Origin of the sequence: Pseudodesulfovibrio sp. JC047 (assembly GCF_010468615.1) — a bacterium.
Classification (GTDB): domain Bacteria; phylum Desulfobacterota; class Desulfovibrionia; order Desulfovibrionales; family Desulfovibrionaceae; genus Pseudodesulfovibrio.
This window is the reverse complement of record NZ_WUEH01000004.1, coordinates 1-57,073: the sequence shown is the minus strand read 5'-3', so window position 1 is coordinate 57,073 and position 57,073 is coordinate 1. Positions and strand designations below refer to the sequence as shown.

Genomic DNA, 57,073 nt, shown 5'->3' with positions numbered 1-57,073 from the left:
GAACGGAATTGGTCGAAAATCAGTCCGCCGACCAGGATCAACGGAGCCAGCGAAACCGCGATGATGGTCAACGCGATGTTGCGTGAGAGCTTGTTGTACGAGACGTTCTTTTCAGAAGACATGGCTCTTTCCCGTTTTCTTGGTGCAGTTCCAGATAACTCGTCGAGGTCCGTGGGTCTCGGTCTCTAAAAAAGCAAATGGTGTGCCATGACCATGATGGTCTATTGCCGATGGGGAAAGGCTGAAAATACGGCTTTTTCCCCGTAATCAATGAACTTTTATTTTGTAGCCATCAGGACCATTCTGGAAGAGTCGTGCTGTGGCGAATCAGAAAAAAATGGTATTTCTTTATTTACAGGAAAAATCGGTACATTTCCACCCAGTGGCACTTTTTGTTCCACTGGGTAAAAATGGGGCAGAAACGGTGCGTTTAAAAGCTGATGGCGAAAACGGAAAGGAGGCGGTACTTTTTGTACCACTTGAGCAGAAACACTTTGAAGGTATGTGTTTCATTTATTGAAAAAAATGTTGTTTTGGGGAAAAAAGTCTCAGTTGTGTCCCGTTAGGGGGTGGGTGTCTGCGGTGGCATGAAATGAAGATGCGACTTGGCAATGCCGAGATGGACTGTCTTTTCCTGTTGTGAATATTCCAGGGCGGTCAGTTGGTCCACGGTGGCGGTCACGGTTTGGTCATTACAGGCGATTTGCGCTGTCCAATGAAATCCGATGCGGTCGATTCGGGTCAGATTGCCTTCAAAGGTACACCATTCATCCGGGAACCGTCGGTTCATGGAGACCAGAATGTCTTCGGGGCGGAAGGCCACATATCCTTCGTTCCACTGGGGAGGTGTGTCCACCGTGACCGTGTGTCCGGCAAACGAACAGTGTCCGTTTTTGAAAGACGCAGGCAGCACATTGGCCATGCCCACGAATTCGGCCACAAATGGTGAGGCAGGTTGTCGAAAGATGTCGGTGACGTCGCCAGTCTGTTCCAGACGTCCATTTCGGATGACCGCGGCCCGATCCGCCAAGGTCAGGGCGTCCACGAAATCATGCGTGACCATGAGGATGGTCAGTCCTGTGTCGTGGTGCAGTTCCTTGAGTGTGTGCCTGAATTCGGCTCGGAATTGTGGGTCGAGTGATGACATGGGTTCATCCAGTAGCAGCACGCTGGGATGACAGGCCAGGGCGCGGGCAATGGACACCCGTTGTTTTTCGCCGCCCGAGAGTTTGTCCGGCTTTCGATTGACCACTCGTGACAGGCCAAGCCGGTCCAGAAGGGCAAGTGCCTCTTTTTTCCCGGTTGTGGCATCGATCCCGTGATATCGTTGCCCATAGGTGACATTTTCCAACACGTTCAGATGGGGAAAGAGGGAATGGTCCTGATAAACGAGGCTGACTGTGCGTTTTTCCGGTGGAAGATTCGCAATGTCGCGTCCATGGACAATCAATTCGCCGGTTCCTTTGGGGGCCAGACCCGCGAGACTTTCCAGCACCAGGGTCTTGCCGGACCCGGTCGGGCCGATCAGCGTGAAAAATTCGCCGGGGTGGACATGAAGACTGACGTCCGAGATCGCAAAGCCTGGAAACTGGATGGACAGGTTTCGGATATCAATCATATGCCAGTCCTTTTGGGCAGGGAAAAGGCACGGAGCAGCAGAAAAAATAGCATACTCACTAGAATGAGGATGACCGCCACGGGTTGAGACCAGCCGAGACCGTATGCCGTGAAGCGTTCATACATGAGAACCGGCGCGGTCATGGGGTGATAGGCCACGATGATGATGGCACCGAATTCACTGATGGCGCGGGCCATGCACATGATCATGCCCACGAGCATGTATCGCCATGACAGGGGAAAAGTGATGCGGAAAAAGGTCTGTCCCCGTCCGGCTCCCAATGAGCGGGAGACGTTTTCGAGGCGTGGGGGAATGGATTCGATGCCGCCTTTCACGGTGTTGACATAAAAGGGCAGTCCCACAAAGACGAGCACGCAGACGATGCCGGTGGACGTTCCCATGATTTCAATGCCGAGATCCGAAATGAAGGTGCCAAACCAAGTGTCTCGTCCGGTCAGACTGAGCAGGGAAATACCCACGACAGGGTGTGGAATCATGATGGGCAGGTCAATGATGCTTTCCACCAGTTTTTTGCCCGGAAATTCGTATCTGGCGAGGATGTAGGCCAACGGGGTGCCGAAAACCAGCGCGATGATCGCGGCCATACCCGATGTGGACATGGACAGCCAGATGGATTGGATGACAGCGGGGTCGACCAATGTTTCGACCAGCCGTTCCCAGGTCGGGGCGGCGATGGTCGAGGTCAGCGGGGCCGCAATGAACAACAGGATCAGGGCGGATGAACCCACGAACCAGAGTTGGAACAGTGAACTGGGGAGGCTCCGAAAAACGGAGCCTCCCTTATATGCGGTGCTGGTCGAAGCCATTCTGATTAGTTGACTTCCACGAGAGTTTTGAGGCTGGCCGGAAGCTTGTTCATGCCTGCTTCATCGGTCCGAACGGGTTCGAACGGCGGCTGTCCCATATCCTTGAGGATCTTGAGACCGCCTTCAGGATCGAACATGTAGGCCAGGAAAGCCTCGGCGGCTTCCGGGTTTTTTGCCGTGTCGAGCTTGGTAATACCGTAGGTGATGGATTTGCCCACGCGTTCAATGAAGGTGCCGGGCTTCTTGCCGGAGACCTTGACGCGCGCCTGCGAATAAAAGTCGGTCAGGGTGTAATCACTCAGGTTCATGTGGTTGTCGATGGTGATGTACTTGAGACCGTGCTGGACCGCGACAGACAAATATTCCCAGGCATAGTCCATGTGACCGGACTGGAGCAGGGAAATGAGTTCAACGGATTTGGGCCGGACATTTTTTTCGGGACGACTGGCGATAAGAGCATCGGCCAGACCCGGTTTCTTGTAAAATTTTTCAGCCAGTTGCAGGACCATGATGGAGCGGTAACCGCACGGGTCCAGATTGGGATCGGAATGTCCCCAGACAACGCCGTCCTTCTGGAGGATGTCGGTCCAGTTGTTACTGTTGATTTCGTTGGCGAACTTGGATTTGTCCGTGTAGCACAGCACCATTTGGTTGGTGGCGAAACGGACATTCCATGAAGCGAATTTCGGGATCAGGTTTTTGTTGATGACCACATAATCGGCAGAGGCCATAATGTCGGCGGGTTTGCCGACTTCGGAGATCAGACGGGCCATCTTGGTGGAGCCGCCGGACTCTCTTTGGACATCGATGCCGGGGTATTTGGCTTCAAAGGCTTTTTCCATGGCTGCAAAGGGAACAGACAGGCTGCCAGCGTGAAAAATGACGAGTTTGCCGGTCGGCTCGGCCGAGGCCGGAGTCCATGTACAGAGAATCACTGCCAGGCACAGACACAGAGCCAGCGTGAGTTGGTGAGAAACAGAATGCATACAACCTCCTAGACGTATAAGCACATATTCATTGATGGGGTATATATGCTCTCTCTAGCATAATCCGTCAACAGTGGAGAAATGGCTCAAGATTTGACACTATCCGTGTGAAACACTTCGGTATCGGTGTGGAATCACGGCGCAGTGAACGGGGCTTGTCTCTACAGTCATTTTCAGGCATTTTTAAAAGGCTGAAAAAGTGTATCGGCGCGTTTTCGGTTTTTCATTAACCGGTTTTTTTGAGGGTGATTCATGAAAAAAAGAGGTGTTTTTATTGTGGCGTGTATCCTGTTGTGTGCATCGCCCGTATTCGCCGCAGCAGTGTTTCCAGATTTGGCCATGACCGGACAATTGACTTCGGCGCACCGGCAGTACCTTGGTGTCGCGGCCAATGATTTTTCTCTGTCGGACATTTCGGCGGAGCTGGTGTTGATCGAAGTGTATAGTATGTATTGTCCCATTTGCCAGCGGGACGCTCCCTTGGTGAATACCCTGTATGCGACGCTGGCTGAAAAGAAACTGGATTCCCGGGTCAAGATGCTTGGCATAGGCGCGGGCAATTCCGCGTATGAAGTCGAATTTTATCGCAAGAAATTTTCGGTGTCCTTTCCGCTTGTACCCGACGTGCAGTATGTCCATCACAAGGCGGTCGGAGAAGTGGGGACACCGTCATTCTATCTGGTTGATTTGCGGCAGGGCCGTCGTCTTCTGTTTTTTCAGGAAGGAGAACTCAAGGAGACGGATGGCGTGCTCAAGGCGATCATGGAGGCGCTTGAACAATGATGCGAGGACAGTGCTGGATCATAACTGGTGTTTTGGGGCTGTGTGTCGGTCTATTGCTCTTTTCGCCTGCTGTTGCGGCGGAGATGACCACCTATTCGACAGGGATGTTGCAGCCCAGAGATTCCGTGCTTCAGGTCGCCGTGGGAGATGTGGCACCTGATTTCGAATTGCCGTCCATTGCGGGAACGCCCGTTCGGCTGAGCGACTATCGTGGGAGCCGGAACGTGGTGCTGACCTTTGTCCCGGCTGCGTGGACACCGGTGTGCTCCGACCAGTGGCCGGGCTATCGGCTGGCCATTGATCTGTTTAAGGCCAACAATGCGGAGTTGATTGGAATTACCGTCGATAACACGCCGACACAGAAAGCGTGGGTTGACGCCATGGGCGGTTTGAATTTTCCGGTTGTGTCCGACTTCTGGCCACATGGAAACGTGGCTTCGGCCTATGGCATTTTGCGGTCAGACGGTGTGGCCGAGCGCGCAGTATTCATCGTCGATACCAAGGGCGTGATCCGGTTCATTCATGTGGAAGACATCAATAAACGGCCTGATCTGGGAATGCTGGTCAAGGCACTGGAAGCCGTGAACGCCAAGGAGTGCTTACTGGGCGGTCAAGGCTTCGTCCCTGCTGTCAAACAGCTCGGCGTACCGGGTGATTCCCACGGTTTCAAAGACCGATTTGAAATTGCTGGACAGACCCGCTAGTACAATACGTTTGCCTTGGGCCTTGTTTTCCTTGAGCAGCTCCGCCAAACCGGTGATTCCGGCTCCGTTGATGGAGGCGTTTTCTTCGAAATCGATGAGGGTGACCGGCTTTTCGAATTCTTTCCCCTTGGTCAGGGCGTCGGCCAGATATGGAATAGTATGGGTGGATACGTTGCCTCGAACCCCGATCACAACGGCTTCCGGAAGCTCGGAAAATGAGATCAGGCTTTCTTCATTTTTGGTGAGGGCGAGCCGCTCACTGGCCCGGGTCAGGGCTTTTTCCAATGCTTCCCGTTGTAACGGTTTGTTGATGAAGTCGGTCGCATCGAGATTGAGGGCCTGAATCGCCAAGTCCATGTCGCCGTGACCCGTGATGACGATGACTTCCGTGTGCGGGTTGAGCTTCTTTATGGCCTTGAGTGCTTCAATACCATCCATGATGGGCATCTTGATGTCCGTCATCACCAGTCCCGGACGTTCCTTTTCGAAGATCGAGACTCCCTCCTGTCCGTTTTCCGCGGTGAGTACGTCGTAGCCATACGCGGAAAGGAGGAGCGTGAACATTTTCAGGGTCGGTTGTTCGTCATCTATGACCAGTACTTTTTCTCTCATGCCTTGGTGTCTCCTCGCGTGCTGGCAATCGGAAATTCCATGCGGAAAATCGTGCCCTTGCCGCGTTCACTGTCAATGTGGATATGGCCGCCATAGTCACGGACAATACCATATGTGATGGCCAGGCCAAGGCCCATGCCTTGTCCGGCTTCTTTGGTGGTGAAAAACGGTTCGAAAATCTTGCGTTTGTCTTTTTCGTCAATGCCGGAACCGGTATCTTCCACTTCGGCATAGACACTGGCGTCTGTTGATCCTGTGCGGATGAAGATACACCGGTGCTCGTCGCCGTCAGCCGGAGAGGAAATGTCGTTCAGTGCGTCCTTGGCATTGGTCACCAGATTGAAAATGACCTGTTGCAGCCTGTTGGAATGGGCCAATACGGGGGGCAGTGTCCGGTCCAGATTGAGAATGAATCGGATGTTGTCCAGTTCGAACTGGCGTCGCAGGATGGACAGCACCGCGTTGACGGTCTGGTTGAGATTGACGTGTTCTTCGATCAGATCAGACTTGCGGCTAAACGATCGAAGCGTATTGATGATCTCGGCGGCCCGATCCACTTGGGTGGAAATTTCCCGGACAACTTGCAGGAATTGCTCGCGGGGGACTTCGGTTCCTTCTTCTTCCATCATGGAGAGGAATTCACTGCCCATTTTGATGGCGTTGAGGGGTTGATTGACCTCGTGTGCCACTCCGGCGGACATCTCGCCCAGTGATTTCATTTTTCCTGCCTGAATGAGTTGGGCATCTTTTTCAATGAGTTCAGTGATGTCCGTGACCGCGATGATGATGGCGTGTCGTCCTCGATAGGAAATGGGGCAGGCGTGCATGTTCACGAAAAACGGTTCGCCGCCTTTTTTGTAATGAAGCAGTTTCGGAAAGTAGATACACCCGCCGCCACCTTCTGTGAAGTATTCCAGACACCCTTCGTTGTGGTCAGGACTGAGTTTCAGGAAACGCTGGCCGATCAGTTCGTCCTTGGAATACCCGTAGAGTTCGAATGTCCTGGGGTTGGCGTCCTTGATGATGCCGGAATCGCATTCCACGACAAAGATGGGGTCCGGGCCGGAGTCGAACAGGGACCGGTATTTTTCTTCTGACTCGCGCAAACGCCGTCGATAGAGCTTGATGGACCAGACCATGTTTCGGAACGAGTCGCCGAGCTGAACCACTTCATCGCCTCGGCTGTGCTTGCGGTAAAAGGCGCAGTCCGCACATTTTCGATGAACTTCGCCCGGTCGTTCTCCACTTCGGGATTGGTCAAAATGCCAGCAGGGGAGGTCTGTATTGGTAAAGGCCGGGCACCGCGAAGTATCCCAGTCTTCATCCGGCACAAGGTGGTGCGGCACATCGAAATTCCCTCGGCTGATCTCGTCCGAGAGCTGTGTCAGGTCAGAGATGGGTTTGGTGATGTATTTGGACAGCCACGAGCTGAGGAACATGGTGATCAGGACGACTGCGGAAATGAAACCGAGAAAGGCGACACGGAGTTTGTCAACCAGGGCGTCAATGTGGCTTTTGTTCAGCCCGACGTGGACCGTGCCGATTCGATACAGCCCCTCATTGATGGCTGCGGCCAGATCATAGACTTCCTGCCCTTCAAGATCGAGCCGTTTGATGGAATCGTGTTTGTTGGTCGGAAGGGGATTCCCTCGGAGTGAGCTTGGGAGTTTTCGGGTCAGGGTGTGGGCCAGAATCTTGCCGTCCAAGTCTTCAATGAAAATGTATGCCACCAGATTCTTGCGCTGGCGAAGGCGCCGTTCGTCAAAAATCAGGGCCAGAAGTTTGGGAATGTCGTTGTCCAGCAGATAGGAACCACCGCGTTCCGCCACGGAATGGGCGATGGCAAATCCGCGCATTTCCAACTCGTGGGTCAGGGAACTGACCAGAATGTATCGGGACACCAGGGCAATGGTCACGGAAATGAACATGATGGCCGCGAGCATGGAAAAAAGGAGCTTTTCTCGCAGGCCGATGGTATCGAACCGGGTCGCCAATTTTTGGACCATGGTCATGGTTTGGCCTCCAGCTCGCGTCGTAGCCCGACCCAGTCGTAAAAGGGCACGAATCGACCGTTTTGCAGTCGGGTGAAGTGAATGGCCTCAAGTCCCTGCCGGTCGTTCGGTCCGTAGGTGATGGACATGCCCGGGCCAAGCGGAAAGTTGCGGATGGATTCGATGGCGTTGATGAATTTTTCCCGGGTGAGATCCCTTCCGGCCAAGCGTAGTCCTTCCACCACGATACGGGCATTGAAGAATCCCTCCAGCCCCACGAAACTGGGGGTGTCGTCAGGAAAATATTCTTTCAGGAATGAGACGTATTCATTGACGGTGTCCGAGTCGGTTTCCGGATCGGTAATCGGTGCGGGGACCACTTGAGACATCAGAACCTTGACCGGCATATCCGTCTTGATACGGCGGGCCAGCTCTTCGGCTCCCACAAAGGAGACCGTGTAAAAGGCCGGGGTGTAGTCTTGTTCCCAGGCCCGGTTGATGAATCGGGCACACGCGTCATAGGTGCCGACCATGACCACGGCTTCGGCGTCGGATGCGCGGATGCGGTCCAATCCTTCGTCAATATCCTCGGTTCCCCGGATGTACCATCCTCGGGCCACGGGTTCCATGTTGAATTCCTTGAGTGCGAGTTCGGTCCCGATCAATCCGTCGAATCCGTAGGTGTCATATTGATAGAAAACCGCGATTTTCCGCAAGCCCAAGTCCTTGACCATGTGGCGCACGGCATCTTTGGTTTCTTGATAATAGGACGCCCGGATGTTGACCACATAGCGGTTGAAGGGCTGGCGAAGGGCATTGGCTCCGGTGAACATGCCCACGAGTGGGATACGCGCTTCTTCGACCAGAGGGAGCGCCTTGACCGTGGTTGGCGTTCCCACATAGCAGAACAGGGCAAATACTTCGTTGTTGATAATGAAATGTTGCGTATTGGCGAGGCATTTGGGCGGATCGTATGAGTCGTCCACCGCCATGATCTCGATGGTCCGGCCATGGATGCCACCCTTGGCGTTGACGTGTCGGATATAGGCCTGTGCCCCGCGAAGGGTCTGGGTGCCGAGGTATCCCGCATGACCAGTGAGGGCGAGCGATGAACCGAGAATGATTTTCGTGTCCGTGACACCGGGCGAAAGGGAACCGTGAGTGGCTGCGTCGTTGTCAGAGGTACATGCCCCCAAACTGACAAGCAGCGACAGACTGAAAAATATGAATGTCCATGGTCGAATTCGCATGGTTTCGCTCCGTGCTCGATGCGTCTAACGATGTCGTGACATTGAGTGTTACTGAGTTGGCTTTGAAAACACAAGAAATCCTCATAACCCAACGATACTGCATCTGTCAGCATTGTCCTGTGCAAGGCGGCCCCGGCGCACGGAGAGCGTCGGGGCCTGAAAGACTCCGCACATGACGTGCCGGGTCCGATCGGCACCGTGTACGGAGGTGTTCTTCATGAGAAAAGCCCGGCGCGGATGGGTGATCCGCGCCGGGGAGGTTTGTCGTTATCCGTTCATCCGTTTGAGCGGGCTGGCCAGTTGGGCCAGGAATTGTTTCCTGGACATGGGGCCTTTCTCCTGAGTGGACGACGCATCGGAAGACAGGGACTCGTAATAGCTATCCGGGTCGGTCTCCACCAAATAGATGACGCGCACGCTGTCGACATCGACAAGTTCGGCATCCGGGTACTTCTTGAGTGCCTCGGCCAGCCGTTTGTCGGCCAGGGCGAGCATGTCTTCACGGTCACCGAAGTTCATGGCTCCTGTTGGACAGGTCTGGACACAGGCGGGCAACATGCCGGCCTTGACGCGGTCGATGCACATGTCGCATTTGACCACCTGTCCGGTTTCCTCGTTGACGCGAGGAATGTCATAGGGACAGGACATGCTGAAGGCATCCTTGTCTGGTTCCAAGGCCGTAAGCTCCGTGTAGACGACGGCACCGGTTTCCTCATCATGGATGATGGAGCCGGGAATGGTCATGGCGTCCATGCATGGCGGTTCAATGCAGTGACGGCACTGTTCCGGGAAGAACAGCCATTGCAGATCAGGGCCTTCGCCAACTTCTTCGAAGCGGACGAGTTTCAGCGTTGTGCCGGACAGGTCCTTGGGATTCTGGTGGGAACCCCAGTTTTCCGTTTTCTCGGCGGGCAGTTTTTTCCATTGCTTACAGGCAACCTGGCAACCACGGCAGGCCGTACATTTGGTCAGGTCGATGAAGAATGTTTTACTCATGTGTCATTCCTCCTTTACGCCTTGCGGACGTTGACCATAAAGGCCTTGGTTTCAGGGATGCCGGTGTTGGGATCGCCGACGGACGGGGTCAGGATGTTGGCTGTATCGCCACCGTCCTTAGGCCAGGTCCAGCCAAAGTGCCATGGGAGACCGACCTGATGGATCGTTGTCCCCTGTACTTCGAACGGTTCCAGTCGTTTGGTGACAATTGCCTTGGCCCAAATGGAGCCACGGACCGAGTCAACCATGACTTTTTCGCCGTTTTCAATACCTCTGAGTTCCGCAAGTTCCGGGCTCATTTCCACGAACACCTGGGGTTCGCACTCCGTGAGCCATGCGCAGTTTCTGGTCATCAGACCCGTCTGCCAGTGCTCGGTGACACGATAGGTGGTGCCAACGAATGGGTACTTGGGATCACAGACGGCTTTTTCTTCGGTGTCGAAGGTCAGAGCGGTCGGGTTATGCAGCGTGCCGGAGAAGGGATGCTTCTTGACCGGGCATTCGAGCGGTTCATAATATTCCGGTAACGGACCATCCGCGCGGCCTGGACCATAGAGCTGGCCAAAGCCGTGTTTGCGCATGATGAAGGCGTATTTGGAACCAGGGGCCCAACCGCCATCGGGGATGTCTCCCACCCATTTCTTGCCGTTCCATTCGATGACCGGTTTTTTCGGGTTATACGGTTTGCCCTGAAGGTCCACGGACGCACGGTTATACAGAATGCGTCGGTTGACGGGCCAGCACCAGGAGAAGTTCGGATACAGACCGATTTTCGCCTGTTCCGGGGTCTGGGCCAGACTGCGACGTGCGGCCATGTTGCCCTTGTCAGTGTACGAGTTGCAGTACAACCAGTTACCTGATGCGGTCGAGCCGTCATCCTGGAGGTATGCGAAACTCGGGACCTGGTCACCCTTTTTGAACTGTTTGCCCTTGACTTCGACGTCACGGGTAAAGTGTCCATTGATGAGCTTGGCGGTCTTGTGTGAATCAAATACACCGTCTGTGGCAATGTTGTCCCAGGTGAGTCGTGTGATCGGCTCGGGGTATGCGCCGCCTTCCTTTTTGTACAGATCTTGAATCTCATGCATCAAGTCATACATGAGGTCACCATCCGGCTTGAGGCCGTGCGGTGCGTCTGGTCCTTTGTACCGCCACTGCATCCAGCGGCCGGAGTTACTGACGGAGCCTTCCTTTTCAATGGAGACTGCGCAGGGAAGGAAGAAGACTTCAGTCTTGATTTCTTCCGGTTTCATGTCGGGACCTTCCCAGAACCAACCTGTTTCGTTGGGGAAGATGTTGACATTGACCAGCCAGTCGAGCTTGCCCATGGCCTGACGGTTCTTGTTGGCATTGGCACCGGAACAAGCGGGGTTCATGCCCCAGGCAAACAGGCCCTTGAATTGGCCCTTGTCCATCTTGTCGAACATGGTCAGCCAAGAATATTCTGCGGCGGACGCAGAGTCCAGGCGGGGCAGGAACTGATATGCGTCTTCAGGTGTGTCGTCATGCCACATGGCTTTGAGCAACGACGCTGAATATTTGGGATAGTTCTGCCACCAGTTGGCTGATTTCGGATCGTTGGAAACCGGGGTGTATTTGGTGTTGTATGCGTCCAGTGTGTCCTGACCAGCCTTGGGTGTTTTCAAATACCCGGGCAGGATGTGGTACAGCAGACATTGGTCGGTTGACCCCTGAACATTGGCTTCACCGCGCAGGGCGTTGACGCCACCACCGGCAATACCGATGTTTCCAAGCAGCAACTGGATCATGGCCATGGAACGGATATTCTGGACGCCAACGGAGTGCTGTGTCCAACCCATGGCGTACATGATGGTTCCGGCCTTGTCGGGTGCGCTCGTGGCCGCATAGGTCTCGTACAGCGCGATCAGGTCTTTTTTCGCCATGCCGGAAATGGACATGACCTCGTCGAGATTATAGCGTTCATAGTGCTTCTTGAGCATCTGATAGACGCATTTCGGGTCCTTGAGTGTGGGGTCTTTTTTCGGATTGCCGTCGGCATCCATGGCAAAGGCCCACTTGGACTTGTCGTATGATTTGGTTTTGGGATTATATCCGGCAAAGATGCCATCATCGAAGGTGTAGTCATCGCCAATGATGAAGGATGCGTTGGTGTAGTTCACCACGTAATCCTTGAAGATCAAATCCTTGTCCAGGATGTACTTGATCATGCCACCGAGAACGGCAATATCAGAGCCGGATCGAAGTTTGGCATGCATGTCGGACTTGGCCGAGGTCCTGGTGAACCGAGGGTCAATATGGATCAGAGTTGCCCCTTTTCCTGTGCCCTGGTGACCCACTTGAAAGAAATGGGATGGTTTTCGGCAGCGTTACTGCCCATTATAAGAATACAATCAGCGTTCTGGATATCGATCCAGTGATTGGTCATCGCACCGCGTCCGAACGACTCTGCCAGAGCCGCAACAGTTGCGCTGTGTCAGATACGTGCCTGGTGTTCCACATACACCAGGCCGAGGCTGCGGAGCATAGTCTGGTAGGCCCAGCACTCCTCGTTGTCGAGCGCGGCGGAACCGACTGAAGCGATGCCGTCGCAGCGATTGACCAGTTGGCCTTTCGCGTTTTTGATCGTGAATGTTTCGTCACGAGTCTTTTTGACATTGTGGGCGATCTTTTCCAGTGCCCAGCTCAGGGAAACTTTGGTGAACTCTTTGGAATAGGGTGCCCTGTAGAGCACGGAGTCCGGGCGGCGATCGTTTTCGGCCAACTGCCAGATCGATGCGCCCTTGGCACAGAGTGCGCCTTCGTTGATGGGATGATCGGGGTCACCTTCGACGTTGATGGCCCTGTTGTCCTTGAGGGACGTGTTGACGACAAGGCCGCAACCCACTGCACAATAACAGCAGATCGTGGTTGTCTGTTTGCTCCATTTGGGCTTCATGGCCTCAACGCGATCAGCCATGGGCGCTGTTTTCGCGGTACAGCCAAGCCCGAGACCGCCAAATGCCGTGGCCGTGGCCGCGACAGCGGAGAGCTTGAGGAAGTTCCTTCGATTGGTATGCATTCGACCTCCTAAAAGTTGCGTGCGGGTCATCGCCCGCGAATCTCGCGACCGAGTGTCACGAGGAGTTCATAGCCATTGGGCTGCACCACGGTGTCCGGTGTGGGCAGGTGTGTTCCTGAACTGTCAGGATGACAGTGAGGTGTCAGGATCATTTCCTGCGCCGCAGTCTGGACAGCGTCCATGCCAAACCCCAGCCCGGCAAAGGGCATCGGGGGCGTGGGCTTCGCAGCCGACGAAGTGTTGTGTGAAAAGCGCATAAGCGGACCTCTCCCATTAAATTCCGTTATTCCCTTTATGGGGGATTGATGCCCAGAGTTCAAAGGAAGGAGACTCTTCTTGGGTCTTACACAGGGGAAAAAAGTGGGTTTTTTACAAACCCGCTGGGAACAGGGCGATTGCGTTATGTCGAAAAAGACATAAATCGATAACTTGCCCACGGTTTTGCACCAGCGACTTGAGCATATGGCAGCGATTTTTCAATGGATTTCAGGATGGTGTCAGTTCACAAGGCGCGCCGTGTTCAAAAAAACATGGAATGGACCAGTTTCAGTCTGTCACTGTGCGGGATAACATATGAAATGCGTGGCGTGCCCAGATGATTTTGACGGGACAGTTTTGGTCCGATTATTGGATTGCGTCTGGTTGTTTTTATGTCGTCGGGACCAATGCGCACAGGTAGGCGGCCAGGATCTCGGCAACGGGTTTGTCCTGATTGTTGAAGCGGAATTCCAGTTCCTTCATGTACAAGGGGAAGCGTTGGCAGGAAATGCCACGGAATTTCTTGATACGGGTCTGGGCATATTGCCAGAACTCATCCTGCACCTCGTCGATATACGGCGGTTCGTCATACCGTCGGATGACCTCGTAAGGGAGCGAATCGTTGCCACAGAAAATCAATGTGTCGTAGTCTTTGTAACGATCAGTGTAGACCAGGTTTCCCGTGCGAATGAGTTTGAGGTGAAAGTTCATGTGAAAGTGAAACAGGGTCTCGGCCTGAAATCCGGGCACCAGATCGATGAATACGATGTCGTTCCGGCGAAGGATGCCGTAGACCGGAATGGTATCCATGTGCATTTCACGAGGCCCGCCGGTCAGTCGATTCCCTTTGAGATAGGAGTCCAGCCCCGTTGCCGGGCTGATGAGTTGCCGGGCGTCGAGCGCGTGTCCCAGAATGGCGAATCGGATGGCGGTCAGGGCCTTGTATACCGTGTTGTAGGACAGACCGAGCTGTTCTTTCATCTGGTGGACCGAACATTCTTCCACGAACAGGACGATGAGTCGGAGCCATTCCGACGGACTGAGTGCGCCGTTGTTGATCCACCGGCCCGAAAAGGGCTGAAAGGTGTATTTGCAACTGGCGCACCGCAGGCGTTCGCCGGATAAGGTATAGACTTTGCGGTGGCCGCACCGAGGGCAAAAGGGATCGCCAGTGGGCCATGTCAGTTCGAGCAGATACGCTCGGGCCTTGGCATCATCATGCAACAGTGTCTCAAAGCCGCCGTCGATATTCGACGGCGAGTCTGTGGGCACAATATGCGAGAGAGAATGCATGGTGTTCGAGAGCACGGCTGACATGGTTACCTCTGTGTTAAAATCCCCAAGCGGACAGTGTTGCGCGTTTGTATCCCTGACCAGCGGCCACATAGTCAAGGGCTAAAGAGTCCAGATCGTCAAGAATCGGCAAGGCAACACGGTCCAGATTCCTGAAATCAATGGTCTTTATATACGTTTTGCAGGATTCACAGACATCGACGCGGAATCCGGGTTCTTCGTCCACCGTGAAAAATGTCAGTTTTTTCTGGTCGTCTTCACCACAGACCGGACAGGCGATCCGTTTGATACGGTACTCATGCCGACAGAAGGAACAGGTGGCGTGACGGAAGCCTTCTTTTTGATTCAGCGACGAAATGAGCGGCAGGCTGCCACAGATGGGGCAGGTTCCCACTTCCGGAACTTTCATGTCCGGCAGTTTTTCGGCCAGAATGTCCGCAGCCGCTTCAATGGACGGTCCGAGGGCTGCAAAGGCGAGGAAGGCGATGGTCTTGGGTGCCTCCGGGGTGCGTTCTGCCCAGGACGCAAAGAATGCCGTATCGTCATTCAAATAGTGGTGAAACAGGTCTGCCGGGGTGAATTCGCCGTTGTCCATGGCCTGTGCCACGGCTTTGGCTCCATCGCCCAATGGGCCGCCCGTGGTGTTGAGCAGGGCAATGAGGTCCTGCAACAATTGGGTTGCCTGCGCGCTGTCGTGAGGGAAGTTCTCTCTGCCAAGCAATGGCACCCCTTGAAAAACGGCCTCGGCCGGGGCCAGTTCTGTGTCCTGAGGGATGGTCACTGTTGCGTTGATGCGTGCGGTCAGTTGCAAGCGGGCCACGTCGGCCACGAGATTCACGAGTTCTTCGGAAATATAGGATTTCCCTTTCAGTTGGGTGATTTTTTTTTCAAGCCTGCGTTGATATTGTTCCACGTCAAATTCCATGGTGCGTCCTTTGTGATTATTCGGTTGCGTACAATACTATGGACGCCCGACTATGATGCCAAAGTCTTGAGACTTGCTCAAGCTTTGACACAAAATTATTCTATTAAATTGAAATTGTTGAATATTTTTTTATCTAAATTATGTCTTTTTGAGCATAAAGCTTACTGAAAAGGTCTACAAATCAGTATGTTCCGACGATGTGAAGAAAGTCGATACAAAGACGATGTTTTCATAGATTTCGTCAATTTACCGAAAAAACATGTTTCAAACGTCCCCAAGTCTCTGGAGACGCGTTTGAATGGCGTTCATTGTGTGGGTGTGAACAGGGCTAGAATCCGATGATCCGCTTGTTGTCGTTGTAGACCCAGAAGCTGTCGTCTTTGATGTTGCCGATGAGCGTGATGCCGGTTTTTCGGGCCAATTCCACGGAAAAACTGGTGGCAACGGCAGTTGAAGCGAGAATGGGCACGCCGATGCGGATGACCTTGAGCAGAATTTCAGAAGCGATGCGTCCGGTGGTGACAATGAGTTTGTCGTCCACGGACACGTCGTCGAGAAAGCACTGACCGCAGATCATGTCAATGGCGTTGTGACGGCCGATATCTTCCCGAAAGAGCAGCATCTCATCCGGCACACACAGCGAAGAATTGTGGCAGCCGCGAGTGGCATTATACAGAGTGGACCGTTCATGAAGCTGGTGCGTCAGACTGAGAATCTGTTCCGGCGTGACCTTGACGTTGCCCGTGACATGGCGTTTGGAGATCGTGGCGGCGTTGCGTCCGAAGTTCGTCCCCTTGCCGCAGCCCGAGGTAATGGAGCGTTCAAGCACGCGATTTTTCCACGGATCATGACAGGTTTCCACTTCGGCGAGCAGTCGATCGCCCAGATCTCGAACGGTCAGGTCCGTGATCTGGTCTGGACTGGACAAAAAAGCGTCGGATTTGAGGAAGCCGATCGCCAAATATTCAGGGTGCTTGGCCGTGCAGAGCAGGGTGACAACCTCTTTCCCGTTCAATTGGATAGTCAGTGGGACTTCCCGAATAGACGTGATGGGTGTGCGGGCAAAGCCGGCCTTGTATTCGTGTATTTCGTATTCAAAAGAATCCATGGGTGTTTCTCCCGGTCTGGGGACAGGCGTGAAATACGGCATGTCCCTTTGTACCGTGTGTGTACCGGATTTGTTTCCCGTGAATCAAATTTTGGTCATTTCCCCGGGATTCAGCACTGCCATTGATCGGGGAAATCGGAATTTCAGGATGCTTTCGATCTTTTCTTATTGAAGGATAACTGCCCATGAAATCACCATCGAAACGATTGCGCAAACGTTTCGATGTGTGATATGTTCCCCGGACTTTACGGGTGAACCGACAACGACACGCCACGATGGGGGCGAATAATGAAAAAGACAAAACTGCTCAATGCAGCGGTGTCATATGCTGTGGCCAAACTCGGCCATTGTGATGAATTGACGATCTGTGATGCCGGGTTGCCCATTCCTGTGGGTGTCCAGCGGATCGATCTGGCGGTGACCGAAGGGATTCCCGCGTTCATGGATGTGGTCAAGGCCATTGTTTCGGAGATGGCAGTGCAGGAAGTGGTGATTGCCGAGGAATTCGAGACCGTCAGTCCCCACCTGCATGGCGAGTTGCTTCAGTGTATCCGGTCGATGGAAAAGCAGCAGGGCACTTCCGTGTCGGTTCAGACCATCAGTCATGAGACCTTCAAACACCAGACGCGCCGGAGCGTGGCCATTGTGCGGACCGGGGAATTCACCCCGTATGCCAATGTCATTCTCAAGGCGGGCGTGGTCTTTTAGTGGGGACGGCATGGACGAATTGCTCAGACTGGACGCTATCGAAAAGCGGTTTCCGGGCGTCAAGGCCCTGGATCGCGTGAATCTGCGCGTCTCATCCGGCAGGGTCATGGGGTTGGTGGGAGAAAACGGGGCGGGCAAATCTACGCTCATGAAGGTCCTGACCGGCATTTATTCTCGGGATGGCGGGACCATGCGGTATCTGGGGGAGCAGCGAACGTTTGCCGGACCGCGTGATTCGCAGGAGGCCGGGATCAGCATCATCCATCAGGAACTCAATTTGCTACCGGAATTGTCCATTGCCGAAAATATCTTTTTAGGCCGCGAAAAAGTGGGCTTCCTCGGCCACATTCGCTGGAATGACATGTATCGCATGGCGGACGAATTGCTCGACAGACTCGGGGTGCGGACATCGTCTCGCACACGGCTCGGCGAATTGGGCATCGGCGCACAGCAGATGGTGGAGATCGCCAAGGCCCTGTCATTCGAATCGCGGGTCATCATCATGGATGAACCCACTGACACGTTGACCGACACCGAAACCACGGCGTTGTTTTCGGTCATTCGCGAACTGCGGGAATCCGGGCACGGGGTGGTCTACATTTCGCATCGACTCAAGGAAATTTTTGAAATCTGTGACGACGTGACCGTGTTGCGTGACGGCCAGTTCATCGGTGAATGTCCGGTTGCGGACATCTCCGAAGACGAATTGATCGAGATGATGGTCGGGCGGCGGCTCGAAGAACAGTACCCACGAATCACGGTCGAGCCTGGCCCAATCAGTCTCGACGTTGAAAATCTGACCGGACCACGGCTTGACGGGGTGTCCTTTTCCGTGCGGGAGGGGGAAATTCTCGGCATATCCGGTTTGATGGGCGCGGGACGGACCGAGCTGATGAAGGCCATTTACGGGGCGTATCCCATGGATGGCGGGCGGATTTCCATGGGGGGCGAACCTGTGGAGATCAGTTCTCCGGCAGACGCACTCGACGCCGGAATCGCGTACATCAGCGAGGATCGAAAAACGGACAGTCTGATTCTCGGGTTGTCGGTCAAGGAGAACATGACCCTCACGGCCCTGACGGATTTTTGTTCCGGCATCGGGCAGATCAATCATGTCAACGAACGCCGGGCGGCAGACGAGTATATTGATGCGTTCAATATCAGAACGCCGTCACGGATGCAGGCGGTCGGCAATCTTTCCGGGGGCAACCAGCAGAAAGTCGCCATTGCCAAGGGGCTGATGGATCGACCCAAGGTGCTCATTCTGGATGAACCGACGCGCGGTGTGGACGTGGGTGCCAAAAAAGAAATTTATCAACTCATCAATTCATTCAAGGCAGAAGGAATGAGCATTGTGCTTATTTCATCGGAGATGCCGGAAATTCTCGGCATGAGCGATCGGATTATCGTCATGCACGAAGGCCGTTTTCGGGGCGAATTTTCGGCGGCGGAAGCGGATCAGGAAAAACTTATGGCCTGCGCCATTGGCCGGGCGCGCGAGGAGGCTGCATGAGCGCGGCAAAAAACAGGGCCTCCGGACAGGAACAGTCCGTGTCCATCAAACAACGGTTGATTCAGCAGAAAACACTCATTGCGCTCATCGTGATGATTCTCATTGTGTCCTTTTTGAATCCCAATTTTTTTACCACCGGTAATCTCATGAATATCCTGCGGCAGACAGCGATCAATGCGATCATGGCCGTGGGTATGACTTTGGTCATTCTGACGGCTGGCATTGATCTGTCCGTGGGGTCGGTCCTGGCCCTGTGCGGGGCTATCGGAGCCAGTCTGATAGCGGCGGAAATGCCGTTGGTTGTGGCCGTTGGCGCGGCCCTCGGGGCTGGTGCCCTGCTCGGTGCGGCCAGTGGAATCATCATTGCCAAGGGCAAGGTGCAGGCGTTCATCGCCACGCTGGTGTCCATGACCATGGTCCGGGGATTGACGTTGGTCTACACGGACGGTCGGCCCATCTCCACCGGATTCACCGATGTGGCGGATGCTTTTGCTTTTATTGGCACCGGCTACCTGTTGGGGATTCCGTTTCCCATCTGGATCATGGCCGTCACGTTTGGCGGGGCCTGGTATCTGCTCAATCACACGCGTCTGGGGCGGTATATCTACGCCCTTGGCGGCAACGAATCCGCCACCCGTCTGTCCGGGATCAATGTGAATACCATCAAGATCACGGTCTATGCCATTGCCGGATTCCTGTCCGCCCTGTCCGGGTTGATCGTGACCTCCCGACTGTCGTCTGCCCAACCCACTGCCGGGGCCGGGTATGAACTCGATGCCATTGCGGCCGTGGTGCTTGGCGGGACCAGTCTCATGGGCGGCAAAGGCACAATCATGGGGACACTTTTGGGTGCTCTCATCATTGGATTTCTCAATAATGCGTTGAATTTGCTCGATGTATCATCCTATTATCAGATGATCGCCAAGGCGTTGGTCATTCTGTTAGCGGTGCTGGTTGATACGAAAAGCACGGAGTAACCACCATAAGGAGCGTATGATGAAAAAACTTTTGACCCTTGTCCTGACCTTGGTTCTGACCATGGCCCTCGGTGTCTCTGCCCAGGCAAAAGACACGTTGGCTTTGGTTGTATCCACCCTGAACAATCCGTTCTTCGTGACTCTCAAGGATGGGGCCGTGAAAAAGGCCGATGCAATGGGATATGAACTGATTGTTCTCGATTCCCAGAATGATCCGGCCAAGGAATTGGCCAACGTGGAAGACCTGACCGTGCGTGGCGTCAAGGCGATTCTAGTCAATCCCACTGATTCGGACGCGGTGTCCAATGCTATTCGTCTCATCAACCAGGCCGGAATTCCGGTTGTCACGTTGGACCGTGGGGCCTCGCGTGGCACAGTCGCGTCGCATATCGCGTCCGACAATGTTGCTGGTGGCAAGATGGCCGGTGATTTCATGGCCGAAAAACTTGGCAAGGGTGCCAGGGTCATCCAGTTGGAAGGCCTGCCCGGTACGTCCGCTGCTCGTGATCGCGGGGCTGGCTTCGAACAGGCTGTCGCGGCCAACGATTTCAAGGTCCTGGCCTCCCAGCCTGCGGACTTTGATCGGACCAAGGGCTTGAATGTCATGGAAAACCTGCTGGCCAACTACGGCGATGTTCAGGGCGTGTTTGCTCAGAATGACGAAATGGCCCTCGGAGCCATGCGTGCGCTTCAGGCCGCAGGCAAGAAGGTGGTCATTGTCGGTTTTGACGGCACGGATGATGGCGTTGCCGCCGTGAAGCGTGGTGATATGGCGGGAACCATTGCCCAGCAGCCCGCATTGATCGGGTCGCTCGGTGTTGAGACTGCGGACAAGATTCTCAAGGGCCAGACGGTCGAGAAATATATTCCTGTCCCGCTGATGGTGGTCAAGTAATTCGATACAATGGCGCACCGGGTCGTCCTGGTGCGCCATTCCCTTTTTTTGCAACAAGAGAGCAGACCATGTCTTCACCAAAAGTGCTTGTTCTGGGCAGTGTCAATGCCGATCATGTCCTGCAAGTGGATGATTTTCCTCGGCCCGGCGAAACCGTGACCGGCCACGGATATCAGGTCCTTCCCGGTGGCAAGGGGGCCAATCAGGCCGTGGCTGCGGCCCGACTTGGTGCGGCTCTCGGCTTTGTCGCCTGCGTGGGGGATGATGATTTCGGACGGCACATGATCCAACGCTTTCAGGATGACGGCATGGATATTTCCGGGGTGATGACGGTGGACGGTCTGCCCACGGGCATCGCCTTGATTCAGGTTGCTGGTTCTGGCGAGAACAGTATTTCCATTTCACCGGAAGCCAATGCGGCCCTGACACCCGAGCGATTGCAGCCGCATCTGTCGGCCATCGCGTCTGCGGATATTTTGCTCATGCAGCTGGAAAGTCCGCTCGACAGCGTGATGCTGGCCGCGCGAACAGCCCGTGCCGCTGGTGGGCGTGTGATCTTGAATCCGGCCCCGGCGCGGGAGCTTCCCGATTCACTGCTGGCGGAGTTGTTCATGCTCACCCCCAACGAGACCGAGGCTGAGGCCCTGACCGGGATATCGGTTCAGACCGAAGACGATGCGCGCAAGGCTGCGGAATTTCTCCATGACAAGGGTGTGGAAAATATCATAATAACCCTGGGTCGCAACGGCGCGTACCTGAGTGCGCCCGGGGTGTCGGAATTGCTGCCCGGGTATCGTGTGGACCCTGTTGATACCACGGCTGCCGGGGATACTTTCAATGGTGCGCTCGTGGCGGCATTGCACGATGGGCTGGATGTGCGATCGGCCATCCGATTTGCTCACGCGGCAGCGGCGATATCTGTGACGCGATTGGGTGCGCAACCATCCATACCGACGCGTGAAGAGGTTCACGCGTTCATCAACAAGCACGCATAAAAATATGGCAACAATCAAAGACGTCGCAAAGCTCGCCAAGGTCTCGACCTCCACGGTGTCTCATGTTCTGAACAAGACTCGATTCGTCAGCGACGCCACCTGTCAACGGGTGCGCGAAGCCGTTCGAACACTGAACTATCGGCCATCCTCCATTGCCCGGAGTCTCAAGGGCCAGAAGACGCGGACCCTCGGGATGCTCGTGACAACCAGTCGGAATCCGTTTTTTGCCGAGGTGGTTCACGCGGTTGAACGGCGGTGTTACGAACGCGGTTACACCCTGTTTTTGTGCAATACCGAAGGGGACATTCACCGGATGGAGGCCAATCTGGACGCCCTTGAAGAGAAGCGGGTGGACGGGTTGCTCTTGTTATGCAGCGAGGTGAACGACGATGTCATCACCTTGCTGGAGGCTGAACGGAGTGTGCCCATCGTCATTTTCGACTGGGGACCGGAATCCGACATTGTGGATCGTATTTATGACAATTCTCCCTATGGTGCGCAATTGGCCACCGAGCATCTGCTTGCCCATGGGCATCGGGCTATCGGCTGTGTGACAGGTCCGGCTGGCAGGCGGTCGGCCGAGGAGCGTTTGGCCGGATTTCGGACCACTATGACTGAGGTCGGGCTGCCCATTCGCGAAGAATGGATCATCGAAGGCGATTACGAATGCGAAGGCGGCGTTCGAGCCATGCAACAGCTTGCCGATCTGCACGACCGGCCTAGCGCTGTGTTTGTCTGCAACGACATGATGGCACTGGGCATGATGAGTGAGGCCTTTCGATTGGGGATTCGTGTTCCTCTGGATATTTCACTGGTCGGCTATGACGATATCTATATCGCCCGGCACGCTACCCCGTCACTGACCACCATTCATCAGCCCAAGAATCAGCTTGCGGCCATGGCCGTTGATACGCTTATCGATCGCTTGGGAAGCAAGCGCGCCAAAGGGAAAATCATCAAGATCGAGCCGAGGTTGGTGGACAGAGAGTCTGTCTGCCAGCTTGGCTGAGTGTTGAAGGCGGTGAGGAGGTGGGAGGTTTTGCCTCCGGCGGCCCCTTGCCGGGCTGCCATTGCCTCCGGCGGCCTCTCGCCGGGGTGGCGTTGCCTCCGGCGGCCCCTCGCCGGGGTGGCGTCTTCGACGACCAGAGAACCTTTGAAAAGGTTCTCTGGACGCTCCAAACTTTTTGGTGCTCGCTTCGCTCGGTTTGGGGGGGGACAGAGTGTTTTTGTTTGAGAGAAAACGTTTTTTTGAGATACATTCAGGAAGCGTTTTCTGTGTCGTCGATGATGTTTGTGCGGTTGAGACTGCCCATGGAATAGCCGGCCAGGTCTACTGCGACGTGTCGATATCCGAGTTTCTTGAGGGCATCGTTGATGGCGGGGCCATGGTGCGTGACGAGGGTGCCGATGTCGTCTTGCGGGACTTCGATACGGGCCACATCGCCGTGATGGCGGACCCGGACAGCGGGGAATCCCATGTCCATGAGGGAGCGTTCCGCGTTTTCCACCTGTCGCAGGGCGGTTTCGGTGACGCGGCTTCCAATCGGCATCCGCGAGAGCAGGCAGGCAAAGGATGGTTTGTCGCCAGTGGGCAAACCGAAGTGGCGTGACAGGTCTCGGATATCCTGTTTTGTCAGCCCGGCATCCAGCAGAGGGCTGCCGATTTTCAATTCTCGCAGGGCCTTCAGGCCGGGACGGTAATCATCCAGATCATCGAGGTTGGTGCCGTCGAGCACGCACGGAATCTTCTGATTCCGCGCACATTCAACGAGTTCCGAAAACAGATATTTCTTGCAGGTATAGCAGTGGTCCGGTGGGTTCATGCGCAGGGCTTCCGGGAACGGCCGTTCCAGTTCGACATGCGTGACGCCGAGGGTGTCCGCGTATGCTTTGGCTTCCGTGATTTCCCATCGGGGAATGTATGGGGTCACGATGGTCGCGGCCACGGCCTTGTCCCCGAGTGCGGCGTATGCCGCGTACAGGAGCAGGGTGCTGTCCACGCCACCGGAAAAAGCGACAAGCGCGCCGCCGGTGGCGGTCAATTTCTGGATGAGAGTGTCATATCGGTGCAGGAGTGCGTCGGTCATTGCGTGGGAACCTTTTGGATATTGAGCGTGGTTGTCGTCAAAGACAGGGAAAGAGTGTGTGCCTGCATGGTCAAATGATACCGTACAACGTGATGTGAAGTCGATAGGAATCTGGATACGGAGTCCAAAGGACTGGGAAATTTGACATGAAAATGGCCCGGAAATATGTCTTCCCGGGCCAGTGATGTGTCGTGAAAAGCACGGCGTTTTTTTAGAAAATGCGGTCGATGAAACTCTGAATTCGCGGGTCTTTGCACTGCTTGGCAAAGAAGTCGTCCGGCGCGCCCTTGGCCAGGAACGAGCCGTTTTCCATGAAGACCACGTGGTCCGCAATCTCACGGGCAAAGCCCATGTTGTGGGTGACGATAATCATGGTCATGCCTTCGTCAGCCAGTTGCTTGATGGCCCCAAACACTTCGCCGACCAATTCCGGGTCCAGCGCGGATGTGGGTTCGTCAAAAAGCATCAGCTTCGGTTTCATGGACAGGGCTCGGGCAATGGCGGCGCGTTGTTTTTGTCCACCAGACAGCGAGGCCGGAAAACGGTCCGCGAATTCACTCATGCCGACTTTTTCCAACATGTTCATGGCAACGGCCCGGGCTTCCGCCTTGGGTGTGCCCAGCACTGTCACCTGACCTTCCATGGCATTTTGGACCACGGTCATGTGTGGAAACAGGTTGAAGTGTTGGAAAACCATGCCGATTTGCGTGCGGAGCTGACAGATATTCTTAGGCTTGTCCAGGACCTGCTTGCCTTTGAGTTGGCGATACCCAACGGGGTGGCCTTCAAAGAGAATGGTTCCGGAATCAATGGTTTCCAGAATGTTGATGGCCCGCAGCAGGGTGGATTTCCCCGAGCCGGACGGACCGATGATAACGGTTTTTTCTCCGGCCTGCATGGACAGATTGACCGAGTCAACGGCCCGGTGAGAGCCGAATGTCTTGACGATGTTTTTGAGTTCCAGAAGCGGTTGCATCAGCGTTTCTCGTATGCTCCCACGCGATCTTCAAGCCGTTCAAAGGCAAAGGTGAAGACGGTGGTGAAAATAAGGTAGATAACAGCGGCCAGACCGAGCACCGTGATGTTGAATGAGGCGTTGAACAGCTGGTCTGCCGTGCGCATCAGTTCGACCATGGCGATGGTGGAGACCAGCGCGGTGTCCTTGATGAGTGCGATGAATTCGTTGCCAACGGGCGGGAGAATGACGCGGTAGGTCTGCGGGATGATGATCCGGCGCATGGCCTGCCAGTTGGACATGCCCATGGCTTCGGCCGCTTCCATCTGTCCCTGGTCAATGGACTGGATACCGCTTCGGATGATCTCTGCGAGATAGGCGGAGTAGTTCAGTCCCAATCCGATGAGGGCTGCCGGAATGGGCTTCAGCGTGATACCGAGGGCGGGCAGGCCGTAGTAGATGAAGAAGAGCTGAAGCAGGAGCGGCGTGCCGCGAAAGAGCCAGATGATGAACCAGCACAGGCGGTTGATGGCCCTGATGTTGCCAATGCGTCCCAAGGCGATGAGCAGACCGCCAACCGGGGAAATCACCATGGTGAAGACCACCAGCAGCAGGGTCATGAGGCTGCCCTTCAAAAGGTGCGGAACGAATTTGATCGTGTCGTTCAGCAGCCGTTTCCACTGGGGGAGCATGGCTTCTTCAACGGAATCTCTGAACTGAAGGGCTTCTATGTTGTCCGGGTACACAGCAAGAAGTTCTTCGATAATGGTGATGGCGGCAGGAAAGTCCTTGACCGCGAATTTGAGTCGTGCTGCCTGCATTCGGCTGGACGCGAATTGTCCTTCATCACCATTTGGTCCGGGTGCCGGAATCTGGAGATAGAGATCGATGGCGGCTTCAAGGTCGCCGGTGACCATGACGTTGTTGGCCTTGCGCATGAGTGCGTCGGCGTTTTCGGTCGCGGTCTGGGCGGCCTGCGCGCCAAGCGCGAACAGGGAAAGAACGAGGAGCGTCGCAAGAACGACGCTCCTCAATATTGAGTCAAGCTTTGTTATCACGGCTTTAGACTACCACTTGGCGGGATTGGTGACATCTTCACCAAACCATTTGCGGGAGATCTTGCCCAGAGTGCCGTCGGCAACCATTTCATCAATGGCCTTCTGGACCATGCCGCGCAGTGCCGCGTCTTCCATGCGGAAGGCAACGCCAAAGGCTTCTTTGGTGATGTAACCAGGCAGGGCGCGGAATTCACCGGGACGGGAAGCCATGTAGAAACGGCCAGTCACGTTGTCAACGACAACCGAGTCCAGACGATCGGCTTCGAGATCGAGAAATGCCTTGGGATTGGTATCGTATTCACGAATTTCAGCAGCGGGTTTGGGCAGCTTCTTGGCGGCTTCGAGGGCCGGGGAACCAGCCTGAACGCCGATTTTCTTGCCCTCAAGAGCTTCAAATGTCTTGATGGCCTTTTCGTCCATGCGCACGGTGGCGATCTGACCGTCGATCAGATACGGCTTGGAAAAGGCGACTTTTTTCTGACGTTCGGCAGTGATGGTCATGCCGTTCCAGATACAGTCATATTTTTTGGCGTACAGCGAGTTGATGACACCTTTCCATTCGGTGGGATGCCATGCGATCTTGACACCGAGGCGTTTGCCGACTTCTTCGGCGGTTTCGATATCAAAACCGACGAGTGTGCCGTTGTCATCGCGGAAACCCATGGGAGGGAAGGCATCGTCCAGACCGACAGCCAACTGTCCGGCGTTCTTGACACGTTCCCAGGAGTCGTCAGCCGCAAAGGCGGAGGCGGCGCAGAGACTCAGAGCCATAACCATCAGAATTGTGAGTACACGTTTCATCCTTGAATCCTCATGTTAGTTCATAAACGGAATACCTCAAGACATGTGGAGATAACAAGATTCCGCCGGATGTGGCAATGGGAAATACCGCATGGGCGTGTGCGAACGGCGTTTCAAAGTGGGGAAAATGGGGTTGAGAAAGAGGGAATATCGGCGAGAATGGTGGCTGGCTGTGTGTCCACATGGGGATGATCTCCGTTGAAAAGGGGACCGCGAAATGCGGTCCCCTTATTGAATATGGCGTGGGTGAATGTGATCGTGTTGAATATCAGGGTTTCCAGAACGGATAATCCGTATACCCATAGGCGTCGCCGCCTCCGAAAAGCGTGTGGGTATCGACAATCTCATTGAGCGGTGCGTTCTGTTTGATGCGTTCGGGGTAGTCCGGGTTGGCCAGGATTTTTCGGCCAAATCCGATCATGTCCACCAGTCCCTTTTCGAGAAGCGATTCTCCTTCGTCGGGAGTTTTGTTGCCTGTGGCGATGATATGCCCCGAATAGACGGCGCGCAATTGTGTGCGGAACTCATCCGGGATTTTTGGAGCGTCGTCCCAATCCGCTTCACACAAGTGGAGATAGACCACACCCAGCTCGTCGAGCATTGCGGCAGCGGCCATGATGGTGTCGAGAATTTCCGGGTCATCCATGTCTTTGAACTTGATGAATGGGGAGAGCCGGACACCGACTTTGTCCCGACCGACCTTTTCGATGACCGCCTCGGTTATCTCGCGTAACAGTCGGATGCGATTTTCTTTGGAACCACCGTAGGCATCGGTCCGCTTATTGGCATTGCTCCGCAGAAATTGGTCGATGAGATATCCGTTTGCACCGTGGATTTCCACGCCGTCGAATCCGGCCTGTATGGCGTTTTCCGCACCAAGAGCGAATTCCTGAACGACCTGGTCGATATCGTCCTGTGTCATTTCTCGGGGTTCCTCAACGGGAATGAAGACCGCGTCTCCATTGGTCGAGCCGTCAAAGGTATAGACCGTGGTGTCTTTGGCGATACAGGCACTGGGACCAAGCGGTTGGTAGCCGTTGATGGCCGAAGCACTGATCCGGCCCACGTGCCAGAGTTGAAGAAAGGCTGAACTTCCCTGTGCGTGGATCGCGTCGGTGGTCAGTGTCCACCCGTCGATCTGGGCACCGGAGAAGATGCCCGGAGTTTTCGCATAGCCTTTTCCTTGTAAGGAAACCTGAGTGGCCTCGGTGATGATGAGTCCTGCCGAGGCCCGTTGCGCATAGTATGTGGCCATGAGCGCGTTGGGCACATCGCCGGGTTGCGAACTGCGGGACCGGGTCATGGGTGCCATGACGATTCGATTGTCGAGTTCAATGGGACCTAATGTCGTTTTTTCGAAAAGGTGTGTGTATGGCATCGTGTTATTCCTTTCCTATCCAGGTGGTGACCTTTGAGATGTCCTGTCTGGTCTTGGATCGGGGATCTTCCTTGCGATAGCCGAAGGTGACCGCGTACCCGATGGTGTACTTGTCGGTGTCGATGTCGAGTTCCGAAGCGAGCATGGCGTCGAATTGTGCTCGGTGCAATCCTTCGATGGGACAACTGTCAATGCCGATCATGGCGGCTGCCGTCATCATGTTCGCCAGCGGGATGTATGTCTGGTGCGCGGCCCAATCCGTCAGGGCACGGTCAGATTCGAGCAGGTTGAAATCGGATTCCTGAAAGGTTTTGAAGAAGCCTCCCTTCAGTTCGACGATATCCTCCGGCAGTTCTTGAATATTCCGCATGAACGTCTGGATGTACTCACTGTCATATCGCATGAAGAATGGTTTTTTGACCAGCGTGAAAATGACGTGGCTTGCCGTGGGGAACTGGCGTTGGGCACCCCAGGTCATGGGCAGGAATTTTTCGCGAACAGCGGGATCCTGGACGATGAGGAAGTGCCACGGTTCGAAACCGAATGAGCTGGGTGACAGGCGAGCTGTTTCGAGAATGAATTCGAAATCCTCATTCGGAATTTTCCTGGTGCTGTCGAATTCCTTGCAGGCGTGGCGAAAATTGTATGCGTTCAGTATTTCTTGTTTGTTCATGATGGTATCTCCGGATCATTTAGGGTTGATGGATTGCTTCGAGGAAATTGACTTGAAGCGTCTGGACCATATCCGTGGTTGATTCGACAAAATGCGTGAAATGGGGCGCATTGTTGTGGGTGTCCAAAACTGTCTGATTTTCCCATATCTCATATATGAAAAATTTGTCGTGATTTTTCGTGTCGCGATGCAGTTGATAGGTCAGACACCCCGGCTCACTTCGGCTTGCCGCAACAAGAGCTTCGAGTTTTTCCTGAAGCGGGATGCTATGCCCCGGTTTGGCTTCAATGAGTGCGATGATGCGTATTTCCATTTCAGTAACTCCTTTTGAAAATTGTATATTATCGATAATTAATTGTCGGGAAACACGAACCCTTGTTCCATGCGATGGTTATTGCATGGAATCGTCGTGGTGTTTTAAGGCTTTTACGGCCTGTCCGATCAATCCTTCCTTGAGTGCCTGAATGATGGGCGGGTGCAATGGAAGGGCTGTTTTCAACGTGAGGCCCAGTGTGCTCAACGTGTGCCGCATGTAGTGCGGGAGCTGGAGTGCTTCCCAGACTTCGAGCATTTTCCCGTTGCCAGACGCGGCGATCATGCTTCGGTGAAACAGGTTGTTGTGGTGGATGTATGCCGCGTGATTTTCTTCGCGAACGGCCTGTTCCATGTGCGTGAAGTGGGTGTCCAGCTCAGCGGCCAACGCCTTTGGATCTTCTGTCAGTGATTGGAGGGACGCTACTTCAAGGGCATGTCGGACCTGATAGGTTTCCCGTACTTCCTGATCCGAAAATTCTCGCACGCGGAATCCCACATTGGGGATATGTTCCAGATATCCGCTGGTAAAAAGGCACTGAATGGCCTCGCGAACAGGTGCCTGACTGACATCAAGAGCCTTTGAAATGGGAACGATCTTGAGACGCTTTCCGGGCGGCAATTCGCCTGATATGATTTTCCCGAGCAGGATGGTTCTGACCTGATCCTTGAGGGATTCCTTTTTGATCAATGTTTTTTTCATGATTCCCTTCATGTTTGGTAGAGAATATATTATCGATAATCCGCGTGTCAAGGTGGCGCGGTGGATTTTGTGAGTGGACCCGTTTTTTATAGTCCGAACGCGCCGTGTTCCCAGAGAATCTTGAGACCGATGCCGATCAGGACCGTGCCACCGACCAGTTCGGCATATTTGCCGATACACCGAGCCTTGGCTGCGGTCTTGCCCAATTGCAGGCCCATCAGGGTGAAGAGCAGGGCCACGATGCCGATGATGAGTGACGGCCACCAGACCGAGATGCCCAGCATGGACAGGCTCAGTCCAACGGCGAGGGCGTCGATGCTCGTGGCAATGGACAGGACGACCAGCGACCATCCCTTGGTGGGGTCGTTTCGGGATTCCGTTTCATCCTCGAAGGCTTCACGGATCATTTTATATCCGATGTAGCTCAGTAATCCGAAGGCGATCCAGTGGTCATAGGCTTCGATATACCCGCTGACCGTGCGTCCGAGAAACCAGCCGAGTATGGGCATGAGTCCCTGGAACAGGCCGAAATGCCACGCCAGCCGAAAGGATTGCCGGGGGCTGACGCATTTGAGCGATACGCCTGTGGCAATGGCAACGGCAAAGGCGTCCATCGCAAGGGCAATGGCAATGGTGACCAGTTCTATATTTCCCATACTGACTCCTTGAATTCGGAGACAGAAGTAGCGTGGTTTGACGAATCTCTCAAGTGTTTATCGAATGCCCTTATGTGGCGATCAGCATTGTTCTTCAAGGAAAGAGAACGGGATACGATATCTTTTTATGCGGTGATGGCCATGGAGAGTGACTCTGGGTTTTGTTCCGGGATGTCTGGTCCGAGTCGGATGATCCGATTGGTCCCGGCCAGCAGTTCCGAGGCGTCGTGGGTGACGTGAATCACGGCGGCGTTGCAGGTCTTGAGTGTGGATTCCAGGAGCTGCCGCATGATCTTTTTGAGGTCGATATCCAAGCCGGTAAAGGGTTCGTCCAGCAAGAGGATATCCGGGCTGATGGCAAAGGCCCGGGCCAATGCGACTCGTTGGCGCATTCCTCCAGAGAGTTGATGCGGATAGGCGTTTTCCGCCGCGAACAGTTTCATGCGGTGCAGGAAATGCCGGGCGCGTTGCGTGGCTGTCTGCGCGTCCATGCCCTGTGCGCGCAAGGGCAGAATCACGTTGTTCAGCGCGGTGTCCCACGGCAATAGGCGGGCCTCTTGAAAGACATAGCCGATGTGGGGGGAGTTGACCTGAATATCCCCTGAATCCGGTGTTTCAAGCCCTGCAATGAGTCGGAGAATGGTGGATTTGCCAATGCCGCTCGGACCGAGCATCCCCAGAATTTCCCCTGGCTGGACCGTGAGGGAAAAGCCGTTGACAACCGGCTGTGCCCCAAAGTGTTTGTGGACGTCTTGCAAGGTAATGATCGGGGTCATGCCTGTCTCCTTTGAACGGCTTTGCGGGCCGGGCGGAGCAGCACCACCTCGACACCGCCGATGACCAGCATGGCCAGCAGGGTCAAGGCATAGAGTTCATCGGTTTGCAGGTTGGCCCGGGCAATGGCCAGGGCGTGGCCTAGTCCCTGATTGGCACCGAGCATTTCCGCCAGCACCACGATACGGATACCGTTGCCCGTGGCGATGACCACGCTTGAAAGCAATGGACCGGCCAGAGTGACAGCATAGATGCGCGCCAGCCGGACGCGCAGGGGCAGGTGATAGACCGTGGCCATTTCCAATAGGGCGCGGTCAACCTGCGCCATGCCGTCGGCGGTGTTCACATAGACAATGGGGGCCACCATGGTCGCCGTGATGCAGACCACCATGGTTGTGCCCATGCCGAACCAGAGCATGAATACCACGACGATAATCACGCCGGGAATGCTTGTCAGAATCCAGCGGACCGGGGCCAACATCTGCCTGATCGGTTCCACCAGACCGGCCAGGATACCCAGTATCAACCCGCTGCATACGCCAAAGCCCAGGGCCATGGCGATGCGTTTCAATGTCGGGTAGAGATGGCGGGTCAGAAAGGCCTGATCGGTGAACAGCCTGAACAGGGCGGCCAAGGTATCGGCCGGACCGGCCACGACCAATCCGGACTGGACATGCGCCAGTCCTTCCCAGCCAAGAATGAGAAGCAGCAGCCCCCCGATGTTGAAAAACAGCGGTGGCAGTTTTGATGGTGTTTTTGGGATCATTGTCCTGTCTCGAAAAGCGTTTTGTCCGGCATGGATCCGCCCACGGCAGCCGGAGACAAGGCATATATTTTCGACAGATAGAAAAGCGCGTCGGTGACCGCTTCCGGGCCATTCTGAGTTCGAATGGCGAGATCCTGTATGGCTCCGTGTTGTACTTGTGCGGCCAGAGCCGGGAATTTTTGATGGAGGAGTTTCTGCGTCGCTTTCGGGTGGTGCTGTACCCAGTCACAGGCGTGTTCATGGGCCATATTGAAGGCCTGTATCAATCGGGAGTCTTCGGACATTTCGCCAAAAAAGGCCACACAGCTCGCGGCCAGATGGTGCCCGGGAAAGGCCTCTTGCCATGCCGTGCGCATATCCACCCGTTTGACCAACTGGGGAACCCCCTTGTCCTGCATGGACCGTGATCGTTGAATGGCGATGGAGGCGGTCGGGTCGCTGAGCATGGCGTGATCGCCCTGACCCGCCAGCAGCAGGTTGACCGCTTCCAGGGCACCACCGGTGTGCCTGGTCATCACTGTTCCTGACGAATCAGCCATGGTTGCCTTGAAGAAGAGTTCCGGCATTTCACCCGGACCAAAGGGAAAGAGCAGGGTGCCCTTGAGCGAGTCCAGCGAGGCTGGTCCCTGCCTGGTCGAAATGATCCAGACAGGGGCCTCGTGCAACAGGGCTACCCTGCATTTGACGCCCTTGCTCCGTAACATTGCCGCCACTGCAGTGGTGACGATGGCGGCATCCACCTGTCCCCCGGCAACCATGGCCCGGAGCATGTCCGGCGAGTGCCAGGGTATGAACTGGCCGTCAAAGCCTTGCGCCCATGGCTGGTCATCCTGTGACAGGGCCAACAAGGGCACACTTTCCATGATCGGTGGTCCAGAGAGACGGAGGACTGGCTTTGAACTTGCGGTTGCTGTGCAGGTCAAAGCCAGTATGAACAAGAGAGCAAGGAGTGTACGCATGGGTTATTTCCGTTTTCGGGCAATGATGCAGTCGATGGGAGCCATAGGCATGGCGTGGGCGCGGGTTTCGGTCGAGGCGAATCCCACTTCCAGCAGCTTGGCATTGATTTCACCTTGTTCAAAGGAGACATCCTGTCCTTCAAGGGCCAGAGAGAGGCGAGACAGGATGATGCCTGCCGGTTGGGTCCGTTCATGAGTCAGTCCTTCGTGGACGCTGATGAACAGGCCACCGGGCCGGAGCGCGTCATGGGCGCGAGCGAGCAGGGCCGTGAGGTCTCGGGCATAATACAGGGTCTGGCTGGCCCAGATCAGATCATAGCCCGAACCGAAGTCCACTTCATTGTAATCCCCCTCGATCGTGGTGATGCGGGAGGCGAGATCGGTTGCGGCGATTTCGGTTTTGGCGACCTCGATGACGGCAGGCAGATCACACAACACCCCGGTGAGCGAGGGGTGCCGTTTGAGGATGGCCATGCACATGATGCCCGGCCCGCAGCCTATGTCCAACATGCGGCGCATGGACGGGAACTCCGGGAGTGAGGACACGGTGTCCGCCACCTGTTCAGCCATTCCCGCCTTGTGAAAGCTGGCCAGATGATGAACGGATTTTTTCCATAGGGCCTCTTTTTCAAGACGGTCCTGTTGTTGTACCGCAGGTGGTCCCTGTCGAACCAGCTCCGGGATTCTGTCCAGATTGCGAGACTGCATCCGGGAGAGGTTCTTGACCAGTCCCACGAGTTCGGTGGGACTGGTTGTACGCATGTATCTTTCGGCAAATTCCGTGTTGCGGTACCTGCCGTTTTTTTTGGTCGCGAGTCCCAGTGCGGTCATGGCATCCAGAAAGGCGATCAGATTGCTGGTGCCCGCTTTTACTTTCAGGGCTGTGGCGATATCCGAGAGGTCGTGTGTGTCCGTCAGGATATCAGCCATACCCATGTCCAGAGCCGCGTCGAGGACCGCCAGCCTGGTCGGTCCGAGCATCAGCTCGAACACCGACCAGGGTGAGAGTTGCTGTGGATGGTCCATACTTAGAATCTCCAATTGGCTGTGAGGCCAAAGGTTCTGGGTGCGCCGTCTTCAACCAGTGTCAAGCCCGCACCGTTTTTGACTTTCTTGTTGGCATATTCTTCATCGAGCAGATTGTCGCACCACAGGGCGATTTCAATGTCCTTGACCTGATAGCCCACGCGCAGGTTCACGGTCTGATAACCGTCATCCTTGATCGTGTTTGCCGCGTCAAAATACTGCTCGCCAGTTCCCAACAGATCAGCCAGGATGAAGAAACCGCTTTGATGATTGTATTCCGCACTGAGGGTGTAGGTGTATTCCGGTGCCCACGGCAGTTTGTTGCCGCTGTAATCAACCGGGGTTCCGCCGACCGTGGTGTCCCACTTGTCCACTTCTGCGTCAGCATAACCAAATCCGGCTCTGAATTGAAGTTCCGGTATGGGATTGTACGCGGCTTCCACTTCGATTCCCTGCGTGTGTGCGTCCGCCGCATTGGTGAATTTCCAGACACCCATGCCCGCACCGGGGACTTCTTCGCGGACCTGTTTGTCAGAGAGTTCTGTGTAGAAGATGGTCGTGTTGAATGTGAGGGTGTTGTCAAGCCATGTGGTCTTGATACCCGCTTCATAGTTCATGGAATGTTCCGGGTCGTAGGCAAAGGTATCGGCACTGGTCGCGGAGAAGAAGTTGAATCCGCCAGCCAGAAAACCGCGTGAAACCGTGGTGTATGCCGTGACGTTCGGGGTGAAGTCATAGGCCAGTGACGCCATGGGCAGCCATTCGGTATTGTCGATATCCTTTTCGTAGGAAACCGGTCCCGAGTTGGGGGTGTACGTATGCTTGCCGCTGTTGCGTGAAACATCGAGACGCAATCCGCCAGTGAGGCGCAGTCCTTCAATCATCTCATAAGTTGCCTGGCCGAACCCTGCGTATCCGTTGTCCGTGCTGTCTCCTTTTCGTTTGGACGCCATGAGCGGATTGATGTGGTTGAAGTCAATGCCCGCATCAACGGTTTCGTGACGGCCATAGAGACCGACCAGCCAGGATAATGCGGTTGTGTCCGTGGATGCGAGACGGAATTCTTGTCCCCAACTGTCCAGTTCCGTGTCCATTTCGGACGTGCCGAGCGGGATGGGGGTCCTGTCGAAATCGTGTAGGTGGTCTCTGTCAAAGGAACGATGACTGGTGATGGAGGTCAGCTCCATGGTCGGCCATGCGTATTTGATGCGTGCGGACTGTCCAAATGCCTTTTCGTGCGCGCGGTCAGCTTCGTTGGCGCGGACTTCATGGCGCGGTGTCGCATTGGGACCGTCTTCGTATCGAAGGACGCTCATGCCGTGATTGTTATTTTTGCCGTCAAGATCCACTGCAATGTCCCACGCCTTGGACGGGGTCCACCGCAGGGTGCCTCGACCGAAGATGGATTCTTCCCCGGCAACGTCATCATCGTCGCGAAAGGTATTCTCAACATAGCCGTTGGTGGTTTTTCCCAGCAGGGAGAGTGAATAGAACAGCTTGTCTTCGACCAGAGGCCCGCTGGTGCTTCCGCCCATCCTGACCGTGCTGTAATTGCCCAGTTCTGTCATGAGTCTGGTCCGTTGGGTGTTGTCCGGCTCCTTGAGCACGATGTTGATGACGCCGGATTCACTGTTGCGCCCGTAGAGCGTGGCCTGTGGTCCTCGTAGAATTTCCACCCGTTCGATGTCGAACAGATCCTGATTGACCATGTACCCGATGGGCAGAGCCACATCGTTCATATACAACCCCATGGGACTGAACAGTGAGGTGTCGATGGTGGAAATGCCCCGGCAGACGATGGACCCGCCGGAACTGGTGTGCTTGATATAGACATTGGGGGCGAAACGGGTCAGGTCGGCGAGTTCATCCGTGCCATGGGTTTCGATGAACACGTCATCCATGACGGAAATGTTGCCGGGGAAGTCCTTGACTGTTCCTTCCCGTTTTGTGGCGGTGACCGTGACCGCGTCCATGGTGACCGGAGCCTGTTCTTTGGCTTCCGGGGGTGCGTCTTGTGCCAGGGCAGGGCACGAGACGAGAAAGAGGAATGTGAAGATAAGACCTGTCATTGTGCGTCGATACATGATTCTCCCACCTGAAAAGTATGTGTTTTGTGAACTTGATAATCAAACTCAATACATGGATGTGGAGAGACGGACTAATCCTAACAGGGCGAAAGTTATCGGTTCCCGGACTTTCTGGTCATGGTATGGTTAATCTCCGTTGATTGGACAGGAAGTGCTTGGGCAGAATGCCGAATCGTTTTTTGAAGGCTCGGCTGAAGTGGCTGAGACTCTGGAATCCGACAGCGTAGGCGGTTTCCGTGACATTTCGATTGCCTTCCCGGAGAATTGTGTGGGCTTTTTGGAGTCGATGTTCGCGGAAAAAACCAAAAACTGAAGTTCCGAATATTTGCCGGAAGCCGAGTTTGAGCTTTTTCTCATTGAGTCCGGCAAAGGTTGCAAGCTGGACCAGACTCGGCGGGTTTTCCAGATCCTGAACAAGATAGTGTGAGGCGTGGTGAATCCGTTGCATATCTTCAGGGCACAGCGCAGGTGCAGGTGATTGTTGGTGCTGTGAAGCCACGTAATCGGCCAATTGGAGGGCCAGCAGTTCCATGACCCGGCTTTCCAGAAACAATCGTCGAATACCGCCGGTATACGGGCAATTCAGGATTTGTCCGAGCAGGTGATGTTTGGTGGGACTGGAGCTGCCGAACCAGGCCATGGGGTCCATGCTGGTTTCATCGATTCTGGTCCGCAACTCGCGAGGGAGCTGATCCATGGTGTCGGAGAAATAGGTTCGAAGAAATTCGGGCGTTGCGAGAATACCGATGACACAGGCCGGGTCTTCATCCGGTTTTTCCAACACCCCCCGCGTCTTTGGCAGGGAGAAAATACCGTTTGAGCCAGAGTGCATTTCATGGGTGGTGTTGCGCAAGGAACCGCCCGAGTAGACACAGCGATTTTTGCCGGAATACGTGAAACCGAACTGGATCGGGGCGTCATCGATTTCAAATGAGGTCTTGAGTGGCATTCCTGCTTCAGGGTGTGCGATGGACAGGGCCAATCCGGGCCGGATGGTCCGGGATTTGATGCCGTGAGGAAGAGCGGTGTATCCTTCAAGGGAAATGTGCAACGCGGTGTCGGCTGCTGAATGTGCTGTCGTGTGTGCAGATGATTTCACGCTATGGCTCCTGCGGCTTCAAAGTGTCCTGCACGGTATACTTGTGTAGATAATGAAAGTCAATATTAATAAAAGTGTGACGTAATGGAGCACTGTGTTGTCCACCGGGGAGGATGGGCCATTACATATTATATTGGTATTTGACGGCGGTGGTGATTCTGAAAGTTCGGCCCCGGAGGATTTTCGGACGCTTGGTCCGTCCGCTTGCGGTCGTGATGGCCTGTTGGGCGGCCTGATCCAATCGGGGATCACCGGATGAACGGACCAGATGGATGTCTGTGAAGGTGTCGTTTGGCAGGATGCGGAAGGTGAACAGGGCATTGCCGATGAGTGCAGACAGGTCTCCGTTGTCCGGGAGAAATTTGTGCCGTTCAATAGTTTCGTGGACCGAGGCGAGATAGTGCTTGGTTGCGAGTCGGCGCAGTCGTTTGCCCGCGTCTTCACACTGTTCTTCCCCTCTTTCTTCCACGCTGCCCTGTTCAAGGGCCATGGGATTGCCGGTCGAGCGGACCGAGACGTCGAAATCCAGTGGGGTGATGATATCATCCCCACCGACGACCGGCTCTCTGGTCCAGTCCTGTTGCAAAAAGAGGAAATGGACCATGAGTGAAAAAGCGATGCACAGGCCCAGGACCTGACGGCTGGTCATTGTCGGCCCTCGGTCGATGGGGTGGGGTCCGGTTTCGTGCTGGTGGCAATGACGAGATTGCTGAATCCGTTGGATCGGACCATGTCCACAATGCGAACGAAATGTTCCACGGTGGCCTGGGGAGCTGATTTTAGGAGAATATGGACGGGTTGTTGGGCCAGTGGTCGAATCGCCATGGATTGCAATTGAACGGACAGGGCGTCAAGGGTGACCGGATGGGTATCACAGAGGATGTCTCCGTTGGCGCGGAGTTCGATTTCCATGGATTTGCCGGAAACCGGAGTGGAGGATTCGGCGGTGGGCAGTTCCATATCCATGCCCTTTGCCGTGAAGACGGACGAGACAACAAAAAATATCAACAGAATGAAAACCACATCCAGAAGCGGGGTGATGTCCGGCGAGGCCGGGCGCGGTGTATGCCGTTGAAATGAAATCATGCCGTTCTATCGTGGTTGGTGGAGAAAGGCGTTGGTCGTGTGCTGCATGGCAAACGCGACTTTTTCATGCTGTCGGCAGAACCAACGGTGGGCCAACAAGGCGGGAATGGCCACACTCAATCCCGCGGCCGTGGTGAGTAGGGCCTGCCAAATGCCTCCGGCCAGCATGGTGATGTCCACGTTGCCCGATGCAGAGAGTCGGGAAAAGGCGTCGATCATGCCGAGCACGGTTCCGAGGAGGCCGATAAGCGGAGCGGTGGTGGCGACCGTGGCCAGAAAATCCAGTCGCCGACGAAACGAGAACAGGATGTCGTCGCCTACCTGTTGGATTTGTTGCTCCTTGGTCTGTATGGGCAGGTCGCTGAACAGGGCGGAGAAAAACGGAAGATAGGTGGGGGCCAGTGATTCCAGTTCCTCCAAGGCCGCATCCCATCCCGAGGTTCGGACGGTTTCAAGGATCGGCGCAAGGGCGGTCGGCGTGGGGAATCGACGGGTGGTGAAGGCCGTGAAGCGTTCGGCCGTGATGGCCAGCGACGCAATGGACAGGACGAGCAGCGGCCACATCATGAAGCCGCCCTGATGCAGAAGGTTCATGCATACCTCCGTTCAAGCTGTTCGAGCATGGAAAGATCCATATTCTTGCCGATGGCCACGAGGAATCCGTCGCCGTCGAAATTATTGTCGAGGCGGGAGAGTTCATATCGCCCCGAGACATATTGTACTACTTCATGTTCCATGCTTTCCGCAATGTGCACGATTCCCTTGAGTCGGAAAATCTCCTTGGGGAGGGTGTTCAATGTGCCAAGAAGCGTTTCCCGACTCAGGGAATCGTGGAACGCAAAACGTCTGGACTCAAATCCTTCCATGGCATGGGTATGGTGTGGGGAGGAGATGGGACCGGGAAGGAGTCCTTCAGTGTTGTGCGTCAAGGGATCGCAATCATAGATCATGCCCGGATTGATGGCCCCGTATTCGGTCTCGACCAACAGGGCACGTGGGTTCAGGTCTCGGAGTGTTGCGGTCAATGTGGTTTTGTCCGGTGTGGTGACAAGGTCGCACTTGTTGAGAATCAGGGTGTCGGCGGCCTTGATCTGGTCGCGGGAAATATCACTTTCATCCAATAGAGTCGGGGCCGTGCGTGCATCCACCAGCGTGGTGACGGAGTCGAGGCGGACCAGCGGTCGCAATGTATCGATTTCGTGCAGGATATTGAAGGGATTCGCCAGCCCGGTGGTCTCAAGGACAATGACCTTGGGATTGAATTGGTTCGTGAGCTGTTCGATGCCCTTGGATAGATTGCCCGCAAGGGTGCAGCAGACACAGCCCTCGTCCAGTTCGATGACGGAATCGTCGCCTTCCAGAAGTTTTCCATCCACCCCGGTCTGTCCGACTTCGTTTTGGATGATGGCGACCAGTTCGTCGCGTGCGGCATGGTATTCCAGCAATTGATTGAGAAAGGTGGTCTTGCCCGCGCCGAGGAATCCGCTGAGAACAATCAGGCTAGGGCGGCTGTCAAAGGCATAGTCGTGGGTTTCTTTTTCAGCCAGGGCGGAGAGGGTGTGCGTCTCCCAGAAGAGGGCCGTGTCAATGGGGGCGGGGGCCTGTTCCCGGTCTGCCGCTCCACCTTGGAAGGTCCAATGGCGTATGGACGGTGTTATCAGGGATTGTGCGGTGTCGAGGTCCCCCCATATCAGGACATCAGTGACAGTGGTGGTGTCGTGATCGATCGGGAAGCAGCTCCCGTGGGTGTCGTATTCGATGGCGTGCGCCGGGGAAGTGCTTCTGCCGAATTGGCACGGCGGTTCTTCGAGACTGTTGGACATGGCCGCGCCAAGGACCAGAAACAGGTCCATGCCAATGGCGTGGGCAGGAATGTCTTCCTCGGCCTCACCGGGTTGGATGACCCATTCTCCATCCGGTGTGGCTACGCCGTCCCGGGAAATGGTGATTTTTCGATTAACCGCCTCAAGGCGGATGACCATGGTGTCTTCGTTGGCGTTGAGGGCGGCGGAGAGGGTGCCTATGCGAAATGGTTTTGCCCATTTCTCATTGGAGGAAAATTGTCGGAGCGCGTCCGTGTAGTCCGGTTGGACGATCGCCATGTTCGCGGCAAGGGACATGGTGTCGAGCAGCGGCTCTTTTTCTGTAGGGAAATAATAGAGACCGAGGCGGACATGGGGTCCGAGAGGGGTGGATTCCTGGGTGTCCATGCATACGCCGAACACGCCGGGGCGGGTCCTGATTCGCATGGTCCACGCCTGCTTGCCACGGGGGCAGACCGCCATGCCCTTCCAGCCGACCAGCCGTTTGAATGCCTCGTGTTGACAGGCTGCCAGCAGACAGTTGGCGATCATTTGCGGCATGTTGATCCGGTGGTCCCGGGGACGCTGTGGTGGAAGAATGGCGGAAAGGTTCATACGTCTCTCGCTGTGATGGTCCGGCCCACTCGTCGAGCGGGCCGGACGGTTGGAGTGGTGGGGTCTAACAGCCGAAACTGATCTTGTCGCCGTTGCCGAGATAATCCTTGGACGCGGACCGGAATCGGGCGGTGCCACGCACGACCGGATACCCGGCCTCAATGAATTTCTTGGCGGTGAGGTGCCCGGTGCAGTGGTTGCAGCCGATGCGTTCGAAACCCCATTGACCAAGAGAGATCACGAGGTCGTCATATTTTGGGTCCCAATCCTCGAAGGGCGAGATGTGCAGCCCTCCATAGATGCCGTAGAACTTGTCATTGTCGTATTTCAGATTCGAGTAGGCGAAGTCGGCGAATTTCAGGATGCCCTGATGGCAGCAGCCGGAAATGAGCAATAGCCCGCGATCCTTGATGTTGAAGGCCAGCGAGGTTTCGCCAAACACCCGGTTGATGATCGGTACGTCGAATTTGAGCAGTGCCATGCCCGGGATGATGTTGGTCACGGGTGTCTTGACGATGACTGGATCACCCTTGTACCCGGAATCCTTGATATACTGGAGTCCTTCCTTGTAAAATCCGTCGTGGACATACAAGGGGATACGGTTGTCGTACTTCATGGTGACGGGCAGTCCCCAGAAGTGATCCCAGTGCTCATGCGAAATGAACAGGGCTTCGATTTCCTGCTCCTGAAGCATCTTGTCGATACCTTCACGCTTGAAGCTGCTTTCCATCCATTCATAGGACCAGCCGGTGTCCAGCAGGTACTTGTGCAGGGTGCCGTCCAGTGCCTCCACCTCGATAAGGCAGGAATAACCGCCGGGATTATCCGGGTGCAGGGCCAGTTTTTTCTGGATGTCCCACGCCTTTTTCAGGTCGTTGGGCAACAGGTCCTTGATGGAGCTGATGCCTTCATCGTAGGACCCTTGGGCCGATCCCTTGCCATTGGCAAACGGTGCCCAGTTCAGGGTGTATTGGTTGACGAGCAGTCCTCCGGCTTCATGGATGTCGCCGATGAGGTGCGCGTTGTTGAACCAACTGGTTTCAGAGATGTTGGTAATGCGGACACTGCGGCACGCGCCAAAGTCGTGTTGCTGTCGGTTGACCTGTGGCAATGCGTCATAGGCCCATGGACTGTACGAATACAACCCCATGCCAGCGAACGCTCCGGCGACCAGACCCGTGGCGGCTCCCTTGACAAAGTTCCGTCTACTTATGTTCTTTTTTTCATGACTCATAGTGGTACTCCTTGTTCTCTGCGCTTACTTGATGATGGTAAAGTTGGCGCTGATCCACGGCAGCATCTTGATGATGGCGAAATAGAGAATCGCGCCTCCACCCAGTCCGACAGCCAATCCCTTGGCAAGCCCGGATGTCCATTTGACATCGTGTGCCACGACTTCTTCCTTGCCTTCTTCCAGCTCTTCGGCGGTCTTGGGAACGGCTTTCCAGCCCGGCCAGCCGTCCATGAACCAGACATTGATGAGGAAGATGTTGATCAACCAGATCATAGGAATCATGGGGAACTGTTGCGGGTGGGAGAAACCTTTCTGGGTGCCGAGGAACAGATGGGATGTCTTGTAGTAGACCACGTAGACGAATACGGCTCCGAGCGCGGTTATCAGGGTGCGGATGCACACGTTGACCGGGCGGCTGAACTTGGTCGGCCAGTTGTTGCAGTAGAAACTGAGATACAGGGTGGGAACCAGCCAGAAGATGGCCATTTCACCCACATGGAGCCACCGCCAGTCGGGAGCCATGAGGCGACGGGTGCCACGGATGGTCTCGCCCCAGACGATGTCCTGAGCGTAGAACAGGAAGAAGCACAGGGCCACTGCGATACCGATGATGCCGAAGAAGGATGAGGTCCGGCGCAATGTGTCGTTTTTGATCAGGTTGAAGGGATACCGTTCCCAGATGGTTTCATACAGCCAGACCACCACGGTACAACACATGATCCAGGCAATGTGGAAGTTGCCGGAAACGGTGTTGGCGAAGTCTTCCCAGTACGGCGGGCAGATGGCCGTGAATTTTTGCCATGGATAGAACAGGATGGCCATGTGCGAGTGCATGGTCAGGAAGTACACGATCATGCTGAGGAAGAACGTGACGATCGCGATGGTAATGCCGCGCGCCGGTTGTTTGAGGTCCTGCCACGGTGCGTTTTCGCAGGCCACGGCCCAACTCGGGGAGAGCCAGGATGCGATGGCCGCGAACATCATGATGGCTTCGGCCGCGTATTCAATGGAATAGAAATCGGTGATACCCATGGCCTCCAGCCGCGCCGGGTCAAAATAGGCGATACCGAAGTTGCCGAGAATTTCAATGAAGAAGCCCTTGATGAGCAGGATCATTGCCGCCACGCTGAGTAGCGTCAATGCAGTTCCCTTGATGAGCGGGTGCGTTTTTTCCAGCCATGATCGTTTGAAGGGCCAGTAATCAAAGATGTAGGCGACCCAGATGAAGAGGATCAGCAGCCAGCGGCAGACCATGTATCCCACATACGGGGTGTACATGCGCATAATGCCGCGTGGGTCCTGAAAAATCCACCAGGTTGCGTAAAAAAAGGCAAAAATGACAAGCGTATTTACCAATGCCGGGATCGGCCCGTTCCACCGTTTGACCAGCTTTCGACTTTCCAGATAGCTGACAGTGTTGTTGTCCATGTTACACTCCTTGAGCGAGCTTGCCGGGGAGGGAGATCAAACCTCGTTGTCCAACGCTGCTCTTCTACGGTCTTGTTGATGATTCCGATGTGGAAACCAGTTGTTGCAGTTGCCCGGGCGTGACAGTAGCCGGATCGATTCCGAGTTCCATGGCGCGGAGGAAACATTCGTTCTCAGTCAATGGGGCCTGTGATGGCTGTGGTGACTGGGAAGCGGAGTTCTCCACCTCCTCGGTGTGCCGTTTCTTCGGAATGAACTGGCTAAAAAATGCTCTGCGTTTCATCGTGGTTTTCCGTGTGTCGGACAGTCGTGTTTCAATTTTCAGGAAGGACGAGTTGGTGAAAAGTGCGCATACACTGCTCGGCCAATTTCTCGGCCTGTTCGGGATGGCCGTTCTTGAGCGCGTTGAACAGCTCCACATGATAGGCGAAAAGTGAGTCTATCTGGACTTCGGAAAGGCCTGTTCCCCCGTGTTCAAGATTTTGCGAGGCAACGGACAGCTCTTTCATGAGCAGGATGATGTAGTCGTTGTTGGACGCTTCGGCCAAGGCCAGAAAAAAGGCGATGTACTGGCGGCTGACCATGGGGAGATCGAAATTGACGATGGCTTCACCGAGCCGGGCCGTGGCTTTTTCCAGCGTGGCAATGTCGGTCGGCGACAGACGCAACGCCTCGGCCTTGGCCAATTTTGGCGCGATGAACATGAGCGTCTCGATCAACTGATGGTTGGCGACCTGACTCTTGCGCTTGCGGAGCATCTCCCAGGAAATGCGGCCTTCCTTGCTCTTGAGATAACAGCCGCTTTTTTCCCGGATTTCCAGGTAGCCCATGGTTTCGAGATTACACAGCACCTCGCGGATGGTGTTTCGGCTCGTTTGGAACATTTCAGCGAGTCGGCGTTCGCCGGGCAGTCTGTCTCCAATGGAGAACGCGCCGCCCTGAAGCATCGCTGTGACCTTTTGGCAGAGTATGGGACGTTGTGCAGAAGCCATTTTGGTCCAACCAGTTTGAGGTTTATAGCGTTTTTTCTTTTTCTAATTGCGGTTTTATGAAGCTGAAATGGTTGGTGCAAGCAAATTCACGGAATTTTGCATCAAACTGGTTGGTCCAGATTGGTGTTCTGTGTCTGATGTCTGTCGCGAGGTCTGTAGTAATTTCTTGAAATGATTTGATATATAATATCGATCGAGCGATTGTGGCGGGATAAAAGAAAACGCGTCAAAGAATTTTTTGACGCGTCGTGGGGTGCGGGAAAGCGTGGTGTGGTTGGACCAGCTCTTTATGGATGTTTTTTGAGAATTCGGTTGAGATGGGTGAAAAAGTCGTCAAGCAATGCGGACAGTGGCGCATCGGCATCAGGGTCGTAACTCCCTTTTTGTGTCGAACAAAAAATGAGGACCTTGGTCAGTATACCGTTTTCGAAAAAGGGGTGTGCGTAATATGAGTGGATGCCGTGCGGGATGAAGAGTGCCCAATCAATGGGTTTGATACTCTTGGACGTTTCCATGACCACATGCTTGTCGAGTTCGAAATGGACGATGTTTTTGGCAATGGACCCTTCATACGGATGCACCAGGTCTTCGAGCTGTCCTCCAAACGGTTCCCCGACGCCAGTGACGGCGACAATGCCTTTGTCGATGAATATCTTGGACAACATGATCGCATCAGTGGGGCTGTCGTGCGGCAAGGCCCGGAGCATACTGTCCAGCAGGGCCTTGACCGTGGTGCTTTTGCGCATGGCAGCACTGACGGCCTTGGTGGGAAGCGTCTCATTGCCCCGGACCGGAACGCCTTTGCACGCCTTGCAGTCGTTCTGGTGTGACAGGGTGATCCAGAGCAGGTTTTCCTCGTCCCGAGCAATGACCTGAATGCGTGCGAGACATTGGTGGCTTCGTCCCATGCTGTCGGTAACGTACAGTTCTCCATTCCAATAATCGGAAAAGATCAGGCTTTCATAAATCTGGAAAAGATCAGTGCCGGGGGTGTCTCGCAACAGGTCTTGCAGATGGAGGTCGGCCAACTGGTCTATGCTGTATCCCAATAATTGATCCGCCGCCTTGTTGACGATGCTGACGGAGCGGTCAGCAAATCGGACGAGCAGCACGGGATCATCAATGAGATCGATCTTGACGGATAGTCCGGGACGGCCTTCCGTGGCCAGGATGGTGCTGACATGAGACGAGATGTCCATGAGCACGCCGATGGAACAGGTGGGATGTTCGGGGTCCGGCATTCCCGCGAGTTTGAACCAATGGCTCATGCCGTTTTCCATCTGTATTCGAAAGATGCAGGTTGTTTTCTGGCGGTGCAGGAGTTGTTTGTAACTTTGTTGGAATCGTTCCCTGTCATCAGCAAGAATCATGCGTTGGGCCGACTGGGGATTCTGCATGATGGCCCGGACTTTTTCTTCGTGTGGTTGGAACGTGAAGGTATTGAGAAACGAGATTTCCTTGCCGACAATATCAATGCGCCAGACAATGGCTGAGAGCACATCCAGATAGCTTTTCAGATTTCCCCCCAACTCCGTGCAGGGGACGAGACCGCCGTCCGTGTGTTTCGACATATGATTCCTTCACCCGTTAAAATATTGTTATCAAGCCCACGCCCATGAGTACCGACACTTGAAAGCCTTGGCAAATCGGTGCGGTGTGGCCCGACCAGTTGGACGCGACGTCGGGTCTACAGCGCGTCAGGAGGCACTGCTTTTTTGTACATCCTCCCGCCTCAATATCAAATGGAAAATGAAGGTTGATGGTTTGACACTGAGTATTTGTTCTTTCGCGTTTGAAGAAAAAAAGTTTGCTGTCTGTATTTTGTCATGAATACATGACATGTTCAGGTATGGCTGAACACCCTGTCTTTAATACATGACACATTCTCTCCTTTTAGTCTGTTTTTGCGTGCAAAGTTTGTTGAAATTTAATGGTTTAGTGATCCAAGGATGGAATGAATATATGGCATGAACTTTGAAATAGAGGTGCCAGAACACCACGGGCACAGCGTGACGTGAGAGTGGAAGGGAGATCATGAAACACACATCGGTAGTTGAGGAGGAATCATGAAAAAGGGGTTACCCGGAGGGGTCCGGACCATTGTCCTCTCGGTGAGCTGCGTGCTGGCGATTGCAGTCGTGAGCGCGGTGGCATTCGAGCAGACCTCCACGACCGGTTTTTGTGTGTCCTGTCATGAGATGAAGCAGCATAAGGCTGAGTTGCAATTTTCATCGCATGTCGTGGACAAGGACAAAAAACCGATCGAATGTCGTCAGTGTCACATGCCCGCGAAATTTGGGCCGCGATATGTGGCGTTGAAGGCGTATTTGGGAGTCAAGGACGTGGTTGTCCATACGTTTGGCGACCCGGAGGATTTTTATCGAAGGGAATTGCAGATGTCGGCTCGGCGGTTTGTGCCGGATGACAGTTGCCGTGCCTGTCATGAGGACCTGAAGAAAAACGTCAAGGGCGAAGCCTTGTCCCGCGAGGGATTGTTGGCCCATGACGCGTATTTGGGGATCAATGGACAGACCGGCAAGGGATGTGCGGATTGTCATCAGAACGTGGCGCACCTTCCCGTTTTTGACAGACGGTATGAGAAGAATGCCGAATTTGCTGCACGATTGGCGGCACAAGAGGAGGGCATGTAATGGCACTGTTTCAAGGCAAAATTGGAAAATGGTCGGCATTGGCCGGGCTTGCGGTCATTGTCGTTGCCGTTGGCATTTATGCGTATGTCCATGCCGCGTTTCCCGAAACACGGTGTGAGGCCAAGCATCTGACGGATGAGTCGAAAATGGCGGGCGATTGTTACGCCTGTCACCTGAAGACCACACCGAAGATCGCCCAGGATTGGTACGAGGGAAAACACGGGATGTTGCTCGTCAAATGTTTCGTGTGTCACGGGCAGCCGGACGGCAAGGGAGCCACGAAGTTCGCGGTCGATCCCGATCCGGATACTGTGTGTCGCAAGTGCCATGATCCGGCGGTGAACAGGATGGAAGCCAAATTCGGTCTGCGGCCACAGTGCAACGACTGTCACCCGTATCACCAGAATTCCATTCATCACGAAGCATTTCAGAAAACCATGTCCAAACAGACCGTCAACTAACACGGTATTGAGAAGGAGACGGAAATGAGCCTTTCCAGAAGGGATTTCATCAAACAAGTCGCTGCACTGTCGGCATTGACGGCTCTTGGTATTCCGACCAAGGCCAAGGCCGGTGACGGCGTTGATTTTTGGAGTAAAGCGGTCTGTCGCTACTGTGGCACCGGATGCGGTGTGATGGTCGGCGTCAAGGACGGCAAGGTCATCACTGTCAAGGGTGACCCCAATAACCATAATAAAGGGTTGCTGTGCCTCAAGGGCGCGTTGTTGGCCCCGGTCATTTATGCCAAGGAACGCGTGACCAAACCGCTCATTCGTCGGAATGGCAAGCTGGAACCGGCATCCTGGGATGAAGCACTTGACCTCACGGCCCGCAAGTTCCGTGAAAGCATTGACAAATTCGGGCCTGATTCCGTGGGATATTATGGCTCTGGTCAGGCCTTGACCGAAGAGACATATCTGGCGAGCAAGATGTTCAAGGCCGGACTCAAAACCAATAATGTCGAAGGAAATCCCCGGCTGTGCATGGCCTCTGCCGTGGGTGGATACACCACGACGTTTGGCAAGGATGAACCGTGCGGCTGTTTCGAAGACATTGACGCCACGAGTTGTTTTTTCATCTTCGGGTCCAATACCTCTGAGTGTCACCCGGTGTTGTTTCGCCGGATCGCTGCCCGCAAGCAGAATGATCCCAAGGTCAAGGTGATTGTGGTTGATCCCCGGACAACCAACACCGCGCGGATCGCGGACCTGCATTTGCGCGTCAAGGCCGGAAACGACCTCGCACTGCTCAATGCCATGGCCTACGTCATTTTCAAGGAAGAATTGGACGATCCCCGGTTTATTCGGAAGTACGTCCATTTCAAGGACAACGGCAAAAACTCCCATTCCCTGGAAGAATATTTGCAATTCCTCGAAGAATACGCGCCTGAAAAAGTTGCGGATACCATCGGTGTGTCTGCGGAAGATATCTGGACTGCTGGCCGCATGTTCGGTGAATCTCCGGCATCGCTGTCTCTGTGGTGCATGGGAGCCAACCAGCGCACACGTGGCGTCTGGGCAAACAATCTCATCAGCAATCTGCATTTGATTACCGGCAAGATCGGCAAACCCGGTTCTTCGCCGTTCTCATTGACCGGCCAGCCCAATGCCTGTGGTGGCGTGCGCGATACCGGCGGGCTTTCGCACCTGTTGCCTGCTGGGCGGGTCATTGCCAAGCGGGAACATCGCAATCAGGTGGAAAAACAGTGGGGCATTCCCAAGGATTCATTGAATCCGAAGCCCGGCCTGCATACCATGGCCCTGTTTGAGGCCATGAATAAAGGGAAGGTCAACTGTCTGCTGACATTGTGTACCAATCCAGCCCATTCGCTTCCCAACCTGCTCAAATACAATTCCGGCATGAAAAAATGTTTCATGGCCTGTATCGAGGCATTCAGTGATGCCAAGACGCTTGAATTCGCCGACGTCGTCTTTCCTCCCTCTTTTTGGGTTGAACGTGAAGGGGTGTTTGGGTGTTCCGAACGCCGGTACGCTCTGGTTGGCAAAGCCATTGACGCGCCGGGTGAGTGCCGGGATTCTGTGAATATTCTCGTCGATCTGGCCACCCGGATGGGGGTTGATCCCAAGTTGCTTCCGTACAAGGATTCCACGGATGTCTGGAATGAGTGGCGCGAGGTCTCTTCCATCACGCCATACAATTTCAAGGGCATCACGCGTGAGCGTTTACGTAAGGAGTCCGGTATTTTGTGGCCGTGTCCGACCGAGGATCACCCCGGGACCAAACGGCGTTACGTTCGAGGCGAAGACCCGAATATTCCCAAGGATTATCCCAACAAATATTGGTTTTACGGCAACCCGGACGGTCGGGCGATCGTCTGGATGCGGCCGCAGAAGCCACCGGCAGAGCCTGCTGATGCCGAGTATCCGTTCGTGTTGACCACTGGTCGCGTCATCGACCATTGGCACACCGGCACCATGACCAACAAGGTCCCGGAGATCAACAAGTCCTTCCCTGAAGCCTATGTCGAACTCAATGACCAGGATGCCGCTCGGTTGAAAGTGCAGAATGGTGACAATGTGGAGCTGATTTCCCGGCGTGGAGCCATGGTCTTCCAGGCCCGTGTCGGCGATGTCTGCAATCCCGGTCTCGTGTTTGTCCCGTGGTTTGATCCGGACAAACTCATCAACGAGTTGACCATTGATGCCATTGATCCCGGTTCAAAACAGCCTGAATTCAAGATTTGCGCGTGTAAAGTCAGGAAGGTGTAGCATGGCGATCATCGGCATTATTCTGCATACCCTGAAGGACAAGACCGACGAAGTCCGGGCCAAGGTCGAGGCGACTGACGACATGCAGGTCTATGGTCTGCATGAGGAAAAATACCTCGTCGTTGTCGGCGAAATGCCGTCCGAAACCTTGGAGAAGCGTTTGGAAAAATGGGAAAAAACTGACGGCGTTCTTGCCGTGTATACGACCTACGTCAACGTTGAAGACGAACAGGACTAGAGTCGCCACTCCATCCTGTATAACCTCCTGAACAGCCTGCCATGCCGGGTCCCGACGTCACACCGGGACCCGGCGCAGGAAAAGGTATGAGCCATGTCCTCCACACAACTGCTTCCTCCGGGAGCGGGTGACAAGAAACGGTTTTTGCAAAATTGCATTCATTGCGGGAAGTGCGTTGAAGCGTGCCGTTTTGACGCCTTGAAAATTACGGAAGGTCTCAATCCGATGACCGCCGGTACCCCGTATATCGATCCGGAAAAAGCCCCGTGTTTTCTTTGTATGCATTGTGGCCCGGCCTGTCCGACTGGGGCCATCTCGGCAATCGAACAAAAGGACGCTGATATGGGCGCGGCCTTTTTGGACAAGAACCAGTGTTTTACCTATCTGGGGGCGGTCATTTGCCGGACCTGTTTTGAAAAATGTCCCATGCGCAATACGGCTATTGTGCTTGAAAACGGCTATCTGCCCGTCATTACCGATCAATGTGTCGGTTGTGGCGTGTGCGCCTATGTGTGCCCCCGCCATGCCATTACGCTGATTCCACGGGAACGGATTCATGAAAAAGTCAGGAGCGAGGCGTGATGAAACTCCATCGAAATCATGTGCGCCGAGCCTGTCAATGCCTTGTTGCGTTGTCCTTTATCGCGATTCCATGGATCAACGGATTTGATATTCGGATTGTGACAGGTAACCTGTTGTCCCTTGAAATATTTGGAATTCCATTTGCTGATCCCCTTGCGGCACTGCAAGTCTTTTTCTCCACTTGGAGCCTCTCGTGGACCGTGACCATCGGTGCTTTGTTATCCTTGACCCTTGCCGTGATCATGGGACCGGTTTTTTGCTCATGGATTTGTCCGTATGGCTTGATTGCGGACCTGATGCAAAAGTTGCCGTTCGTCAAGAGACGGAACCGTTTTTCACGCGGCTGGCTTTTCAAGGCTGTCGTGGTAGGTATTGTTGTGGTGGGACTTGGAGCCATGGCCTTTCCACCCATGCTCAATCAATTGTCCCTTCCGGGCTGGTACACGCGAACCATGCAGACCTTGTGGTTGTCCGGCACGATTCCAGCCGGTTTCTGGCTGCTTCCCGCCGCATCGGTCCTTGATATGGCTGGCGGTGGACATTTCTGGTGCCGGTATTGTTGTCCTCAATCCCTGTTGCTTCAGGCCGCAGGCTTGGTCTTGCCACGTCGATTCCGGGTCAAATATGACGCAAGCAAATGTATCTGTTCCGAGAAAAATCCTTCTCCGTGCATGAAAAGTTGTCCGTATGGGTTGGACCCCCGGGAACGGAAAATTCATCCCGAATGTACCAACTGCGGTGACTGCGTGGTGCAATGCAGCCATTTCGGGAGTGCTCTTTCACAGGGCTTTGGTTCCAGAAAGTAAGTCGATTTTCAGCCTCCCTCAAAAAAGACAGGCCCGACGCATCATGCACCGGGCCTGTCTTTTTATACTGATCGGACGGTTATCGATGGAGTCCACATTTTTTCATCATTTCATAGAGATAGCCGCGCGATATTCCGGCGATTTCCGCTGCTTTCTTGACGTTGCCTTCAGTGTGTTTGAGCAGGTTCTGGACATATTCCCGGTCAGTTTTCAGACGGTATTCCTTGAGCGTTGGGAAAAACGGGGTGTTCGGTGTCAGGTGATCCGGGAGTGTTTCCAGATGGGCCTGGGCGGCCTTGATACGGATTTGCATGGGCAGGTGGCGCGCGTAAACCACCGGGCTGTCGTAGGCTGCGGCAAGCGCACTGTCCACGGTATGAATGAGTTCCCGCACGTTTCCGGGCCAGTCATAGCTTTGGAGAGTTGCGAGAAATTCCTTGCTCACGGTTTTGTCGTTGTATTCAGATTCGTGCAATCGGTGCTCGACAAGCAGTTCGATGTCCTCAATGCGGTCCCGGAGGGGCGGCAGGTTGATCGTCACGCCTTGGAGTCGATACAGCAGGTCGCTTCGAAATGTCCCTTCAAGAACCATTTCTTCAAGATTCCGATTGGTTGCAGCGACGAGTCTGAAATCACTTTCCAATTCGTGCTGTCCTCCGACGGGCCTGAACCGGTGCGTTTCGAGGATGCGCAGAAGCGAGGCTTGTTGTTCCAGAGGGAGTTCGCCGATTTCATCGAGAAAGAGGGTGCCGTTGTGGGCCATGGCTACCACGCCCTGACGGTCCCGGTCTGCGCCAGTGAAGGCTCCCCGGACATGGCCGAACAGCAGAGAAGCGATCAGGGACGGTGAGATGGACGCACAGTCCAGTGCCACGAATGGTCCCTTGGCGCGAGGACTGTGGTCGTGGACCGCACGGGCAAACAGTTCCTTGCCGGTGCCTGTTTCGCCATAGATGACGACCGGCACCGAGGAATGGGCCGCTTTGGCCGTTTGCTTTTTGCACGCTTCGATACGTGGGCCACCAAGGATATTGGTGCAGCAGACCGTGGTTTCGCCGAGGGCGTGGTTGTCTTTGCGGAACCGGAAGGTTTCCTTGACGGATTGTTCGATGCGGTCAACGGACAGGGGCTTGAGCAGGTAGGCTCCGCCGCCATCTTCAAGTGTTTTGGCAGCCCCGGAGATATCCCCCTTGCTGGTGATGATGACCACTTCGGGATTGCCGGGATAGGCCTTGAAGGTCTGGACGTTTTCAATACCGTTGCCATCCGGCAGGATGACGTCGAGAAACACCATGTCAAACGCGGTTTCCCGGGCAAGAGTTTTTCCGTCTTCCAAGGTAAAGGCCCCGACGAATTCGTGCTGCTGATCGGCGGCAACATCTTGAAAGAGAATATGTTGGAGTGGTTCGTCATCGACTAAAAGGATTTTACCCATGGTGTGCCTCCTGGTTGAGAGTGATCGCTGAAACCGTGTGTTCGTAGGTGGTTTTGAGCGCGGTCAGCAACGGCTCGATATCGTCATCGGTGTCGTGATCGAATTTCTCCAGAGCGAGGGCCAACTCGGCAAGCTGGTTGGCCTGGATCAGTGCTGCCGAATTCTTGATGGCGTGAGACAGGCGGTGCACCTCGGCGTGATTTGCCGTGGCAACGGCCTGTTCCAGTGCGGTGATTTTTTGTGGAGTATCCACGAGAAAGGTCTGGAGTAGCGTGCCGTACAAGGTGTGCTTGCCGTTCAGGTTCGCGAGTGCGGCCTGTGGGTCCAGAATCTTGGTGGACTGCGGTGACGGGGTATTCATGGTGGTCTCCGATGCTGTCGCAGCAAGGGGGTTGACGGCCTGGAGCAGGTCCGCGCTGGAAATTGGTTTTTTCAGATAGCCATTCATTCCGGCTTTGTGACAACTTTTTTCGACGTCAGGGCCAATGGATGCGGTGATGGCGATGATGGGGATATCCGGGGTGGACCCGAAGTCTCCATTTCTGATCCGGCGACTGATTTCCAGCCCGTCCATGCCGGGCATCTGTATATCCATTAAAATTAGGTCGAACTCGTTGTGTTTCAATTGTTCGTGTGCGGCCTCGCTTTCGGATACGCCGATCACAGTGTGCCCGGCATCACGAAGAACGCTCAGGAAAAAGCACTGATTCAACTCGTTATCTTCTACCAACAGGATCTTTTTGGGCCGGGCGGTATCCATCGTGTCGGATGACGGTTTTTGGGTGATCGTGGGGATATCCGCGTCTCCTGCCCGCAATCGGATGGTGAATGAGAAGGTTGTTCCATACCCGAGACGGCTGTGGACCCGGATGTCACCGTCCATCATGTGAATGAGCCGTTTGCAGATAGCAAGCCCCAATCCCGTTCCCACATGGCGTTTTGCGTAGGAATCATCAACTTGACGGAAACTGTCGAATATGCGGTGAAATTCTTTTTCCGGAATCCCGACGCCCGTGTCTTTGACGCTGATTTGCAGACAGATGTCTTTCTTGCCCAAGGGCGGTACGGCACTTTGTTCGACAAGAATGGAGATGGTTCCTTCCTTGGTGAATTTGATGGCATTGCCCACCAGATTGCCGATGATCTGCTTGATGCGGAAGGCGTCGCCGATCAGGATTCGGGGGACGGTTGACGTGATGGTGTTGTGCAGGGTCAGGCCTTTTGCTTCGGCAGAGAACGTATAAATTTCGAGAGTTTCATCCAAAAGTGCTTGAAAGTCGAAGGGGGATTCGGACAGTTCGAGATGACCGGATTCCAGCCGTGAGAATTCCGTGATGTCATTGACAATTTCAAGGAGATTTCGTGCGGATTGGCGGACCATGAGAATGTGTCGTTGCTGCTCGGTATTTAGTCCTCGTTTCTCAACGAGTTCAGTCATGCCCATGATGCCGTTGAGCGGGGTCCGCATGTCGTGGCTCATGTTGGCAATGAACATGGATTTGGCGTCATTGGCCCGTTGGGCTTCATCTCGTTTTCGCAAAATCTGGTACGTCGAAACCATGATTCCGGCCAGGCCAACCAGTCCGATCAGGGTGAACGTGATGTGAATTCGGGACACGGAATCCTTGCGCGCGGCGATCAGGGCTTCGGCCGGAAAGGAAACGGATATGCCACCGAGTGTCTTTTTCTTTCCTGCGGATTTTGGGTGACAGTACAGACATTTCTTTTCGATTTTCAATGGAGCCATGTAGCGGAAGAGCTTTCCCGATGGCGAATCCACCAGTTGGAAACGTTCCACGCCGCCCCATTCGAAACTGATGAGACATTCCTTTTCCCACGGGTCGGGCGTGTTGGTTGCGCTCATGGGTTCAAGACCCGCGATGTGGAAGACCACATTGCCCTGTTTTTCTGAAAGAACGCCGAGCTGGCGGGTCATGTAAGCCGGGTTCAGGCGGGAATAGAGTGTGCCGTTGTCCGTTGTCAGTGTTCGGTCCTGCGGTTTCAGGTGCGGGTTCGGAGGAGAATCCGGTGTGCTTTTGACAAAAATACCGTCGCGGCCCGTGTTCCATGAGCGGACCAGGACCATCTGTTCGAACAAGGTTTTGGCGCGGCGTTCGGCAGTGCTCAGAAAATGATGGTGTTCTGATTCCGCACTCCATGCAGCCAAAGCGAAGAGAAAAAGAAACCAGAGCAGGCCGAATCCGATGGGCCATCTCAGCCTTCTTTTTAAGGAATATTGATCGTCGTGGTGCATGAGTTCCTCCGCAGGGACCGAGTGTGTGCTGTGTCTGACAGAGCGTCCGATCAACCTGAATGGTGTCATGTATATATGACAATGTGCGGACCAAAAAACTGGAAAAACCAACGGTTTTTCTGAAAATGTCCAGTGCTACCTGATATTTCGATTCAATCTTCGTGCCGAAAGAGTGGCATGGAATTTGTTTGGTCATACTCGCGTTTCTCGGGTCGGGCAACCACCCTGTGAGCGCGAAGGTCGGCTCGAATGCGTGGTTTGAAGACTGTCCTATTCACACTGCAACGGTAAGGAAGGAATATATGGATGCATCCTCATAACAAACCGTCCCTCAAGGGCAAACGCTGGTGGCCGGGAATACTCGTGGGAGTTTTTCTGACCGCGGTCTGTGTGCTTGCCTCGGGCTTCATGATCGAGGTGACGAACACCGACTCCTTTTGTGTGACGTGTCATGTCATGCAGCCTTTCAGGACCGCATGGACAAATGCACCACATGGTGGAGCCAATGAAAAAGGGGTCGTGGCTCAATGTGTTGACTGCCATCTGCCACATGGTGATTTCGTCGAGTATGTGAGTGCCAAGGCTTACACCGGCACTCGCGACATACTCCTGAACATGACCATCGATCCGGAAAATTATGCATGGATTGAACGGCTCCGTTCTCGTCGGGAATTTACCTACGACAACGCCTGTCGCCGGTGTCATCAGAATTTGACACCCACGGGGATGAAGACCTCCGGAATTTTGGCCCATAGGCAATACCTGTTGGGGACGTTGGATAAACACTGTGTGGATTGCCATGAGCATGTGGGCCACAAAAACATGATAACGGAAATCAAGACGTTTTATGGCAAGTAATACTGTGCATATTGCACGAGGAATCGAGGAGAGATGATGAAGAGAAACGTTGTTTCAGCCCTGATCGCCGGGCTTTTCAGTCTTCTTCTACCCGCTGTGGGCTTGGCTCAAGGCCAGACCCAAAAGACAGAGGGTATCGAGTTGGAGACGCAGACATTGTTGGTCCATCGGGGATATACCGAAGCGGCCAAACAATGCATTGAGTGTCATTCGAAAGAGACACCTGGCATCATTGAAAATTGGAAAAATGGAAAGATGGGACACGCCACGGTTTCCTGCTACGACTGTCATGTCGTTGAAAAGGATTCCCCCATGGCGAGCCAGTGTGAAGGCCTGAAAGGGACGGATATCTATACGTCGCCCATGGTGTCTTCAAAGACGTGTTCCAAGTGTCACCCCCGTGAGGTCGAGCAGTTCCTGAAGTCGGGACACGCGCACCTTGCCGGACGGCCAGTGTTGGATATCCCCAAGTTTCAGACGCTCATGTACACCAACGAGGGCGGCATGATTTTGGGTCTTGAGAAGGGGTCGGGACCGAACATGGCCTCCCGGGCTGCCGGCTGCCAGATGTGTCACGGAACCAAGGTTGAACTCGGTGCGGATAACAAACCGATCAACAACACCTGGCCGGGTGGCGTGGGAACTCGCTATCCCGATGGCTCCATCGGTACCTGCACGGTCTGTCATACCCGCCATCAGTTCTCGGTGTCCGAAGCTCGGAAACCCGAGGCGTGCGCATCCTGCCATCTTGGCCCGGATCATCCCAATATTGAGATTTATCACGAATCGAAACATGGGCAGATGTATCTCGCTCATGGTGAAAAGTGGAACTTCGAGGCCGCTCCCGATACGTGGGAACCGGGCGATTACGATGCACCGACCTGTGCGGTCTGTCATATGGCCGGTATCGGTGAATTGAGCACCACGCATAACGTGAACGAGCGGCTGAAGTGGGATCTTATGCATCCTCGCAGTGAGCTTCGCAAGAACGAGCGCGGTGATGGAGAAAAGGGTGACAAACTCATGCGCAAGGTGTGCAAGAGCTGTCATAGTTCCATGCATACCAATAACCAGCGGGATCTTTTGGATAACGCGGTCTCTCTGTACAATGCGTATTGGGACAAGGCCGTGAGCATGAAGAAGGATCTCAAGGCCAAGGGGTTGCTCAAGAAAGACCCGTGGAAAGACGGATTTCAGGAGTTGATGTACTATCTGTGGCATCACACTGGCCGTCGAGCCAGACAGGGAACCGCCATGAATGGTCCCGACTATTCGCATTGGCATGGTTTCTTCCAGGTGTTCCAGGTCTATAAGGATATGGAAGACATCTATAACCACCGTATCAAAACAGGAAAGATCGAGGACCTGTCTACCGTGATGAATTCAGGACCACTCTAGGCCACTGCGCCGACCTTCATTGATGGATCAAGGCCTTTGCTTATGCAGAGGCCTTTTTCTTATGCGGCACCATGTCAAGAGCTCCCTTTCTTCGTTGTTTTCTCTTTAATTAGGCCAGGCTTCACCCTCGCCTTATGGCGTATTAGTAATGT

The 57,073-nt window shown here is 54.6% G+C and carries 55 protein-coding genes and 1 pseudogene (1 of these 56 cut by a window edge); 17 read left to right on the top strand and 39 right to left on the bottom strand.

Annotated features, from left to right (window positions below; all coding sequences use genetic code 11):
* A protein-coding gene (locus GO013_RS03590; RefSeq protein WP_163808685.1) for a PAS domain-containing sensor histidine kinase crosses the window boundary here: on the bottom strand, window positions 1–122 show its 5' end (the start). Its footprint begins 1,582 nt before the window's first position; the window shows 122 of its 1,704 coding nt (coding positions 1–122); it begins with the start codon at window positions 120–122; its stop codon lies off the left edge, out of view.
* Window positions 123–319: 197 nt separating this feature from the next.
* Between GO013_RS03590 and GO013_RS03585 the strand changes: the two genes are divergently transcribed.
* Complete coding sequence (locus GO013_RS03585) at window positions 320–520, top strand: hypothetical protein (RefSeq protein ID WP_163808684.1); 201 nt, start codon at window positions 320–322, stop codon at window positions 518–520.
* A gap of 42 nt (window positions 521–562) precedes the next feature.
* Here GO013_RS03585 and GO013_RS03580 read toward each other — a convergent pair whose 3' ends face one another.
* The 3 genes from GO013_RS03580 to wtpA are packed head-to-tail and all read right to left on the bottom strand — an operon-like array spanning window position 563 to window position 3,431.
* On the bottom strand, window positions 563–1,618 hold the full coding sequence (locus tag GO013_RS03580; RefSeq protein ID WP_163808683.1) for an ABC transporter ATP-binding protein: 1,056 nt from the start codon (window positions 1,616–1,618) through the stop codon (window positions 563–565).
* Window positions 1,615–2,445, bottom strand: coding sequence for an ABC transporter permease (locus GO013_RS03575; RefSeq protein WP_163808682.1), 831 nt, complete (start codon window positions 2,443–2,445; stop codon window positions 1,615–1,617). Before GO013_RS03575 ends, GO013_RS03580 begins: the two co-directional genes overlap by 4 nt.
* Window positions 2,446–2,450: 5 nt before the next feature.
* Complete coding sequence (gene wtpA / locus GO013_RS03570) at window positions 2,451–3,431, bottom strand: tungstate ABC transporter substrate-binding protein WtpA (protein ID WP_163808681.1); 981 nt, start codon at window positions 3,429–3,431, stop codon at window positions 2,451–2,453.
* A gap of 252 nt (window positions 3,432–3,683) precedes the next feature.
* Here wtpA and GO013_RS03565 point away from each other — a divergent pair, with 252 nt between their 5' ends.
* A complete protein-coding gene (locus GO013_RS03565; protein WP_163808680.1) occupies window positions 3,684–4,214 on the top strand; it encodes a TlpA disulfide reductase family protein in 531 nt (176 codons plus the stop codon).
* On the top strand, window positions 4,211–4,918 hold the full coding sequence (locus GO013_RS03560) for a peroxiredoxin (protein ID WP_343219525.1): 708 nt from the start codon (window positions 4,211–4,213) through the stop codon (window positions 4,916–4,918). The genes GO013_RS03565 and GO013_RS03560 overlap by 4 nt, the downstream gene beginning before the upstream one ends.
* Here the strand turns inward: GO013_RS03560 and GO013_RS03555 are convergent.
* From GO013_RS03555 to fdhD, 9 genes and pseudogenes are all read right to left on the bottom strand, one after another.
* Window positions 4,814–5,530, bottom strand: coding sequence for a response regulator (locus GO013_RS03555; protein ID WP_163808679.1), 717 nt, complete (start codon window positions 5,528–5,530; stop codon window positions 4,814–4,816). The genes GO013_RS03560 and GO013_RS03555 overlap by 105 nt on opposite strands.
* Window positions 5,527–7,542 carry an ATP-binding protein gene (locus GO013_RS03550; protein WP_163808678.1) on the bottom strand — a complete coding sequence of 672 codons (2,016 nt, stop codon included), beginning with the start codon at window positions 7,540–7,542 and terminating at the stop codon, window positions 5,527–5,529. The genes GO013_RS03555 and GO013_RS03550 overlap by 4 nt, the downstream gene beginning before the upstream one ends.
* Window positions 7,539–8,771 (bottom strand): ABC transporter substrate-binding protein, encoded by a 1,233-nt coding sequence (locus GO013_RS03545; RefSeq protein ID WP_163808677.1) that lies wholly within the window; start codon window positions 8,769–8,771, stop codon window positions 7,539–7,541. The genes GO013_RS03550 and GO013_RS03545 overlap by 4 nt, the downstream gene beginning before the upstream one ends.
* Window positions 8,772–9,038: 267 nt before the next feature.
* Window positions 9,039–9,767, bottom strand: coding sequence for a 4Fe-4S dicluster domain-containing protein (locus GO013_RS03540; protein WP_163808676.1), 729 nt, complete (start codon window positions 9,765–9,767; stop codon window positions 9,039–9,041).
* A gap of 14 nt (window positions 9,768–9,781) precedes the next feature.
* Window positions 9,782–12,807 (bottom strand): annotated as a pseudogene (gene fdnG, locus GO013_RS03535) (formate dehydrogenase-N subunit alpha).
* Window positions 12,808–12,833: 26 nt separating this feature from the next.
* On the bottom strand, window positions 12,834–13,064 hold the full coding sequence (locus GO013_RS03530; protein ID WP_163808675.1) for a hypothetical protein: 231 nt from the start codon (window positions 13,062–13,064) through the stop codon (window positions 12,834–12,836).
* A 391-nt stretch (window positions 13,065–13,455) separates the two neighbouring features.
* A complete protein-coding gene (locus tag GO013_RS03525; protein ID WP_239057723.1) occupies window positions 13,456–14,382 on the bottom strand; it encodes an IS1595 family transposase in 927 nt (308 codons plus the stop codon).
* 13 nt (window positions 14,383–14,395) lie between these two features.
* Window positions 14,396–15,283: a formate dehydrogenase accessory protein FdhE gene (locus GO013_RS03520; protein WP_163808674.1), complete on the bottom strand. Its 888-nt coding sequence runs from the start codon at window positions 15,281–15,283 to the stop codon at window positions 14,396–14,398.
* 328 nt (window positions 15,284–15,611) lie between these two features.
* Entirely contained in the window at window positions 15,612–16,391 is a 780-nt protein-coding gene (gene fdhD / locus GO013_RS03515) for a formate dehydrogenase accessory sulfurtransferase FdhD (RefSeq protein WP_163808673.1), read from the bottom strand.
* A 288-nt stretch (window positions 16,392–16,679) separates the two neighbouring features.
* Here fdhD and rbsD point away from each other — a divergent pair, with 288 nt between their 5' ends.
* From rbsD to GO013_RS03485, 6 genes are all read left to right on the top strand, one after another.
* Window positions 16,680–17,099 (top strand): D-ribose pyranase, encoded by a 420-nt coding sequence (rbsD, locus tag GO013_RS03510; protein WP_163808672.1) that lies wholly within the window; start codon window positions 16,680–16,682, stop codon window positions 17,097–17,099.
* Window positions 17,100–17,109: 10 nt separating this feature from the next.
* Entirely contained in the window at window positions 17,110–18,612 is a 1,503-nt protein-coding gene (gene rbsA / locus GO013_RS03505) for a ribose ABC transporter ATP-binding protein RbsA (protein ID WP_163808671.1), read from the top strand.
* The gene (rbsC, locus tag GO013_RS03500) at window positions 18,609–19,589 is read left to right on the top strand and encodes a ribose ABC transporter permease (protein WP_163808670.1); all 981 of its coding nucleotides are present in this window, start codon (window positions 18,609–18,611) and stop codon (window positions 19,587–19,589) included. Before rbsA ends, rbsC begins: the two co-directional genes overlap by 4 nt.
* A gap of 19 nt (window positions 19,590–19,608) precedes the next feature.
* The gene (rbsB, locus tag GO013_RS03495) at window positions 19,609–20,484 is read left to right on the top strand and encodes a ribose ABC transporter substrate-binding protein RbsB (RefSeq protein WP_163808669.1); all 876 of its coding nucleotides are present in this window, start codon (window positions 19,609–19,611) and stop codon (window positions 20,482–20,484) included.
* Between the two features lie 68 nt (window positions 20,485–20,552).
* A complete protein-coding gene (gene rbsK, locus GO013_RS03490; protein WP_163808668.1) occupies window positions 20,553–21,479 on the top strand; it encodes a ribokinase in 927 nt (308 codons plus the stop codon).
* Window positions 21,480–21,483: 4 nt separating this feature from the next.
* Window positions 21,484–22,488 (top strand): substrate-binding domain-containing protein, encoded by a 1,005-nt coding sequence (locus GO013_RS03485; RefSeq protein WP_163808667.1) that lies wholly within the window; start codon window positions 21,484–21,486, stop codon window positions 22,486–22,488.
* Window positions 22,489–22,738: 250 nt separating this feature from the next.
* Here the strand turns inward: GO013_RS03485 and larE are convergent, their stop codons facing one another.
* From larE to GO013_RS03365, 24 genes are all read right to left on the bottom strand, one after another.
* On the bottom strand, window positions 22,739–23,566 hold the full coding sequence (larE, locus tag GO013_RS03480; RefSeq protein ID WP_163808666.1) for an ATP-dependent sacrificial sulfur transferase LarE: 828 nt from the start codon (window positions 23,564–23,566) through the stop codon (window positions 22,739–22,741).
* A 211-nt stretch (window positions 23,567–23,777) separates the two neighbouring features.
* A complete protein-coding gene (locus GO013_RS03475; protein WP_163808665.1) occupies window positions 23,778–24,542 on the bottom strand; it encodes an amino acid ABC transporter ATP-binding protein in 765 nt (254 codons plus the stop codon).
* Window positions 24,542–25,555: an amino acid ABC transporter permease gene (locus GO013_RS03470; protein WP_203529372.1), complete on the bottom strand. Its 1,014-nt coding sequence runs from the start codon at window positions 25,553–25,555 to the stop codon at window positions 24,542–24,544. Before GO013_RS03470 ends, GO013_RS03475 begins: the two co-directional genes overlap by 1 nt.
* Before the next feature lie 33 nt (window positions 25,556–25,588).
* Complete coding sequence (locus GO013_RS03465; protein WP_163808664.1) at window positions 25,589–26,380, bottom strand: amino acid ABC transporter substrate-binding protein; 792 nt, start codon at window positions 26,378–26,380, stop codon at window positions 25,589–25,591.
* 268 nt (window positions 26,381–26,648) lie between these two features.
* Window positions 26,649–27,758 (bottom strand): alkene reductase, encoded by a 1,110-nt coding sequence (locus tag GO013_RS03460; RefSeq protein WP_163808663.1) that lies wholly within the window; start codon window positions 27,756–27,758, stop codon window positions 26,649–26,651.
* 4 nt (window positions 27,759–27,762) lie between these two features.
* Window positions 27,763–28,431, bottom strand: a complete 669-nt coding sequence (locus tag GO013_RS03455) for an NAD(P)H-dependent oxidoreductase (protein WP_163808662.1) — start codon at window positions 28,429–28,431, stop codon at window positions 27,763–27,765.
* Window positions 28,432–28,450: 19 nt separating this feature from the next.
* Window positions 28,451–28,744, bottom strand: a complete 294-nt coding sequence (locus GO013_RS03450; protein ID WP_163808661.1) for a putative quinol monooxygenase — start codon at window positions 28,742–28,744, stop codon at window positions 28,451–28,453.
* Between the two features lie 78 nt (window positions 28,745–28,822).
* A complete protein-coding gene (locus GO013_RS03445; protein WP_163808660.1) occupies window positions 28,823–29,446 on the bottom strand; it encodes a GntR family transcriptional regulator in 624 nt (207 codons plus the stop codon).
* Between the two features lie 86 nt (window positions 29,447–29,532).
* Window positions 29,533–30,102 carry a manganese efflux pump MntP family protein gene (locus GO013_RS03440; protein WP_163808659.1) on the bottom strand — a complete coding sequence of 190 codons (570 nt, stop codon included), beginning with the start codon at window positions 30,100–30,102 and terminating at the stop codon, window positions 29,533–29,535.
* 125 nt (window positions 30,103–30,227) lie between these two features.
* The gene (locus GO013_RS03435; protein ID WP_163808658.1) at window positions 30,228–30,878 is read right to left on the bottom strand and encodes an ATP-binding cassette domain-containing protein; all 651 of its coding nucleotides are present in this window, start codon (window positions 30,876–30,878) and stop codon (window positions 30,228–30,230) included.
* Window positions 30,875–31,642, bottom strand: a complete 768-nt coding sequence (locus tag GO013_RS03430) for an ABC transporter permease subunit (RefSeq protein ID WP_163808657.1) — start codon at window positions 31,640–31,642, stop codon at window positions 30,875–30,877. Before GO013_RS03430 ends, GO013_RS03435 begins: the two co-directional genes overlap by 4 nt.
* Complete coding sequence (locus tag GO013_RS03425; RefSeq protein WP_163808656.1) at window positions 31,639–32,601, bottom strand: hypothetical protein; 963 nt, start codon at window positions 32,599–32,601, stop codon at window positions 31,639–31,641. Before GO013_RS03425 ends, GO013_RS03430 begins: the two co-directional genes overlap by 4 nt.
* A 3-nt stretch (window positions 32,602–32,604) precedes the next feature.
* Window positions 32,605–33,627: a class I SAM-dependent methyltransferase gene (locus tag GO013_RS03420; protein ID WP_163808655.1), complete on the bottom strand. Its 1,023-nt coding sequence runs from the start codon at window positions 33,625–33,627 to the stop codon at window positions 32,605–32,607.
* A gap of 2 nt (window positions 33,628–33,629) precedes the next feature.
* On the bottom strand, window positions 33,630–35,711 hold the full coding sequence (locus GO013_RS03415; protein WP_163808654.1) for a TonB-dependent receptor: 2,082 nt from the start codon (window positions 35,709–35,711) through the stop codon (window positions 33,630–33,632).
* Window positions 35,712–35,829: 118 nt separating this feature from the next.
* Window positions 35,830–36,813 (bottom strand): AraC family transcriptional regulator, encoded by a 984-nt coding sequence (locus tag GO013_RS17500; protein WP_163808653.1) that lies wholly within the window; start codon window positions 36,811–36,813, stop codon window positions 35,830–35,832.
* A 121-nt stretch (window positions 36,814–36,934) separates the two neighbouring features.
* The gene (locus tag GO013_RS03405; protein WP_163808652.1) at window positions 36,935–37,462 is read right to left on the bottom strand and encodes a TonB family protein; all 528 of its coding nucleotides are present in this window, start codon (window positions 37,460–37,462) and stop codon (window positions 36,935–36,937) included.
* Complete coding sequence (locus GO013_RS03400) at window positions 37,459–37,899, bottom strand: biopolymer transporter ExbD (protein ID WP_163808651.1); 441 nt, start codon at window positions 37,897–37,899, stop codon at window positions 37,459–37,461. Before GO013_RS03400 ends, GO013_RS03405 begins: the two co-directional genes overlap by 4 nt.
* Window positions 37,900–37,905: 6 nt before the next feature.
* A complete protein-coding gene (locus GO013_RS03395; protein WP_163808650.1) occupies window positions 37,906–38,493 on the bottom strand; it encodes a MotA/TolQ/ExbB proton channel family protein in 588 nt (195 codons plus the stop codon).
* The gene (locus tag GO013_RS03390; RefSeq protein WP_163808649.1) at window positions 38,490–40,316 is read right to left on the bottom strand and encodes a GTP-binding protein; all 1,827 of its coding nucleotides are present in this window, start codon (window positions 40,314–40,316) and stop codon (window positions 38,490–38,492) included. The genes GO013_RS03395 and GO013_RS03390 overlap by 4 nt, the downstream gene beginning before the upstream one ends.
* A gap of 64 nt (window positions 40,317–40,380) precedes the next feature.
* The gene (locus tag GO013_RS03385) at window positions 40,381–41,550 is read right to left on the bottom strand and encodes an MBL fold metallo-hydrolase (RefSeq protein ID WP_163808648.1); all 1,170 of its coding nucleotides are present in this window, start codon (window positions 41,548–41,550) and stop codon (window positions 40,381–40,383) included.
* 24 nt (window positions 41,551–41,574) lie between these two features.
* Window positions 41,575–42,978: a hypothetical protein gene (locus GO013_RS03380; protein ID WP_163808647.1), complete on the bottom strand. Its 1,404-nt coding sequence runs from the start codon at window positions 42,976–42,978 to the stop codon at window positions 41,575–41,577.
* A gap of 64 nt (window positions 42,979–43,042) precedes the next feature.
* Complete coding sequence (locus GO013_RS03375; protein WP_163808646.1) at window positions 43,043–43,261, bottom strand: hypothetical protein; 219 nt, start codon at window positions 43,259–43,261, stop codon at window positions 43,043–43,045.
* A gap of 31 nt (window positions 43,262–43,292) precedes the next feature.
* On the bottom strand, window positions 43,293–43,970 hold the full coding sequence (locus GO013_RS03370; RefSeq protein WP_163808645.1) for a GntR family transcriptional regulator: 678 nt from the start codon (window positions 43,968–43,970) through the stop codon (window positions 43,293–43,295).
* 287 nt (window positions 43,971–44,257) lie between these two features.
* Complete coding sequence (locus GO013_RS03365) at window positions 44,258–45,541, bottom strand: PAS domain-containing protein (protein ID WP_163808644.1); 1,284 nt, start codon at window positions 45,539–45,541, stop codon at window positions 44,258–44,260.
* 495 nt (window positions 45,542–46,036) lie between these two features.
* Here GO013_RS03365 and GO013_RS03360 point away from each other — a divergent pair, with 495 nt between their 5' ends.
* The 6 genes from GO013_RS03360 to GO013_RS03335 all read left to right on the top strand — a co-directional run bounded on the left by GO013_RS03360 (window position 46,037) and on the right by GO013_RS03335 (window position 50,976).
* On the top strand, window positions 46,037–46,621 hold the full coding sequence (locus GO013_RS03360) for a NapC/NirT family cytochrome c (protein WP_163808643.1): 585 nt from the start codon (window positions 46,037–46,039) through the stop codon (window positions 46,619–46,621).
* Entirely contained in the window at window positions 46,621–47,082 is a 462-nt protein-coding gene (locus tag GO013_RS03355; protein WP_163808642.1) for a hypothetical protein, read from the top strand. Before GO013_RS03360 ends, GO013_RS03355 begins: the two co-directional genes overlap by 1 nt.
* Window positions 47,083–47,106: 24 nt before the next feature.
* Window positions 47,107–49,350 (top strand): nitrate reductase, encoded by a 2,244-nt coding sequence (locus GO013_RS03350; protein WP_163808641.1) that lies wholly within the window; start codon window positions 47,107–47,109, stop codon window positions 49,348–49,350.
* A 1-nt stretch (window position 49,351) separates the two neighbouring features.
* Window positions 49,352–49,588, top strand: a complete 237-nt coding sequence (locus GO013_RS03345; protein WP_163808640.1) for a chaperone NapD — start codon at window positions 49,352–49,354, stop codon at window positions 49,586–49,588.
* A gap of 93 nt (window positions 49,589–49,681) precedes the next feature.
* Window positions 49,682–50,170 (top strand): 4Fe-4S dicluster domain-containing protein, encoded by a 489-nt coding sequence (locus GO013_RS03340; protein ID WP_163808639.1) that lies wholly within the window; start codon window positions 49,682–49,684, stop codon window positions 50,168–50,170.
* Complete coding sequence (locus GO013_RS03335; RefSeq protein ID WP_163808638.1) at window positions 50,170–50,976, top strand: 4Fe-4S binding protein; 807 nt, start codon at window positions 50,170–50,172, stop codon at window positions 50,974–50,976. The genes GO013_RS03340 and GO013_RS03335 overlap by 1 nt, the downstream gene beginning before the upstream one ends.
* A 79-nt stretch (window positions 50,977–51,055) precedes the next feature.
* Here GO013_RS03335 and GO013_RS03330 read toward each other — a convergent pair whose 3' ends face one another.
* Both GO013_RS03330 and GO013_RS03325 read right to left on the bottom strand, forming a co-directional pair.
* On the bottom strand, window positions 51,056–52,411 hold the full coding sequence (locus GO013_RS03330) for a sigma-54 dependent transcriptional regulator (RefSeq protein WP_163808637.1): 1,356 nt from the start codon (window positions 52,409–52,411) through the stop codon (window positions 51,056–51,058).
* The gene (locus GO013_RS03325; protein WP_163808636.1) at window positions 52,404–54,665 is read right to left on the bottom strand and encodes an ATP-binding protein; all 2,262 of its coding nucleotides are present in this window, start codon (window positions 54,663–54,665) and stop codon (window positions 52,404–52,406) included. The genes GO013_RS03330 and GO013_RS03325 overlap by 8 nt, the downstream gene beginning before the upstream one ends.
* Before the next feature lie 306 nt (window positions 54,666–54,971).
* Between GO013_RS03325 and GO013_RS03320 the strand changes: the two genes are divergently transcribed.
* On the top strand, window positions 54,972–55,523 hold the full coding sequence (locus GO013_RS03320) for a NapC/NirT family cytochrome c (protein ID WP_163808635.1): 552 nt from the start codon (window positions 54,972–54,974) through the stop codon (window positions 55,521–55,523).
* Window positions 55,524–55,559: 36 nt separating this feature from the next.
* Complete coding sequence (locus tag GO013_RS03315; protein ID WP_203529371.1) at window positions 55,560–56,921, top strand: multiheme c-type cytochrome; 1,362 nt, start codon at window positions 55,560–55,562, stop codon at window positions 56,919–56,921.
* Window positions 56,922–57,073: the final 152 nt, after the last annotated feature.

Excerpts from the sequence above, each read along its gene's own strand:
- GO013_RS03360 (WP_163808643.1), top strand. The coding sequence starts at position 46,037 with ATGAAAAAGGGGTTACCCGGAGGGGTCCGGACCATTGTCCTCTCGGTG.
- rbsC (WP_163808670.1), top strand. The coding sequence starts at position 18,609 with ATGAGCGCGGCAAAAAACAGGGCCTCCGGACAGGAACAGTCCGTGTCC.
- GO013_RS03395 (WP_163808650.1), bottom strand. The coding sequence starts at position 38,493 with ATGAACCTTCTGCATCAGGGCGGCTTCATGATGTGGCCGCTGCTCGTC.
- GO013_RS03345 (WP_163808640.1), top strand. The coding sequence starts at position 49,352 with ATGGCGATCATCGGCATTATTCTGCATACCCTGAAGGACAAGACCGAC.
- GO013_RS03445 (WP_163808660.1), bottom strand. The coding sequence starts at position 29,446 with ATGAAAAAAACATTGATCAAAAAGGAATCCCTCAAGGATCAGGTCAGA.
- GO013_RS03520 (WP_163808674.1), bottom strand. The coding sequence starts at position 15,283 with ATGGAATTTGACGTGGAACAATATCAACGCAGGCTTGAAAAAAAAATC.
- GO013_RS03390 (WP_163808649.1), bottom strand. The coding sequence starts at position 40,316 with ATGAACCTTTCCGCCATTCTTCCACCACAGCGTCCCCGGGACCACCGG.
- GO013_RS03405 (WP_163808652.1), bottom strand. The coding sequence starts at position 37,462 with ATGACCAGCCGTCAGGTCCTGGGCCTGTGCATCGCTTTTTCACTCATG.
- GO013_RS03485 (WP_163808667.1), top strand. The coding sequence starts at position 21,484 with ATGGCAACAATCAAAGACGTCGCAAAGCTCGCCAAGGTCTCGACCTCC.
- rbsA (WP_163808671.1), top strand. The coding sequence starts at position 17,110 with ATGGACGAATTGCTCAGACTGGACGCTATCGAAAAGCGGTTTCCGGGC.
- GO013_RS03460 (WP_163808663.1), bottom strand. The coding sequence starts at position 27,758 with ATGCCATACACACACCTTTTCGAAAAAACGACATTAGGTCCCATTGAA.
- larE (WP_163808666.1), bottom strand. The coding sequence starts at position 23,566 with ATGACCGACGCACTCCTGCACCGATATGACACTCTCATCCAGAAATTG.
- rbsK (WP_163808668.1), top strand. The coding sequence starts at position 20,553 with ATGTCTTCACCAAAAGTGCTTGTTCTGGGCAGTGTCAATGCCGATCAT.
- GO013_RS03315 (WP_203529371.1), top strand. The coding sequence starts at position 55,560 with ATGAAGAGAAACGTTGTTTCAGCCCTGATCGCCGGGCTTTTCAGTCTT.
- GO013_RS03355 (WP_163808642.1), top strand. The coding sequence starts at position 46,621 with ATGGCACTGTTTCAAGGCAAAATTGGAAAATGGTCGGCATTGGCCGGG.
- GO013_RS03550 (WP_163808678.1), bottom strand. The coding sequence starts at position 7,542 with ATGACCATGGTCCAAAAATTGGCGACCCGGTTCGATACCATCGGCCTG.
- GO013_RS03455 (WP_163808662.1), bottom strand. The coding sequence starts at position 28,431 with ATGAACAAACAAGAAATACTGAACGCATACAATTTTCGCCACGCCTGC.
- GO013_RS03465 (WP_163808664.1), bottom strand. The coding sequence starts at position 26,380 with ATGAAACGTGTACTCACAATTCTGATGGTTATGGCTCTGAGTCTCTGC.
- GO013_RS03435 (WP_163808658.1), bottom strand. The coding sequence starts at position 30,878 with ATGACCCCGATCATTACCTTGCAAGACGTCCACAAACACTTTGGGGCA.
- GO013_RS03365 (WP_163808644.1), bottom strand. The coding sequence starts at position 45,541 with ATGTCGAAACACACGGACGGCGGTCTCGTCCCCTGCACGGAGTTGGGG.
- GO013_RS03335 (WP_163808638.1), top strand. The coding sequence starts at position 50,170 with ATGAAACTCCATCGAAATCATGTGCGCCGAGCCTGTCAATGCCTTGTT.
- GO013_RS03415 (WP_163808654.1), bottom strand. The coding sequence starts at position 35,711 with ATGTATCGACGCACAATGACAGGTCTTATCTTCACATTCCTCTTTCTC.
- GO013_RS03350 (WP_163808641.1), top strand. The coding sequence starts at position 47,107 with ATGAGCCTTTCCAGAAGGGATTTCATCAAACAAGTCGCTGCACTGTCG.
- rbsB (WP_163808669.1), top strand. The coding sequence starts at position 19,609 with ATGAAAAAACTTTTGACCCTTGTCCTGACCTTGGTTCTGACCATGGCC.
- GO013_RS03385 (WP_163808648.1), bottom strand. The coding sequence starts at position 41,550 with ATGAGTCATGAAAAAAAGAACATAAGTAGACGGAACTTTGTCAAGGGA.
- GO013_RS03430 (WP_163808657.1), bottom strand. The coding sequence starts at position 31,642 with ATGATCCCAAAAACACCATCAAAACTGCCACCGCTGTTTTTCAACATC.
- GO013_RS03565 (WP_163808680.1), top strand. The coding sequence starts at position 3,684 with ATGAAAAAAAGAGGTGTTTTTATTGTGGCGTGTATCCTGTTGTGTGCA.
- GO013_RS03440 (WP_163808659.1), bottom strand. The coding sequence starts at position 30,102 with ATGGGAAATATAGAACTGGTCACCATTGCCATTGCCCTTGCGATGGAC.
- GO013_RS03530 (WP_163808675.1), bottom strand. The coding sequence starts at position 13,064 with ATGCGCTTTTCACACAACACTTCGTCGGCTGCGAAGCCCACGCCCCCG.
- GO013_RS03400 (WP_163808651.1), bottom strand. The coding sequence starts at position 37,899 with ATGATTTCATTTCAACGGCATACACCGCGCCCGGCCTCGCCGGACATC.
- GO013_RS03555 (WP_163808679.1), bottom strand. The coding sequence starts at position 5,530 with ATGAGAGAAAAAGTACTGGTCATAGATGACGAACAACCGACCCTGAAA.
- GO013_RS03325 (WP_163808636.1), bottom strand. The coding sequence starts at position 54,665 with ATGCACCACGACGATCAATATTCCTTAAAAAGAAGGCTGAGATGGCCC.
- GO013_RS03540 (WP_163808676.1), bottom strand. The coding sequence starts at position 9,767 with ATGAGTAAAACATTCTTCATCGACCTGACCAAATGTACGGCCTGCCGT.
- GO013_RS03575 (WP_163808682.1), bottom strand. The coding sequence starts at position 2,445 with ATGGCTTCGACCAGCACCGCATATAAGGGAGGCTCCGTTTTTCGGAGC.
- GO013_RS03375 (WP_163808646.1), bottom strand. The coding sequence starts at position 43,261 with ATGAAACGCAGAGCATTTTTTAGCCAGTTCATTCCGAAGAAACGGCAC.
- GO013_RS03420 (WP_163808655.1), bottom strand. The coding sequence starts at position 33,627 with ATGGACCATCCACAGCAACTCTCACCCTGGTCGGTGTTCGAGCTGATG.
- wtpA (WP_163808681.1), bottom strand. The coding sequence starts at position 3,431 with ATGCATTCTGTTTCTCACCAACTCACGCTGGCTCTGTGTCTGTGCCTG.
- GO013_RS03450 (WP_163808661.1), bottom strand. The coding sequence starts at position 28,744 with ATGGAAATACGCATCATCGCACTCATTGAAGCCAAACCGGGGCATAGC.
- GO013_RS03560 (WP_343219525.1), top strand. The coding sequence starts at position 4,211 with ATGATGCGAGGACAGTGCTGGATCATAACTGGTGTTTTGGGGCTGTGT.
- GO013_RS03580 (WP_163808683.1), bottom strand. The coding sequence starts at position 1,618 with ATGATTGATATCCGAAACCTGTCCATCCAGTTTCCAGGCTTTGCGATC.
- GO013_RS03370 (WP_163808645.1), bottom strand. The coding sequence starts at position 43,970 with ATGGCTTCTGCACAACGTCCCATACTCTGCCAAAAGGTCACAGCGATG.
- GO013_RS03340 (WP_163808639.1), top strand. The coding sequence starts at position 49,682 with ATGTCCTCCACACAACTGCTTCCTCCGGGAGCGGGTGACAAGAAACGG.
- GO013_RS03330 (WP_163808637.1), bottom strand. The coding sequence starts at position 52,411 with ATGGGTAAAATCCTTTTAGTCGATGACGAACCACTCCAACATATTCTC.
- GO013_RS03525 (WP_239057723.1), bottom strand. The coding sequence starts at position 14,382 with ATGTCAGCCGTGCTCTCGAACACCATGCATTCTCTCTCGCATATTGTG.
- GO013_RS03320 (WP_163808635.1), top strand. The coding sequence starts at position 54,972 with ATGCATCCTCATAACAAACCGTCCCTCAAGGGCAAACGCTGGTGGCCG.
- GO013_RS03475 (WP_163808665.1), bottom strand. The coding sequence starts at position 24,542 with ATGCAACCGCTTCTGGAACTCAAAAACATCGTCAAGACATTCGGCTCT.
- GO013_RS03545 (WP_163808677.1), bottom strand. The coding sequence starts at position 8,771 with ATGCGAATTCGACCATGGACATTCATATTTTTCAGTCTGTCGCTGCTT.
- GO013_RS03425 (WP_163808656.1), bottom strand. The coding sequence starts at position 32,601 with ATGCGTACACTCCTTGCTCTCTTGTTCATACTGGCTTTGACCTGCACA.
- GO013_RS03380 (WP_163808647.1), bottom strand. The coding sequence starts at position 42,978 with ATGGACAACAACACTGTCAGCTATCTGGAAAGTCGAAAGCTGGTCAAA.
- fdhD (WP_163808673.1), bottom strand. The coding sequence starts at position 16,391 with ATGGATTCTTTTGAATACGAAATACACGAATACAAGGCCGGCTTTGCC.
- rbsD (WP_163808672.1), top strand. The coding sequence starts at position 16,680 with ATGAAAAAGACAAAACTGCTCAATGCAGCGGTGTCATATGCTGTGGCC.